The sequence below is a fragment of the Streptomyces sp. NPDC005728 genome, from assembly GCF_040630895.1.
GTDB lineage: Bacteria > Actinomycetota > Actinomycetes > Streptomycetales > Streptomycetaceae > Streptomyces.
In genome coordinates, this window is record NZ_JBEXYL010000052.1 from 1 (window position 1) to 56133 (window position 56133).

Below are 56133 nucleotides of genomic sequence, written 5' to 3' on the forward strand. Positions count from 1 at the left end.
ACGTCCCCGGCCCAGCCGGCGAGCTGCGGATGATGCCCGGGCTCGGCCAGCACGTGCAGCATCGCGGTCAGTTCGGCCAGCGGGGAGGCGGCGAACCGCACTGCTTCGGACGGCAGGCCGCCGATGTCGATCCTCAACGTCATCCCCTCAGCATCACCGACCGCCCGGCCGGTGACGCCGTGGGTTGACGGTGTCCGTCAACCCACGCGGCCCCGCCCGGCGGCCGCACACACCGTTGACGCCATGGCAACCACCACCAACATCCGGCCCCGCGCCCTCGTCCGGGCCTCCGGAGGCCCGCGCTATGCCGTCGCCCTGGCCGTGGACGCGCTCGGCACCGGCCTGCTGCGGCCCTTTCTGCTGCTCTACGGGGTGACGGTGCTGAGCCTGTCGGCGCCGGCCACCGGCATCGCCATGACGGCCGGCGTGGTCGTGGGTCTGGGGTGCATGCCCGCGGTGGGCCGATGGCTGGACCGGGGCGCACGCAGCACGGTCGTGGCAGCGTCGATGCTGGTGCGGGTAGTGGGCGTGGCGCTGCTGCTGGCCACCCCGGCAGGGCACGTCTGGCTGTTCGCGACGGCGGCGCTCTTCCTCGGCATCGGCAACCAGGCATGGCCGGCCGCCCACGCAGCTCTCGTGGCCACGGTCGCACACGGCCGGGAGCGCGATGCCGCTCTCGCGGGAGGCCGTGCCCTGCGCAACGCCGGGCTGGGCGTCGGCGCCCTCGTCGCCACCGTCTGCCTGGCGGGCGGCACCACAGCGTTGCAGGCGCTGGCAGCCGTCACCGGGCTCGCCTATCTCGCTGCGGCGGCCCTGGCGTGGTCGGTCCACCTGCACGCGCGTCCGGCCGCCGCCCCGGCCGAGGACCGGGCCGACGGGCCCGCACCTCGGATGCGCGCGCTGCTGGCCGCCAACGTGGTCTACGTCTTCTGCCTCAACGTCCCCGAAATCGCGCTCCCGTTGGTCCTGGTGACACAGTTGCACGCATCCCCGGTGTGGTCGGCGGCCGTCTTCGTGGCCAACACGGTGCTGGTGGTCACCCTGCAGGTTCCGGTCACCGTCCTGATGTCCCGCCGCTTCTCCCGGCGGACCGTGCTGGCTCTCGCCGGCGTGGTCCTCGCCGCGTCCTATCTCGGCTTCCTCGCGGCCACCTCACCGGGACACGGCTGGGGTGCCCCGGCCGTCGCCGCGGTGTCCGTGCTCTGCACCATCGGCGAGATCATCTACGCCGGCAGTGCCACCGCGCTCGTCACCGCCCTCGCCCCCGCCCATGTCCTGGGACGCGCCCTCGCCCGCTTCGAGCTCTCCACTGGCTTCGGCCTCGCCGTCTCCCCGGCGGTCATCACGGCTCTCGCACCCCACGGCCCGGCCGCCCTCTGGGGCGGCCTCGCCGCCGCGACGCTCCTCTCCGCCTCCGCCGTTGCCACCGAGAAGGATCAGGAAACGCAGCTCGGCGATTGTTCCCGCCGGGCGCGAGCAGGATCGTGAGCGCGGGATTCGCGACAGTTGAACTCCGCCACGGCGTGGCAGGCCAGGGCGCACCCTGGCCTGCCGATGCCTTACGAAGCCGTCGGAGGCTGCTCCTGGCTCCCGTAGGGCCGCGTGATGATCTCCATGCCGTGCCCGGCCGGATCCATGACGTACAGTCCGCGCCCACCGTCGTGGTGGTTGATCTCTCCGGGGTGCTTCAGGTGCGGATCGGCGTAGTACGTGATCCCGGCCTGCTGGATACGCGCGAAGGCCGCGTCGAACTCCTCGTCGGAGACGAGGAACGCAGGGTGCTGCATGACGATCGACTCCGACGGGATGACGGCGAAGTCCAGGGTGCCCCCGTTGCTGGTGGCCACGGGAATGAACGGGCCCCACTCGGTCCCGACCTCGAGCCCCAGGACGTGCGTCAGGAACTGGGCCGACTCCCGGTTCTCCCGGGCGTGGATGATGGTGTGGTTCAACTCGACTGACCGGGTCTCTTGAGCGCAAGCCCCGTCTTTTAGGACTCCGTTGGGAAATCCGCAATCCGGCGATGGTGAGTCGTCCGGGCTGCCATGATCGGCGTGTCCGTCGATCGAGGGTGGGGCTGGGTGTCGCTGGAGTCACGGTCTGACGTCGGGGTGCCGGAGCTGACCGCGCGGGTGGTGCGGGCCTCGTTCCCGAAGGGAACGTTGGCGATCTGCATTCGGGAAGCGGTGGGGCCGCTGTTCGAGGACGGCTCGTTCGCCGAGGCATTCCCCGCGCGGGGTCGGCCGGCGATCTCACCGGGGGCTCTGGCGTTGGTGTTGGTGCTGCAGTTCGCGGAGGGGCTGAGCGACCGGCAGGCCGCGGATCAGCTTCGGGCCCGGATGGACTGGAAGTTCCTGCTGGGACTGGAGCTGGATGATCCTGGTTTCGATTTCACGGTCCTGGGTGATTTCCGGTCCCGGTTGATCGAGCACGGGCTGGAGGAGAGGGTCCTGGACTTGATCTTGGAGCGGATCTCCGGGCTCGGACTTTTGCGGGCAGGCGGTCGCCAGCGGACGGATTCCACGCATGTGCTGGCCACGGTGCGGGTGTTGAACCGGATGGAGTTCGTCGGCGAGACCTTGCGGGCGGCGCTGGAGGCCTTGGCCGCGGCCGCTCCGCAGTGGCTTTCGACGGTGGTCACCACCGCCTGGACCGAGCGCTACGGAGCCCGGATCGACTCCTATCGCTTCCCCAAAGGCGAAAACGTCCGGCAGAAGTGGGCCGGGCAGGTCGGCTGGGACGGCTTCACCCTCCTTGAGGCCGCCTTCGCACCTGACGCACCCGCCTGGCTGCGGGAGATCCCCGCTGTTCAGGTCCTGCGCCGGGCCTGGGTCGAGCAGTACCACCGTGACGGTGAGGAGGTGCGCTGGCGGGAGGTGAAGGACCTCCCGCCGGCCAGACACCGGCTGTCCTCGCCCTACGACCTCGATGCCCGCTACGGGCGGAAGCGGGGCTCAGGCTGGTGCGGCTACAAGACCCACCTGAGCGAGACCTGCGAGCCCGACGCTCCGCATGTGATCACCCACGTGTTCACCACGAACGCAACCGTCGGCGACACCGAGGCCACCGAAGCAATTCACCAGGACCTGGCCACAAGGGATTTACTTCCTGACGAGCATGCCGTGGACGCCGGCTACGTCACCGCCGCCCACATCGTCACCGCTCGCGACCGGCATCAAGTCGACCTGCTCGGACCTGTCGGCCTGGATACCGTCCACGAACGTCACGACGGGGAGCACATTCCACAGAGCGCCTTCGTCGTCGACTGGCATGTCCGGAGGGTCACCTGCCCGCAGGGAGCGGTCAGCGTCAGCTGGTCCGACCAGCGCAAAACCAGCGGTACCCCGATCACCCGGGTGCATTTCGCACTTCAGGACTGCGACCCTTGCCAGGCCCGCACGGGGTGCACCATGGCCGCGAACGGCAGATACGGCCGCAGCCTCACTCTCTTGCCCCAAGAACAGCAGCAGGTCCTCGAACAGCGCCGGCACGAGCAACAGACCGACGAATGGAAGGCCCGCTACAACGTCCGGGCCGGCGTCGAAGGCACCATCTCGCAGGCCGTCCGCCGCACCGGCATCCGCCGCAGCCGATACACCGGCCTGGCCAAGACCCATCTAGGCAACGTGCTCGCCGCTACCGCGATCAATCTCATCCGCCTCGACGCCTGGCTCACCGACACACCCCTCGGCACGACGAGAACCTCACACCTTGCCGCACTCGACCTGGCAGCCTGATCACCCAGCCCGGTTTACGGATTTCCCAACGGAGTCTTTTAGGTCGGGGTTAGCTCATCCTCGGTCCGGAGCCGCGCAGTGGCGGAGTCCGCTGCGTTGTCAGTGGCCTCCGCTATGTTGATTATATCGGTTCGAAGGGGGTGTTTCATGCTGTCGGGGCGTAGGTACCGGCTTGAGTTGACCCGTGAGCAGGCTATGCAGTGTCTGGAGTTTGCGGATATCTGTCGGGTGGTGTGGAACACCGGGCTGGAGCAGCGACGCGAGTATCGAAGTCGTGACGGGTGGATGAACTACGTGCCGCAGTGCGCCGAGTTGGCCGCCGCCAAGCGCGAGCACGTATGGCTGAAGGCTGCTCCGTCGCACGTCCTCCAGCAGACATTGAAGGATTTGGACCGGGCGTGCCGGGAGCACGGGACGTTCAGGGTGCGGTGGCGTTCGAAGGCCCGCTGGTCGCCGTCGTTCCGGTTCCCCGACGCGAAGCAGGTCACGGTGGAGCGGCTGGGCCGCAAGCGGGGGCGGGTGAAGCTGCCGAAGTTGGGATGGGTTCGCTTTTGCTGGTCCCGTCCCCTGGGCGGTGAGATCCGTTCGGCGACCGTCTCGCGGAAGGCCGGCCATTGGTTCGTGTCGTTCCTCGTGGACGACGAGGCCGTCACCCCCGAGCAGCACGTGATGCCGAGCACGGCAGTCGGCATAGACCGGGGCGTGAAGGCCGCGGCCGTCACATCCGACGGCGAGTTCTTCGACAGGGAGTTCATCACGCCCCGGGAGACGGTCCGCTACCGGCGGCTTCAGCAGCGTCTCGCCCGGCAGAAGAGGGGCAGCGTCAACCGGCACAAGACGATCACGGCCATGGGCCGGATCATGGCCCGCGTCACGGACCGGCGTGGAGACTTCTGTGCCCGGACCGCAGCGCACCTGGTCCAGAAGAACGCCCTGGTCGTCCTCGAAGACCTGCGGATCAAGAACATCTGCGCCTCGGCGTCCGGCACCCTGGAGGTACCAGGCCGCAACGTGCGGGCCAAGGCCGGGTTGAACCGGGCCATCCTCGACAAGGGATGGCACCGCATCGAACTTGCCCTCACGAGCGCCGCCCGGTACACGGGCACGAGCGTGGTGAAGGTGCACCCCGCGTACACGTCGCAGCGCTGCCACGCCTGCGGGCTCGTCACCGAAGGAAACCGAGAGAGCCAATCGGTCTTCGTGTGCAAGAACCCCGGGTGCGGCAACATTGATCACGCAGACGTGAACGCGGCGAAGAACATCAAGACGGCCGGACAGGCCGCCTCAGCCTGTGGAGACCTCGACACTGGTCGGTCCGTGAAGCAGGAACCCGTAAGCCGGGCAACCGGCCGACCCCCCGCCTAGGGGAATCCTCGTCCTCCAGGACGAGGAGGAAGTCAAATGTGTGGAATGCCTCCGTAAGGCGATCTCACGGGCATCTCCATGCCTCCCCGGCCGGTGACCGACACGCGATGCCCTGCCCGTGATCCTAAGCAGCACTGTTCACGGCGTCGAGGGCAGGGAATGCCGGACAGCCACCCGCTGAAACGGGGTGCTGACCAACGGCTGGAATCAGGCGTCCGCGTGGCGCGATCTGACGGTGTTTCACACGGGTCGCGGTGGCTGACGCTACGATGTGCCCATGCGTCGATCGTTGTGTCCGAGCTGGTGGCGCTCCTCGTAGGAGCGGCCGCAGGTCGCCTACGGGTTCGTCGCCGGCCTGCTCGCCCTCTTCTACCTCTACGGGGGCGGGATGAAGGTGGTCCGGAGCCGGGAGCGGCTCCGACCGATGATGGCCTGGGTGGACAGCACGCCGATGCCGGCCGTCAGGGCCGTCGGGGTGATCGAAGTGCTCGGCGCGATCGGGCTGGTCCTCCCGCCGCTGACCGGCATCGCGCCCTGGTCGGCTCTGGCGCGGCCCTCGGGTTCGTCGTCCTGCAGATCGCCGCGACGAGGGTGCACTTGAGCCGCGGAGACCGTCGGATCGCCCTCAACCTCACGCTCATGTTCGCCGCGGCCGGGACCGCCTGGCTGGCGACTACATGGCTGTGACGTCGGGCAGGGGGTCAGCAGCGTCACATCCCGATGAGAGGTTGCCCGCTCGAGGCATTGAGGCCGCCGTCGACCGGGGGTGCCGAGGGGCAAGGCCGACGGCACCGAGCCTCGGCTGGGCCGCACCCTTGCCCAGGCGGCGAAGGACCTCGTGGACAGCAGGCTCGCCGATTCGGACCTCTCCCCGTCGATGCCGTCCCGTGAACTCAGCGTCTCCGTACGGAAGCTGCACCGGGCGTTCACGGCCACCGAGGTCCACCGGCGCGGGCTCGGGTGAGGCCGCTCAGTAACCCGGCGCCTTGGCCAGGCTGTCGCGGTGGGCCGCGATCTCGGGCTGGTAGACGCGGGCGTGCCAGTCCTCGGGGGTGACGGGTGTCAGGGCGATGGAGATCGCGGTCTCCTCGACCTCGAACGTCTCTCGGACGGCGGCCGTCACCTGATCCACCAGGCGGGAGCGCTGTTCTGCGGTGAGGGACTTCGGGAAGTGCTGAATGGTCACGTGAGGCATGAGAGCTTCCTTGTGTGTCGGTGAAGGGCTTTGGCCAGCTCGTCGACGCCCGGGTTGCGCAGCGCCCCGTAGTGGTCGGTCTCCAGCTGGACGAGGGTGGGCGGGGCTGCCGTACGGCCCGGGGTGCGTTCGATGAAGGACGGTTCGTCGTCATGGGCCCGGAACACGGTGACGGGCGCCGAGACCCGGCGCGTGGCCGGGGCGACGTGGTTGTAGGTGAAGCCGTAGGTACGGCAGACCACGGCCACCACGCGGCGGGTCAGCTCGGGGTCCAGCTGCGGGTACCGGCGGTCGACGAACCGCGCGAAGCTCTCCGCGTCGGTGGCCTCGCCGAGGCACTCCTCGAGGCCCGGGCCGCTGACGGCGCCGGCGAAGACGGAGAAGAGGAGGGTGGTGAAGACGGGGTCGGCGAAGTCGGCCGTCGGGGTGTGCGGTGGCGTCTTCGGGGCGCCTGGCACTCGTGGCGATCCCGGTGCCAGCAGGAACAGCTGCTCCACCCGCTCGCCCGACTGCTCCAGCTGCCAGGCCGTCTCGAAGGCGACCCGTGCGCCGAAGGAGTAGCCCCACAGTGTGTAGGGACCCTCCGGCTGGACGCGCCGGAGTGCTGCGACATCGGCGGCAGCCATCTCCTCGATGGACGGGTACGGCGTCTCGCCCTCGTTGAGGCCGTGCGCCTGGATGCCGTAGACCGGCCGTTTCCCGGGTGCGCGGGCCGCGAGCAGTCGTAGGTTCATGGTGAAGCCGCCGAGCCCGGGCCAGCAGAACACCGGTGGCTCGCTGCCGTCGGCCCGCAGCGGAGCGAGCCGGGAGGCGGCGACGGCGGCCCGGGTGCTCACCGCCTCCGCCAGCTTCGCCACCGTCGGTGCCTCGAACAGCAGTTGCAGCGGCAGGTTGCAGTTGAAGGCCTCGTTGATCCGCTTGACCAGTGTGATCGCGATCAGCGAGTTCCCGCCGAGCCGGAAGAAGTCGTCGTGCACGGAGACGGACTCCCGCTTCAGTTCCGACTTCCACAGACCGCACAGCCGCGCCTCGACCCGGTTGCGCGGCTCCACCACCGGACGGGCGCGGGCCGCCGCCTCGTCGACGTACCCCTCGAGGGCTTTGGTGTCGAGCTTGCCGTTGGGCGTGTGCGGCAGCTCGGGCAGGACCAGAATCTGGCCGGGGAGCATGAACTCCGGCAGGGACGAGACCAGATCCTCCCTGATCAGCTCTTCCGGCCCTTTCATATGGACCTGGTCCTCGTGCATGCCCTCGTGCCGGAGCTGCTCCGCGCTGACCGTCCCGCCGACGAAGAAGTACGAGGGCCCGGTGTGCTGCCCCGCCTCCCGCAGGATCGCCGTCATGCGTCTGGCGGCGGGCAGGTCGTCCCCGGTGCGCGAGCTGTAACCCGCCGACATGAAGCCCAGGTTGCTGGTGTTCATCATCAGGTGCTGCAGCTCACGGCCCAGGTCCAGATAGCCCGTCCGCTCCCTGCCCTGCTCGGCGGCGCGGCTGACGAGCGTGATGCCGAAGCCGGACCGCTCGTACACGGCCTGGTTGACGGCGATCACATGCCGCTTGAGGATCAGCTCGTCGCTGATCCGGTGCAGCCGGCCCGCTCGGTACCGGTACTGGCCGCTGGGCAGCCCGGCCCCGCTGCCCGGATGGAACTGCACGTAGATGTCGAGGGAGTTATGCGCGGGTGCCTGCGCGTGTGCCCTCGTCCAGGGCACCAGCTCGAAGGAGCCCAGGTGGTGGTCGTCCTCGGCGCAGCCCAGGAGCCGGTTCAGCCCGCTGTCGTACGCCGCCTCGGCGAGAGCGAGGCCATGGGCGGGCAGCACCTCGTCGAACAGGCCGGCCATGTGTCCGGCCTCGATCTCCAGGACCTCCTGGATGTTCTTCTTGTACACCGGCTCGATCGCCGATCTGCGGCCGACGAAGTGCACCCGCACGCCGGGTTCCGCGGCCTCGTCGAGGCGGTGGATCAGCACCAGCTCGTGGTGGACCGGGTGGTAGTAGTAGCAGCCCGCGGGCAGCCCCTGGATCCCCGCCAGCTCCAGGTACAGCTGCGTCGCGTAGAGGGATCCGGGGGAGGCGTACGCGTACTTCGGCAGCAGGCGCTCCTCGCTGAGGTGCTGCCCGAAGTTCCGTAGTACGGCGCCGAGTTCGCTCAGGGGCAGTTCTTCGGGGCGACGGGATCCGACGCCCTCGGTGCGCCGCCCGAGCGCCGTCAGCACGTCCGCCACCGCCAGCCGGTCGCCCTCGTAGAAGCGGTACGTCTTGCGGGCGAAGGCCCGGCGCCGCTGCTCGGGACCGGCGGTGGCGCCGGGCAGACGCACGGTGGGCCGCCCGGCCAGATCGGCCGCGTCCCGCACGCCCGGGTTCGACAGCTGGGCCTTGACCTGGAGCTTGGACGACTTCGACACATGGTGTTCGCCGTGTTCGCCCTGGTCCATCAACGCGGCCTCGCGCGGGCTCAGTTCGATGCACGCCACCAGGTTCTGGGCGCCGGTGCGCGGGTCGGTGCGCAGCAGTACAGCGGCGTTCTTCACCCAGTCGTGGGTCTCGATGGCCAGGCGTACCTCGTCCAGTTCGATCCGGAAGCCGCGCAGCTTGACCTGGTTGTCGGCCCGGCCCGCGAACTGGGCGGTGCCGTCCGGGTTCCAGTGGGCCAGGTCGCCGGTGCGGTACAGCCGGTCGTGGCCGGGCCCAGGCGGCTGGGCACCCGGAGCGGCAGGTGCTCCCGGGCCCGGGTTCGGCCGGAAGCGGTCGGCGGTCAGCTGGGGCTGGTGCAGATAGCCGCGCGCCAACTGGACGCCGCTGACGTGCAGTTCACCGGTTTCGCCGGCGACCACGGGGCGGCCCTCGGCGTCCAGGATGTGGAAGCGCAGGCCGGTCACGGGCGCGCCGATCGGAACGGCGTCGGGGCCCTTGTCGAGGGCGGCGGGGTCGACCGTGTACGCCGAGGCGTTGATGGTGCACTCGGTCGGGCCGTAGAGATTGACCAGGGCGGCCCCCGGCAGCGCCCGGGTCAGCTCCTTGGCGAGCGTCCGGGAGAGCGCCTCGCCGCCGCTGAAGAGGTGGGTGAGGGACGTACAGCGGTCGAGTTCGTCGGTGTCGACGAGGGCCTGCAGCAGAGTGGGCACGCACTGCAGGGTGGTGACGCCGTGGCGGGTGACGGTCTCGATGAGGTGCGTGGGGTTCCGGTGGATGCCGCCGGACCCGACCACGACCCGGCTGCCGTACGCGGGGGCCAGGATCTCCCACTGCGCGGCGTCGAAACTGATCGGGGTCTTCTGGAGGACGGTCTTGTCCGCGCCGAGCGCGAAGGAGCCGGCGAGCCAGCGCATCTGATGCGCGAGGGAGCGGTGCTCGATCATCACCCCCTTGGGCCTACCGGTGCTGCCCGAGGTGTAGATGATGTACGCCAGGTCCGCCGGGCGCGGACCGTCCGGCAGCTCGGCCGGATCCGCGTCGGTCCTGCGCTTCGTGAACTCCACGACGTCGTCGAGGGTGATGACGACCGTGTCCGCGGGAAGGAACTCCGCCAGCCGGTTCCGCAGGACGTCCTGGGTGAGGACGACACCCAGGCGGGCGTCCTGCGCGATATAGCGGATGCGCTCCTGCGGATAGTCGGGGGAGAGCGGCAGATAGGCCCCGCCGGAGCGCAGGATTCCCCACGCGCCGATCATCAGATCCAGCGAGGGCTCGACGAAGAGCCCCACGCCGACGTCCGCGCCGACGCCGAGGTGGTGCAGGTAACGCGCCACGTCCTCGGCCCTGTCGGCCAGCTCGCGGAAGGTGAGCGGCTCCCCCTCGTGGACCACGGCGATGTCGCCGGGGCGGGCGAGAGCCTGCGAGTCCAGCAGATCGGGCAGGCACGTCTCGGTGGCGTCCCGGATCTTCATCTACGTACCCCCGTGTTCGGATGGGTCTTCGACCTCGCGCTCGAACGTACGTATGTCAGCCAGGACCGGCGCCGCGAGCGACCCCCGCAATCAGTGCAGTGCGGCAACCCGAACCATGACCGGCGTGGCCATGGCGCACGGGGAGCGGCAGATTCGGGGAGAGCACATGCCAGGTTCGGGAGCGCACGGAAACCCGTGGCACGTGTCGGGCAGAACCGATCCGGAGGGCCCCGTGACCGAACTATCCACCGGCAGTGTCGTCGGCTCACTCGAGGAACTCGTGGGCAACACCCCGATGCTGCGGCTGAGCCTCGCCGGGCTGCCCGCCGACGCGCATGTGCTGGCCAAGCTGGAGGCGGCCAACCCGCTGTCCAGCATCAAGGACCGTGCCGCCCTGTTCATGCTGCGCGCCGCCGAGGAGTCAGGGGCCCTGCGGCGCGGTGCGACGGTCATCGAGTCCACCTCGGGCAACACCGGTATCGCCCTGGCCGCCCTGGCCGCCGCCCGCGGCTACGCCTGCCGGATCGTGCTCCCCGACAACGCCTCGCGGGAGCGCCTGCTGACCCTGCGCATGCTGGGCGCCGAGGTCGAGTTCACCGACCACACCCTCGGCTTCGCCGGCTGTGTGGAGCGCGCCGAGCAGCTGCACGCCGAGACCCCCGGGTCCTGGTACGCGGGTCAGCACCTGAACGCCGACAACGTACGCGCCCACTACGAGACCACGGGCCCGGAGATCTGGCGGGACACCGGCGGCCACGTCGACTATCTGGTGTGCACCGTCGGCACCGGCGGCACCCTGACCGGTATCGCCCACTACCTGCGGGAACGCAACCCGGAAGTGAAGGTCGTGGCGGTCGAGCCCGCGGGCTCGCCCCTGCTGTCCGGCGGCGAACCGGGACCGCACCGCATCCCTGGCCTGAACGGCGGATTCACCAGCCCGGTCACCGATGTCGCGGTCATCGACGAGGTCATCGTCGTCGAGGACGGTGACGCCGCGGCCACCACCCGCACCCTCGCCGCCTCCACCGGACTGCTGGTCGGTGTCTCCTCGGGCGCCGCCGCGTACGGCTGCGTGGAGCTGGCGCGCCGGCACGATCTGGCCGGCGCCACGGTCGTCACCGTCTTCCCGGACACCGGAGAGCGCTACCTCAGCTGGTGGCCCGAGGCGCAGGAGGCCCCGGGGGCGCAGGCCGGCACCGCGCCGCAGCAGGCCGGATGAGCAAGGTGCACGCCTCGCCCTCGCTGCGCCAGCGGATCAGGGAGACCCTCGACGTCATCGTCACCCGCGACCCCTCGGTCCGGTCCCGCACCGAGGCGCTGCTGCACCCGACGGTGCTGGCCCTGCTGGGCCACCGTACGAGCCACTTCCTCTACCGCCGCGGCCGCCATCTCACCGCGCGCCTGGTGTGCACCGCCACCAAGGTGCTCACCGGGGGCATCGAGATCCATCCGGGCGCACGGATCGGCCGGCGGTTCTTCGTCGACCACGGCAGCGGAGTCGTCGTCGGCGAGACCGCCGTCATCGGTGACGACGTGTCACTCTTCCACCAGGTCACGCTCGGCTCCTTCGGCTGGTGGCACGATCAGGAGCAGGCCCGGCCGGGCACCCGCCGTCATCCTCTCCTCGGCAACGGCGTCACGGTCGGCGCGGGCGCCACCCTGCTCGGGCCCATCACCATCAGCGACGACGCCCTGATCGGCGCGATGTCCCTGGTGCTCAGCGACGTACCCAAGGGGGTGCATGTACGCGCCCCGCAGGCGACCATCGACCACGTGCCCAGATCCCGTGCGCGCCGCGACGCGCAGCCCCCACACCGGAACGGATCGGAACGGACCCATGAACCCTGAGCGTTCACTGCTGCTCGTCGGCGCCACCGACGAAACGGTGGCCAAGGCCAAGCAGTTGGGCCTGCATGTCCTGCTGCTGCAGCACCCCACCAAGGTCAACGCCGAGCAGGAGCGCCTCGCCGACCACCTGGAGGTCGTCGACTACACCCGCTGGGACCTGGTGGAGCCGATAGCCAAGCGACTCCGGGACTCGCCCGGCTTCGCCGCCGCCACCTCGATCACCGAGCCCGGTCTGGAGAACGCGGCCCGCATCAACGACCTGTTCGCCCTGGGCGGCACGGGCTACGAGGTGACCCGGCGCTTCCGCGACAAGGCGGTCATGCGCGAGCACCTGGCCGGGCTCGACCCCGACGCGGTGCGCGCCCAGCAGCTGCACGGGCGCGCGGACCTGGACGCCTTCGGGCAGCGCCACGGCTACCCCTTCATCGTGAAGCCGACCGACGCCACCGCCAGCATCGGCGTGTACCGCCTCGACGGGCCCGCCGACGCCGACCGGGTCTGGGCCGAGGTACAGCGGCTGTCGGGCACCAGGACGGACCGGGTCTCGACGCTGATGCTGCTGCAGGACTTCCTGATGGAGGAGTACCTCGACGGCCCCGAGTACAGCGTGGAGTCCTTCAGCTCCGCCGGGCGCCACGTGGTCATCGCCGTCACCGAGAAGTTCACCGACCCCGCGCACTTCGCCGAACTGGGGCACGCGGTCCCCGCTCGGCTCGGCGCGGCCGTCGAGGAACAGGTACGCGCGGCCGTCCTCGGATTCCTGGACCGGATCGGTGTCAGGGACGGCGTCTGCCACACCGAGATCCGGATCGGCGCCCGCGGCCCCCGCGTCATCGAGAGCCACAACCGGATCGCCGGGGACGCCATCACCGACCTGGTGCACAGCGTCTACGGCATCGACACCGTCACACTCGCCCTCGGCGCGCCCTTCGGCCTGGCCGAGCAGCTGCCCGACCGGCCCGAGGCGCACGGCGGAGCCGCCGTACGGTCGGTGGTGGGCCGGCCGGGCGACATCGTGGAGTCGGTGGACGGCGTCACCGAGGCACAGGCTCTCGCCGATGTGCTCGCGGTGCGCATCAGCGCCAAGCCGGGGGAGACGGTACGGCCCCTGCGGGACAACTGGGACCGTCTCGGTCTGGTCGCCGTGACCGGCGAGGACACCACCGCGGCGATCCGGCGCGGCGCCGCACTCGTCGGCGACGTGGTGAAGGTCCGGGTGAAGGACCCCGGCGGCCGGCCGGGCCTGGCCGAAGCGGCCCCGGTGAGCGACCGGACGGTGATCTCGGAATGAGCGTCCTCGTCCTGCACCGCAACCCCTTCGCCGCCTTCCCCTACCGCCGGTGGCTGGACGGCGACGCCCCCGGCCTCGACGGCCGCACGCCGTACCCCGGCGACATCGTCGTCCTCGCCGCCCGCGACAAGATCGAGCTGGCCGGCGAGGAGATCCCGGGCGACGCCGACCACGACTTCACCCACCTCGAACTCTTCGACACCCTCGACGACGACGCGGTGCCCTCCCGCGCGCTCGCCCTCGCCGAGGAGTACCGGATCACGCACGTCATCGCCCACCACGAGGCGGACGTGGCCCTCGCCGCCCGGCTGCGTGAGCGCCTCGGCCTCGACGGGGCCTGGAGCGACGACATCACGCCGTTCCGCGACAAGGCCCTCATGAAGAAGCTGGCCCGGCGGGCCGGCATCGAGGTCGCCCCGCACACCGTGCCGGGCAGCGCCCAGGAGGCCCGCGACTTCGCGGCCCGGCACGGATTCCCCGTGGTGCTCAAGCACCGGGAGGGCTACAACTCCATCGGTCTGCGCATCGTCGCCGACCCGGACGAGCTGGAGCTGCGGCTCGCGGAGGCCTACCGGGACGGTTCCCGGGACGACCTGCTCATCGAGGCCTACGTCCCCGGGCGGATGTGCCACGTCGACGGGCTGGTGGTGGACGGCCGCACTGTGGCCGCCTGGCCCTCCCAGTACCAGTACGACCTGGCCTCGTTCGGGGCCGATCCCGGTCCGCGGGTCGACCTGACCCTGGACGTGGACGACCCGCTCACCCCCCGGCTGCTCACGCTGATCGAGCAGACCCTGACCGCCCTGAAACCCGAGGGCTCCCGGCTGCGCACCCACGCCTTCCACGCGGAGGTCTTCCACACGCCCGACGACCGTCTGGTGCTGTGCGAGATCGCGGGCCGGTCGGGCGGCGCGAAGATCCGGGAGGTCTTCGAGACCCTCTTCGGGATCCAGCTCGCCGTGCAGGTGACCCGCGCGGAGGCCGGCCTCTCGCTGCCCGCGGCCGAGGGCGCCCCGGACGACGGGGCGCCGCTGCGGCCGCGCTGCATGTCGGGGCAGGTGCTCACGATGAAGCGGCCCGGCCTGGTGCGCTCGCTGCCCGCCGTCCCCGACGAGGAGTGGGTGAAGGGATTCTGGCTCTTCGCCGAGGAGGGCCAGGTGATCGCCCCGGCCTCGGGTTCCGCGGACTTCCTCACGGCGGCGGTGGGTTCGGCCCCGACCCGCGTCGAGTGCGAGCGCAGGCTGCGCGCCCTCGGTGCCCGGGTCATCGCCGAGACGAAGATCGTGGCGCCGCCCGGGAAGGTCGCCCCGGCCGGGCGCGAGCAGGGCACCGGGCCGGCGGAGGCGTCATGACGCAGAAGCTGTCGTCCGTCCGCTTCCGGTACATGCTGGGCATGGTCGTCGACGCGACCGGCAGCGGCATGTACCTGCCGCTGTCGCTGCTCTACTTCCACCACGTCACCGGTCTGCCGCTCACCCAGGTCGGCGCCATCGTGACGGCCGCCTCGGTGATCGGCCTGGTCAGCAACCCGGTCGCCGGCGTCCTCATCGACCGCTTCAGCGCCCGCGCCGTCCTGGTGGGGGGATACGTGCTGCGTGCCTCGGCGTTCTGCACCTATCCCCTGGTCGACAACGGTGTGGCCATGTTCGCCGTGGTGCTGCCGGTCGCCCTCGGCGACACCTCCTACCCGCCGGCCATCCAGTCCTTCGTGGCGGAGATCGTGCAGGGCACCGAGCGGGACAAGCTGCTCGCCCTGCAACGCAGTCTGCGCAACGCCGGGATGGGCGTGGGAGGCCTCCTCGCGGGCGCGGCCCTCGCCCTCGACGAGTCTGGGTTCTACTTCGTCGTGCTCGGGGCGGCCGCCGGCTATCTGCTCGCGGCCGCACTGCTCAGCACGATCCGCCCCGGCGCCCCGGCACAGCCGGCGGGCGGCCGGGTCTCCCGCAAGGGCGGCTACCGGATGGTGGCACGCAACCGGCCGTTCCTGGGCCTCACGCTCCTGAACATCCCGACGGCCTTCGGATACATGGTGCTGTCCGTGGCCCTCCCGGTGTACGTCACCCGTGAACTGGACGCGCCCGTCTCGCTGGTGGGCATCCTGTACGCGGTCAACACGGTCGGTATCGCGGTGCTGCAGATTCCGGTCACCCGGCTCCTGGTCAAGTACCGCAGGACCCGTGCGGTGGCGCTCGGCGCGAGCGTCTTCGCGCTGTCCTTCGTCACCTTCGCGGTGCTCGGCAGCCTGTCGACCGGGGCCGCACTGATCGCCGGCGTGTTCGCCGCCACCGCCGCGTTCACCGCGGGCGAGCTGTTGCACGGCGCCACGGCCTCCGCGCTGGTGGCCCAGGCCGCGCCGGAGGAGACCCGCGGCCGTCATCTCGCGGTCTACCAGCTGTCGTGGGCCGTGCCCATCGCGCTCGCGCCGACCGTGCTCACGGCCCTGTTGTCGCTGTCGCCCACCGGGATGTGGCTGCTCCTCGCGGTGGCCACGGCAGGCTCGGCGCTGGGCGTGCTGCGCCTGGAGCCCAGGCTGCCGCGGGCCGCGGTGCATCCGGTGCCGCCCGAGGCCGGACCGGCCGTATCCGAAACCAGCTCCACACGAAAGGTTGCGTGACGTCATGGGGATGTCCAGTTGGCGCGTGCTCGGCGCGGAGGACCCGGAGTTCGCCCAGGACGAGGCCGCGGGGCAGAGCGGTCTCGTCAGCCAGTTGAGGCCGCTGATCGCCGAGTTGACCAAGCCCGGCGACCTGGTCTTCGATCCGTTCGCCGGCTGGGGCACCACCCTGGTGGCCTGCGCGGCCGAGGGGCGGCTCGGGGTCGGCATCGAGATCAACCCGGCCCGCGCCGAAGAGGCACGGCAGCGCGTCGCGCGCCACCCGGGACAGCGCATGCTCTGCGGCGACGCCCGCAGGCCTCCGCTCGACCCGGACACCGTCGACCTGGTCCTGTGCGACCTGCCGTACTTCGGCACGAACCTGGACCTCGAAGCGCCCGACCCGGGCCAGATGTACGCGCTGCGCGACTACGACGCCTATCTGGTGGCGCTCGACGAGGCCTTCGCGGCCGTCGCACGGGTGATGCGGCCGGGCGCCTACGCGGTCATCGCCGTCCAGAACCGGCGGATCGCGGACCGGTTCGTCCCGCTGGCCTGGGACGCCGCGCGCGTGCTCGGCCGCCATCTGACGCTGGGGGACGAGCGTGTCCACCTCTACGACTGGCCGGTCAAGGACGACGACGACCCGATGCGGACGAACCGGTCGCACGAGTATCTGCTGATGGCCCGGAAGTGAGGCCGGTGCTCAGACCCGCGACGGAGTCGGGAGGCGCCGTGTGCGCGGCGGCGTCCTCGTTGCGCGCCATCCGGTAGCCGAGCTGGAAGCGGTGCTGGGCGCCGTACTGCTCGCGCAGCCGGGCGATGTGACCCTGCACGGACCGCAGACTCATGCCGAGGCGGCGCGCGATCGCCTTGTCGGAGCGGCCCTCGACCAGCAGCGTCTTGATGGCCTGACGCAGGTCGGGCACGACCTCGCCCGCGGCATCCGCCGCCCGCACCGGACGGAAGGGGAACTGTTCGGCCCGTACCCAGGCCCTCTCGAAGACGTCACCGAGAAACGCGACGACGGCGCGGTCCCGGATCAGCACGGCGCTGTGGCGGCGTTCGCCGCCGGGGATGACGGCGATCTCGCCGTCGACGACGATCAGCCGGTCGAAGAACTCCGGGAGCGTGCGCACCTCCACGCCGTACGTCATGACGTCCTGCACGTATTTCTTGGTGGGCTCGGAGAACCGGGCGCTGTGCGGGAAGAGCGTCCGCATGGCGACCCCGCGCGCCAGGGGGTCGCCGACCACCGCACGGGCCTCGTCGAGCGTGGCTCCGGGACCGGGGCCGTCCGGCCGGGCGGTGAGGATCTCCCGCCTCGCCCGCCACAGCACCTCGTTGATCGCGTCCTGGACGGCTCCCGGGTCCTCGATGTACCGGATGCTCCCCGGCGCCTCGGCGGCCCCGGCGTCGGCGCCTTCGGCGAGGACCAGTTGACCGGCGGTCTCGGTGGCGTACCGCTCGAGGCTGCTGAGCGTGTCGGCGATCCGCAGCAGGGACTCCACCGGTGAGTCGACGGGGGACAGAGCCTCCCGCGTCGGCATCCTGCCTTCGCTCATGTCCGTGAATCCCCCCTATTCTCGAAACCCCGGCACCCCCATGGCCGCGTGCAGTGCAGCAGCCAGGTGCGGTCCGTGCCGTACCAGCAGGTCTCGCCCCCTCCAGATCATTGGTGAACCCTCAAGAAGCCGCAATACGGGGGGAGGGCTCTCGAGGCATGCTGGATCAACGCTCCGTGCCACTTCGAGAACCACGGTCCGATGCGATCAGGGCCTGACGCAGGGCGTGGCCGGCCTGGTTCTCGGCTCCACGGCGATGGCTCGCCGCAGAGCCTGCCGGCGGGTCTCCTCGGCTGCGCCGGGCGCCGTGCACACCCGGCACCACAGGGACGCGGCATCGGCGTGGAGTTCCTCCGTGTCCCGCAGCGCGGCCGGCGCGGGGCCGGTCGCAGTCGTGACGCACCGCCTTTCTAGGATCTTCGGCATGGCGAAGCGGAAGGTGCAGCGGCGGGCGCGGAAGATCCTCGGCGAGGACCCGGTGGCCCTGGTCTGGTGCGGCCTGCGCGCCGACATCCCCACACCGCCCAAGGACGTCCACCGGGCAGCCGGGAAGGGGCGGTTGAAGCCGGGCCGGCACTGGCTGTACTACACCGGGCTGACGCTTGCCGCGGTGGTCGTCGTCCCGTACTTTCTCGCCGACCAGCTCGTGAACAGGGTCGAGTGGCTGCTCGGCTCGAAGCGTGGCCGCCAGGAGGGGGCGAGGCAGCGTGCCGCGCGCGCCACGGACGGACCGCGCGGCGGCGCCGAGCGTCCACGCCGCCAGGAGCCGGCCGACGGCGTCTTCGACGGCGAATGGACGCTGACCGCAGGGCAGTTGCTGCTGCGGTGGTACGGACAGTCGCCCAACCGTCGGCGCCTGCTGCTGCTCACCGGCGACCGGATCTGCCTGGCGGCCTCGCCCGGCCGCCGTCTGTCGCCCACCAAGGCCGACGACTTCGACGTCGTCGCCGCCTTCGCACACGGCGAGGCCCACCTCGACCGGGAGCCGGGCCGCCGCGACTTCTTCCTCCGCTTCCCGGACGGGTCCTGGCTCAACCTCGGCCGCCTGGCCGAACCCGACGACGCCGAGCGCTTCCTGCAGGCGATCGGAGCCTGACAGCGGGCAGGCCCTAGGCTCGAACGCGTTGTGTGATCTCGACCCAGGGGGCTGAACAGCTGTGGCGGACAAGCGTGTTGTCATCGTGACCGGTGGAGGCTCGGGCATCGGGGAGGCCACGGCCCGGCTGTTGTGCGAAGGCGGTCACCAGGTGGTCGTCTCCGGTAGGCGGGACGAGCCCCTGCGGCGCGTGGAGCGGGAGACCGGCGCGCTCGCGTATCCGTCCGACGTCGGGGACCCCGAAGCGGTCGAGGGGCTCGTCCGGGCGGCTCTGAGCGCGTACGGGCGGCTCGACGGGCTCGTGCTCAACGCGGGCATCGGGCGCGGGGGAGCCGTGGGGGACCTGTCGCTGGCGGACTGGGACGAGGTGATGCGCACCAACGTCACCGGTCCGCTGCTGCTCCTGCGCGCGGCGATCCCGCACCTGCTGGAGAGCGGAGGGGCAGTGGTCGCCGTAGCCTCGGTGTCGGCGCTGCGCAACGGGACGAGCAACGCCCCGTACGCCACCTCCAAGGCCGCCCTGCTCCAGCTCTGCCGCTCCGTCGCCGTCGACTACGGGCGTCAGGGGGTGCGGGCCAACGTCGTGTGCCCCAGCTGGGTGCGCAGCGAGATGGCCGACCGGCGCATGGCGCGCTTCGCGGAGGAGACGGATCTGGGCGGCGGGGGCGTCGAGGCTGCCTACGAGGAGGCAACCAGGCTGCTGCCCCTGGGGCGGCCGGGTGAGCCGCGCGAGATCGCGGAGGCGATCTGCTGGCTGCTCTCCCCGGCCGCGTCGTACGTCAACGGCGCCGTGCTCACCGTCGACGGCGGGGCCACGGCCCTCGACCCGGGAACGCTCGGGTTCGACTTCCACGTCGCACCACGCCACGGCGGGGGCTCTCGGCCTTGAGTACGGCTGCGGCCGGCCTCGGCTGCCGTAGGGGCCTCAGCTGCCGTACAGGGCGTTCTTGATGGCGCCGACGGCGATCGGCGGGCCACGACGGTGGCGTGGTTCTGTTCCGCTTCTACGCGAAGGCGATTCACCGCAGCCAACAGCGCGCGAATGAGCAGATCGAGCGCGCCTTGGAGGCAGCCGAAGGGGACCAGGCAGTGCCCGGCGGGTCTGGTGACTGAGCGGCGTCCCTGTCGTTCCGCCTCTCGTGGAGCGGGGTGATCCAGGCGTGTCCGACGGGTCGTGGGCCTGGTGTGGACCGGCAGATGATCCGGCGCTCCGGGAGTCGGGGCGTCCGGTTCCGCAACCGGTCTCGGGGGTGCGGCGTCCCCCGTGCGTGAGGACTCGGAGTGCCGGACGAAGCGGGAAGGGCTGTCGACGATGAGCGATTCGGTGGGTGTGGCGGTGTGCGGTGCGGTTGCCCTGTTCCTGTTCGGCTTCGCGGTGCGGGAGACGGTCGTGGTGCGGCGGCTGAAGCGGGCCGGTATTCGCACCCAGGGTGTCGTGGTCGACAACACGCGGGACGACTGGTCCGACGGCCACAACTTGGTGCCGGTCATCGCCTTTGTCGACCAGCAGGGACACCGCGTGGAGTTCTCGCCCCACGTGCGCGGGACCGGGATGAACCTGGAGAAGGGGCTTGACGTTCAGGTGGTGTACGAGGACGGCAAACCCCACACGGCACGGGTGAACATGCGGAAGTACATGATGGGGTCGGCGATGTGGACGCTGCTGGGCGGAGTGGCCTTCGCCGGAGCCGGCGTACTGCTCGCCCTGAAGAACTGACCTCGGCCACGGAAGGTGTCGTTCCCCTCCCGTCTGCGACGGGATCGTCTCCTCCTCCCCTAGGGCCTGTCCGCGAGACCGACACCCGCGACGACGGGAGTGCTGCTCGACACGCCGGTCCTGATCGCGTGGCAACATGCGCACCGCCCAGCGGGGCGATCGCGTTCTCACGCATCGGTACCTTGCGCGCCGGGGCGCTGCTTCTGGGCGTCGACGACGGCCCGCTCCAGCACGGCGGTGGATTCGAGGACCGTGCCAGGCTTGACGTCGTCGACCTGCTTGACCTGGACACCGCGGCTGCCGAGGTAGGCGTACGTCTTGCGGTCGAAGATCCACTCGGTGCGATCGCCGCTCTGCTGGTCGACCCGGGCCAGGGCGATGCCCTCGCGTCCCGCGGCGTCCTTAGCATGGTCCACCACCACAACCCCGGGGATCTTGGCCGCGGCCCGGTACAGCGCCGCGTTCAGCTTCGCCGGTGCGAGCTGCTCCCTGAGCAGGCTGCCGACAGTGGTGAATGCCTCCTGGTCCGGGGAGTTCCCCTGGCCCTTGGTCTCCTCGTAGATCTTCTTCAGCAGGGCGTCCGGGTCGGTGGGCAGCGTCTTGAGGTAGTAGTAGGAGGGGCCGTTCAAGCTGCTCTCGACGTCGCTGTCGAGGGTGATGCCGCCCTTGGGCTTGTAGCCGGGCTCGTCCAGCCAACCCTGCTTGCCGTCGGGGGAATTCCAGACCTCACGGATATGCAGGGGCTGGACCAAGGTCTTGGACTCGTCCGCGTCGGTGTGCAAGACGCAGAGGAAGGAGACCATGCTCTTGATGTAGATGTACTGGCCCGGGCCGGGTTCGGGCGTCTTGCGGGCCGAGGCGGCGGCGGCGATGTGCTCGACGGTGGAGGCGAGCTGGGCGGTGCTGCCGGGCTCGATGCGGACGACCGGCGCTTCGACCGGGGGCGGGGTGGCCGCGGCCGGGCCGCTGCCCCCGGAACCGGTCAGCGCGGTGAAGGCGAAGGCGCCGGCCAGGGCGGCGGCGGTGACCGGGACACCGATCAGCAGGAGACGGCGTGCCGGGCGGCGGGACGGCGCAGGGGCGGGTGCAGTGTGCTGGATCTCGTTCATCAGGTGCTCCTCGAGAAGCAGGTGACGGTCGAGCGACAGGTGCGGGTCTCCCGGCGCCGGCAGCAACCGGGCCAGTTCCGCGTGGTCCAGCGACTCCTCACGCCGCGACTTCTTGCGGATCATTCGGACCTCTCCTCGTACGACTCGTGTGACCGGGCCGCAGAAGTGCGGCCGCCCTGTACTTGTCCGTTGCGCGGTAGCGGTTCCCTGCGTTTCCTCAGTTCTTCGTCGGCCAGCTTGCTCAGCCGTTTACGGGCGCGGGACAGGCGCGAGCGCACGGTGCCGACCGGGACGCCGAGTACGGCCGCAGTCTCCGCGTAGCTGAGCCCGGACCACACACAGAGTGTGAAGACCTCGCGCTCACTCCGGCTCAGCTTCTTCAGCACCTGCTGGGCGGCAGCCAGCTGGTCGGCATCGGCTATGCGGCCGACGAGTTCGTCTGCGAAGTCCGGGACCGTTTCCTTGGCCGGCAGGCGCTCCAGGGCCCGCTGGTGACGGCGCGCAGCGCGGGTGGTGTTGCGCAGCACGTTCACAGCGATGCCCATCAGCCAGGGGCGCGGGCTGTCGCCCTCGTCCCGCAGCTTGACGCGCAGCCGCCACGCCTCCAAGAAGGTCAGCGAGACGATGTCCTCGGCGACGGTCCGGTCCCCGGTCACGCGCACCGCGTGCCGGTGGACCAGTCGGGCGTGGTCACGGAAGAGCTCGCGGAACGCCTCGGGGTCGCCTGCCCGTATCCGGGTGTGCAATGAGTAGTCCACGTCCATCCTTGTCCACGCGGCAGGGCAGGTTCCCGTGGCCTACGTCACACGGAGACATGGGGCTCCGCGGCCGGCTCGCGTAGCACGGCCGCCGTCTCCGTGGGCTGAGCGACATCTCGGGGGGCAGCGACTACCGGGCACCACGGCAGTTGAGCAGCAGGGCAGATGGCGTTGTCAGGTTGAGAGGAGGTCTTGTCTGTCAATCGGCTCGAACTGTGGAGATCTTCTAAGAGCTCGCGCGGGTAGGCGCGTTTGGATACCTCGGTAGTAGAACAGGCGCAGGACCTGTTGATCATGGAGTTGCGACGCTGTGATCACCGGGAGACCTGTGCCTGCCCTGCCCGCGGCCCGACATCCGGTCCACGCCTGGTCCACACACGCTGGTCCACAACGTGACGGGGCCGGACCAAGGTGAGACAGGCCCGATGCACAAGGGGCACCCCTCAGCGAGAGGCGCCCCTTCTGACCAGCACGTCCATAACCTGCGGACTCGGCGCGACCGAACCCATGTTGACGCTTTCACGTCACACGTTTTTCAAGACCGTTCCCTTAGGCCGCTCGGGCAACCCACCTAGTCCCCGCCAACCTGTGACGGAGCGGATACAGAGTGCCGGGATCGGGCGACAGGCGGGGACCGTGGTCCACACGGGGTCCACTGGCTGCCTGCCAGGCCGATAACCCCGCTCCGGCGCACCAGAGCCGTGCCCCAGCATTGGCCATTTAGAGTGAAAAATACCGAGAAGAATCGTTCAGTTGTTTTGCCCGTGTTCTGGTGAACCAATGCAAATGTGGTGCAGCGGCGTTTTCAGAAGCGCGCAGACATCAGCCCATGGGTCTTGGATCACGTGTCTGGCGGCTTCTGCCGGTGCGCCTGCCGGACAGGCAGTCCCGCTTTCGCCCCGAGTAAGGAGCACCAGGAAATGACCGCAACCGCAGCACCGGCGATGCAAGATGCGGAAGCCCAAGAGGCCGGAACCATCTGGCTCGTGGCTGGCAATGGCAAGCACGAGTACAAGGGTGATGGCAACGCTGCCGTAGATGCTGCGCTTGCCCGGCCGACCGGGCTGGCTCTGTCTCCCTTCGGTGACATCTACTTCTCCGACCGCGAGAACCACCGGGTCCGGAAGATCGACGCCAGCGGAGAGATCACCACCATCGTCGGCGGCGGCACCGACGAGGAGGGGGCCGCCGGCTCGGTGTCGATCACTTCCCCCTGCGGCCTCGCGCTGGACTCCAAAGGCAACCTGTACATCGCCGACAACGACAGGCATCGCGTGCTGAAAGTCACCGCAAAGGGCGGGCGCATCGACCAGGATGCCGCGGCGGAGATCTGGGCTGGTGGGGGCAACGACCGGGACAGCAGCCAGGCGAGCAACCTGTCTCTGAGCTTCCACTGGTTCACGGGCCTGGCCGTCGATCACAACGACGATCTCTATATCGCCGACTTCCACAACCACCGCGTGGTCAGGATCGACCAGAAGCGTCATGTGCACGTGGTCGCGGGCCGCAGCGGTGACGGAGGCAATGAGGGCGATCGCCACCAGCCGCAGAGTGCCAAGCTGAACAACCCCGCCGGCCTCGCCTTCGACACCAAGGGGCGGCTGTACATCTGCGACCAGGGCAACCAGCGCGTCCGCAGGGTCGACTTCCACAACAACACGATCGAGCACGTGATCGGACGGACCGACGGCTCTGGCGGCCACGACAGCGAGACACAGGCCAAAGCCGCCAAACTGGAACGGCCGCAGGGGCTGGCCATCGACAGCCAGGACACTGTCTTCCTGACCTGCAGGGACAAGCATCTGGTGCGCCGGGTCAAGGACGGTCGCATCGAGACGATCGCAGGGAAGCCCGACAAGACGGAATACAGAGGCGACGGGTACGCCGCGACGACCGCGGAGGTCAACCGTCCGCTGGGGCTGCTGCTGGACACCGACGGCAATCTCTACATCGCGGACCAGGACCACGACCGCGTTCGCAGGATCACCAAGGCTGGTGTAGGCCGGGCATCCTTCAACGGAGGTAACGGGGGCGACGACCATGTGGACCACCCCGTCAACGTCAAGACAGGGGACGAGACCAAGCTGACCGTGGAGCAGAAGGGCGTTCCCAGCGCGAAGCCCGGAACGCAGTACCAGCCGATCAACGTCGCGGTGTACTCCAGCACCCTGCAGGCGGTGAACCCCGGCGTCATCAAGCACACCTTCACGGCCCCCGACGGCTACCACTTCATGCGGCAGACGCCGGAGTATCGCTACTACAACGGCACCGCGCCGACCCCGAACCAGGGCATGTGCGACTACACCCTGGACACGGACCGGAAGGTTCTGACGATCATGCAGAACCCGCACGTCAACAACACCGCCAACGACAGGACGGCCCTGGTGTACACGCTGTATGTGGAGGCGGACGCAAACGCGAAGCCGGGCACCTACAGCAATGGCAGTGCGTGCGTGGGCAGCCTGAAGCCGTGCGCGCCGCTGGAGGGCGTCATCAAGTAGCGGACACGATCTGCCGAGCCGGCCGAGCGCGTGCGAACGTGCCCGGCCGGCTGTGTGTCAGCCCTCGTCCCCGTCCTGGATGGGCCGGGTCGGGGCGTGGGCCGCCAGCAGCGGGCCCGCGACGTCCAGGAACCCGAGGGTGCCGTCCCGGTAGAGGTGGAACCCGGGTTCCAGCGGCGGGAGTTCCGGCATGCCGCCCGCCTCTGCCAGCCGGCCGATGTCGGTGGCCTCGGATGCAGGAGCCGCTGGTCCGGCGGCGCTGCACAGGTCGGTCAAGGCGCCGACCGCGGCGCTCTGCGCGACGGATCCCAGCCGGCGCAGCGGCACATAGACCGCTGAGAGCGTGTGCTCGGCCCCGGCGCTTGAAGGTCCATCGCAAGGCAACCCGGCCTCCTCTCGCGAGCAGCAGCTCGCCAACATCCGCGAGATCTACCCAGCGGAGAAGGAAGCGCTCGGCGCGCTCGCCATCGAGATCGAGCTGCTGCCCCAGTAGCCCGCCCTATCGCCCTTGCTCCCCCGAGAGGGCGGTATGGCCCCCCTGGCGCCCGTCGCTCGCCGCCCGTGCCGCGATCGGCGGGCGCCAACAAGAGACCGGACGCGCCAGGACCGCTCGCTCAGGCCCGGTCCGCCTCGGGGCGGCCGGTGGCCTCGAACGCCCGCAGGATGTGCTCGGCGGCCAGGGTCGCCGTCAACGTGCCGTCTCTGACCTGCTGTTCGAGGGCGGGGGCGGCCTCGCGTACCGCCGGGTCGGCGTGCAGGCGGCCCAGCAGTTCGTCGCGGACCATCGACCACGCCCAGTCGACCTGCTGGTCACGGCGCTTGGCGGTGAGCCGCCCGGTGGAGTCGAGAAGCGTGCGGTGCTGTTCCAGCCGCTCCCACACCACGTCCAGGCCGGCCGACTCACGGGCGCTGCAGCTCAGCACCGGCGGAGTCCAGAAGGCGTCCTTGCCGTGCATCAGACGCAGGGCGCCCGCCAGCTCGCGGGCGGCGGCGCGGGCATCGCGCTCGTGAGGGCCGTCGGCCTTGTTGACGGCGATCACGTCGGCCAGCTCCAGGACGCCCTTCTTGATGCCCTGCAACTGGTCGCCGGTGCGGGCCAGCGTGAGCAGCAGGAACGAGTCGACCATGTCGGCGACCGCGGTCTCCGACTGGCCCACGCCGACGGTCTCCACCAGGATCACGTCGTAGCCCGCCGCCTCCATCACGACCATGGACTCGCGTGTGGCCTTGGCGACTCCGCCCAGTGTGCCCGCGCTGGGGGAGGGCCGTACGAAGGCATTCGGGTCCACCGCCAGGCGTTCCATCCGGGTCTTGTCGCCCAGGATGGAGCCGCCGGTACGGGTCGAGGACGGGTCCACGGCGAGGACCGCCACCCGGTGGCCCAGCGAGGTCAGCATCGTGCCGAACGCGTCGATGAACGTCGACTTGCCCACGCCCGGCACCCCGCTGATGCCGATCCGCCGCGCCCGGCCGCTGTGCGGGAGCAGCTCGGTGAGCAACTCCTGTGCCAGCGCCCGGTGTTGGGGGCGGGTGGACTCGACGAGCGTGATGGCGCGGGCCACCAGGGCCCGCTTCCCGTCGAGTACGCCCTTCACATACGTGTCGAGATCGATCGCTGCCATCGGGCGCTACAGGGCGTGGCCGAGGTCGGCGGACAGCCGCTCGACCAGGTCGTGGGCCGCGTCCGGGATCACCGTCCCGGGCGGGAACACGGCCGTGGCGCCCATCTCCAGCAGCGTCGGCACGTCCTGGGGTGGGATCACCCCGCCGACCACGATCATGATGTCCGCGCGCCCCTCCTCGGCGAGCTGCTCGCGCAGTGCCGGGACGAGCGTGAGGTGACCGGCGGCCAGCGAGGACACCCCGACCACGTGCACGTCCGCCTCGACGGCCTGACGCGCCACCTCGGCCGGGGTCTGGAACAGCGGGCCGACGTCGACGTCGAAGCCGAGGTCGGCGAAGGCGGTCGCGATCACCTTCTGACCGCGGTCATGACCGTCCTGGCCCATCTTCGCGACCAGGATGCGCGGCCGGCGCCCCTCGGCCTCCTCGAAGGCGTCCACCAGGGCACGGGTGCGGTCCACGGACGGGGACTGGCCTGCTTCGTTGCGGTACACGCCGGAGATCGTACGGATCTGGCTCGCGTGCCGGCCGTACACCTTCTCCAGGGCGTCGGAGATCTCGCCGACGGTCGCCTTGGCGCGGGCCGCGCGCACCGCCAGCTCCAGCAGGTTGCCTTCGCCGTCCGCGGCCCGGGTCAGCGCGTCCAACGCGTCCTGGCAGGCCCGCTCGTCCCGCTCCGCGCGCAGCCGCCGCAGCTTCTCGATCTGCTGGGAGCGCACGGAGGAGTTGTCGACCTTGAGAACCTCGATCTGCTCGTCGGAGTCCACCCGGTACTTGTTGACGCCGATCACCGGCTGGCGCCCGGAGTCGATGCGGGCCTGCGTGCGGGCCGCGGCCTCCTCCACGCGCAGCTTCGGGATACCGGCGTCGATGGCCTGCGCCATGCCGCCCGCCTGCTCGACCTCCTGGATGTGCTGCCAGGCCTTGCGGGCGAGGTCGTACGTCAGCTTCTCCACGTAGGCGCTGCCGCCCCACGGGTCGATGACCCGGGTGGTGCCCGACTCCTGCTGGATGAGCAGCTGGGTGTTGCGGGCGATGCGCGCCGAGAAGTCCGTGGGCAGCGCCAGGGCCTCGTCCAGGGCGTTGGTGTGCAGCGACTGGGTGTGGCCCTGGGTCGCCGCCATCGCCTCCACGCACGTACGCGTGACGTTGTTGAAGACGTCCTGCGCGGTCAGCGACCAGCCGGATGTCTGCGAATGCGTGCGCAGGGAGAGGGACTTGGTGCTCTTCGGCTCGAACTGGCTGACCAGCTTGGCCCACAGCAGGCGCGCGGCCCGCAGCTTGGCGATCTCCATGAAGAAGTTCATGCCGATCGCCCAGAAGAAGGAGAGCCGGGGCGCGAACGCGTCCACGTCCAGGCCGGCTTCGCGTCCGGCACGGATGTACTCGACACCGTCCGCGAGCGTGTACGCCAGCTCCAGGTCGGCCGTGGCACCGGCCTCCTGGATGTGGTAGCCGGAGATGGAGATGGAGTTGTAGCGAGGCATCCGCTGCGAGGTGTACGCGAAGATGTCGGAGATGATCCGCATCGACGGCTTCGGCGGATAGATGTAGGTGTTGCGGACCATGAACTCCTTCAGAATGTCGTTCTGAATGGTCCCGGCCAGCTTCTCGGGCGGTACGCCCTGCTCCTCCGCCGCCACGATGTACAGCGCCAGCACGGGCAGCACGGCGCCGTTCATCGTCATCGACACGGTCATCTTGTCCAGCGGGATGCCGTCGAAGAGCTGCCGCATGTCGTAGATCGAGTCGATGGCCACGCCCGCCATGCCGACGTCACCGGTCACGCGCGGGTGGTCGCTGTCGTACCCCCGGTGCGTGGGCAGGTCGAAGGCGACCGACAGGCCCTTCTGCCCGGCCGCGAGGTTGCGCCGGTAGAACGCGTTGGACTCCTCGGCCGTGGAGAAGCCGGCGTACTGGCGGATCGTCCAGGGCTGGTTGACATACATCGTCGGGTACGGGCCCCGCAGATACGGCGCGATGCCCGGGTAGGTGCCGAGGAAGTCCAGGCCCTCCAGATCACGGCCGGTGTACAGCGGCTTGACCCCGATGCCCTCCGGGGTCTCCCACAGCGGCTCCGCACTCCCGGTCGCCCGCTTGACGGCCGTACGCCACTCCTCGGCACCGCCGTCGGCGACCGGCGTCCCCAGCTCGATGCCGGAGAAGTCGGGGATTCCCATCAGGACACTCCCATACGGTCGAGGGTCGCGGAGAGGACGGCCACGGCGTCGCAGCCCGCGAAGACGTACGCGTCGACACCGGCGTACTCGGCCGGGCGGCCCGCGAGGAACACATGTCCGGCACCGGCTGCGCGCAGCGACGCGGCGGCCTGCTCGGCCTGTTCGGCGTAGAGGGTGTCGCTGGAGCACAGCACGGCCTCGGTGGCGCCGCTGTCCTCGAAGCGGCCCTCGGTGACCGGCTCGATGCCGCCCGCCTGGAAGAGGTTGGCGGCGAACGTCGAGCGCGCGGTGTAGTCGGCGGCCGAGCCGAGGTTGGCCAGGAAGATCCGGGGGCGGGAGCCGGTCGCCGCCAGGTGGGCGTCGGAGCGGGCGCGCAGCGTCTCGTACGCCTCATCGCGGCGCACCCGGGGCAGTCCGCCGGACGGCGCCTCGGGCGCGGGCTCGCGCTCCACCGGCTTCTCGGACAGGAGTGGGAACTCGCTGACACCGGTGATGGGTTCGCGCCGCTTGGCGAGCTTGCCGGTCCGCGCCTCCCAGGTGGTGGCCAGGTCCTGGCCGAGGTCCCCCGAGCGCAGCGCGGCCGCCTGGCCGCCGAGCCGTTCGATCCGCCGGAAGTTCGCCCAGGCGGCCTGGGCGAGTTCGTCCGTCAGCTGCTCGACGTACCAGGAGCCGCCCGCCGGGTCGATGACCCGGCCCAGGTGGGACTCCTCGACCAGGATCGTGGAGGTGTTGCGCGCGATCCGGCGGGCGAACGCGTCCGGCAGGCCGAGGGCGTGGTCGAACGGCAGCACGGTGACGGAGTCGGCGCCGCCCACTCCGGCCGCGAGGGTCGCGATCGTCGTGCGGAGCATGTTCACCCACGGGTCACGGCGGGTCATCATCACCGGCGAGGTCACCACGTGCTGCACCTGCGCACCCGCGCCCGGTGCCCCGGACACCTCGGCGACCCGCGCCCACAGCCGGCGCGCCGCGCGCAGCTTGGCGATGGTCAGGAACTGGTCGGCGGTGGCCGCGTACCGGAACTCCAGCTGCCCGCAGGCCGCTTCGACCGTGAGACCCGCCTCGGTCAGCTCCCGCAGGTAGGCCACGCCGGTGGCCAGGGAGGCGCCCAGCTCCTGCGCGGCCGAGCCGCCCGCCTCGTGGTACGGCAGCGCGTCCACGGTCAGCGCGCGCAGGCCGGGATACCGCTCGGCCGCCCGCCGGGCCAGCGCGGCGACCGGAGCGAAGTCCTGCGCCTCGCCGGTGCGGGCCTCGTACCCCAGCGGGTCCGCGCCCAGGTTGCCGCGCACGGCCTTCGAGTCGACGCCCCGCTCCTCGTACAGCCGCAGCAGCTCGTCCGCGGCGGCTTCGACCTCACGGCCGGCGTCCAGGACCACCGGGGCCAGGTCGAGGTAGACCCCGTCGAGGGCGCGCGCGAGCCCGGACACGGGAATGCCGCCCTGTCCCACGAGCAGCCAGAGCGAAGTGACGCCGTTCTCCAGGTCCGCCAGGACCGCGCCGTCGGGGACTGCCGCGTGCCGCTGCCGTACGTCCCAGCCGCCCGCGGTGTTGCCCTCGGGGCGGCCGCCGCGTACGAACGGGGCGAAACCGGGCAGGCCGGGGTCGGGCGCGCCGTCGCGTGCCGTGTACAGGGGCCGGGTGCGGAGCCCGTCCTCGAGCGTCGTGGACAGAGCGTCCTCAGCTGCCGTGCCCGAGACTTCCTTGCCCGACTTGCGCAGCACACCCTCGACCAGGCGTTGCCACTGCTCGTGTGTCGCGTCAGGGAACTCGGCGGCCAGAGAGAGCCCGTCGTCAGGCAGGACCGTCATGCTCGGATGCTAGGGCAGTGCGCTCAATTGACAGGAGGGCGAGGGCTGTGACGTTTCCCTCCTTGCGGCTGTGACCTGTGCCTCTCACCCTCTCGGCGGTCCGTTTTCCTATGGTTGGTGCGGCTCGTCGGCGAGATCGGGCACCAGCGCGCACAGTGCCTCGCGCTGCTCGGGGCCGACGAACCGGGAGAGCGCCTCGCGGACCGTCTCGGCGAGGGTGCCGGAGGCCTCCCGCAGCAGTCGGCGGGCCTTGTCGGTGAGCGCGACCTCGATGCCCCGCTTGTCGCCGCAGACGGACTCGCGGGTGACCAGACCCGCCCGCTGGAGGCAGGCGATCTGGTAGGTGAGCCGGGTCTTGGGGCGGCCGAGGAGATCGGCGATCCGGGTCATGCGCAGGCCGCCCTGCGGCTGCTCGGCCAGCAGGCACAGGATCAGGAACTCGTCGTGCGAGACGTCCAGGGCCGTCTTCACGACCGACCGCAGCCGCTGCTCCACCGCGCCCGTCGCGGCCAGCAGCAGCATCCATGCGCGCAACTCTCCCGGGAGCAGACCGCCGCCCTCGCCGGAGGGGCAAGCGGGCTGGTCGGCGGAGGTTCTGTCGCGGGCGGCCATGGTGTCGAGTCTACCTGTTGTCCAAATTTGGATATTGGGCTAGCGTAAGGTCATCCAAATTTGAACGACCATATGTCAACGAATGGGAGGACGGCCATGACCGTCGCCGTGGAAACAGGCCTCTGGCAGCTCGACCCGACCACGTCCGCCGTGGGCCTGCGGCACAAGACCTTCTGGGGCCTGGTCACCGTCAAGGGCACGTTCGCCGCCGTCACGGGCCGGGGCGAGGTCCGGCCCGACGGCTCCGCCACCGGCACCGTGACCCTGGACGTGGCCTCCCTGGACACCCGGAACGCCAAGCGGGACACGCACCTGCGCTCGGCCGACCTGCTCGACTCCGACAACCACCCGGAGATCACCTTCGCCGTCCGCGGCGCCGACCGTCTCGACGGCGACAGCGTCAAGGTCGTCGGCCAGCTCACCGTGCGGGGCATCAGCCGGCCGCTGGACCTCACCGCTCGGCTGACCTCGGCCACGGCCGAGGCGCTCACCCTGGCGGCCGAGTTCACCGTGGACCGCGACCAGTTCGGTGTGACCTGGAACCAGCTCGGCATGATGCGCGGCCTGACCACGGTGACGGCCGAGCTGCGCTTCACGCGCACGGAGGCCTGACGTCAGCCCTGCCGACCCAGCTCGGCTGGCCGTACGTCGAGGGTGGAGAGCGTCTGCGGGGTCGCCGTGAAGGCACGCAGCCGGACGCGGGTGCTCTTCTTGACGGGCAGCGCGAACCGGCCGGAGGGCGCCCGGAGTTCCACGGTCGCCGTGGTGTGCGCGGGGATCGTGGCCGGGCCCCGCTCCAGGGACCAGTACCGGCTCATGCCCTGGCCCGTCGTGAGCATGTAGTGCGGAGTGAGCGGCCCGCTCCCGGTGTTGGTCACCCGCACGGTCAGCGCGGACAGCGAGTGCGCCGCGGCCCGCCGCGCCGCCGTGACGTCCATCCGCAGCGGCGGCCGGCCGGTCACCGCCAGGGTCGCGCTCACCAGTGCGGGCAGCACCAGCAGGACCATCGCGCCCGCCAGCGCAGGGCGGCGGCGCCGGCCCCTCAGCCACCGGGGGCGCGGCTGCCAGGCCTGCCCGAAGTCCGACAGCGGCACGGTGATCGCCGCCGCGAACCACAGCGGGGTCATCATCAGGTAGTAGCCGTCCTGGGAGCGCGTCGCCAGGTAGAAGGCACACCAGGGCAGCACGGTCGCGGCCGGGCCCAGCCGCCGTACGAACAGCACGAACAGCGCCAGCAGGGCCGCGGCGAGCAGCATGCTCGCATGGCCGTACCAGTCGAGCCGGTCGCTGCCGTGCGTGAAGTACAGGGAGATGCCCACCAGGCCCTGCCCGTGCACCACCGCGCCCTGCGTCAGCGGCAGGGCGATCCCGCCGAGCCAGGGGCCCGGCTCGTGCACGAGGAAGTACGCGTTGATCAGCAGCCACGTCGCCGCGGCGATCCCCAGGATGCGCAGCACGATCAGCGAGGCCGCGCGTCCGCCCAGTTCACCGCGGCGTACGGCGTAGATGCCGGCCAGCAGGAACGGCATCACGAACCAGGGCAGTTGCTGTGCCGCGCACGCGGCCCCGAGGCAGGCGGCCCGTGCGATCCCCGACGCACCGAGCCGGCCGCCCCTCCCGAGCCGCGGCCAGCCCACCACCACCGGGAGCAGCAGGGCCAGGGCCGGGATCGCCGGGTAGCCCTGACGGGCGTACGTCGGCAGGAAACCGAAGCCCAGACAGACCGTTGTGGCCGTCGAGCGCCACGCCACCGGCAGCATCCGCCACAACACCACCGTGGCGGCGACCAGCGCGAGCGTCGACGCCGCCGTCGCCGGGGCGCCGCCGTGGCCGAGCCACAGCAGGGGTGCGGTCAGCAGCGGGGCGAGCGGGGGATAGCCGTACGTGAAGTCGTAGCCGCCGTCCATGGTGGGCGTCAGGGCGATGCCCTTGGCGTGGAACAGCCAGGGCCAGGCCTGCCCGTACATCGGGTGCCCGGCGACCATGTCCCGCGCGGCCTGGGTGGTGAGGACCGCCTCGTCGCCGCCGCCGTGGTTCAGTGCCCAGTTGCAGAAAGCGAGTGCGATCGCGGTGAGCAGCACCACCAGGTCCAGGCGGGCCAGCGAGCGCGCCCGGCGGACCGTCAGGGCGAGGACGCCGCTGACCAGGATCGAGGCGTAGCAGACGGAGATGACCGCCGCGAGGGCGAGGCGGTGCGTGGCCGCCTGCGTCCACACCGTGCGCGTGCCGATGAAGAGGCTCACGTCGGCGAGCAGCGTCAGGACGCGGTGCCACTGTGCGGGGCTCCCGGAGTTCTCCGTGAGACGTCCCGGAGCGGCGGACACCGCCGACTGTGTCCGCCGATCGGGTGTCACCTGCTGTGTTTCTGCCAAGTGCACGACACCGGACGCTAATGGCAGCCGGTGAGCCGGGTGCGACACCAGGTGAAGAGTCCGGTGTGAAGGCGGTAAGAACCGGATGAAGTCGGGCATAACGCCCCGCAGTTGAGTGAGGAAGGTACTTCCGGGGCGGTGGCGCTTCGTGTCGTTGTTGGGCCGAACGGGTGACTTGGCGTAAGAATTGGCTGGTGCAGGCATTGAGTGCGAGTCAGGTCGGGGGGAGCCGGTGAGCCGTTACGACGTCACCGATGAACAGTGGGAAGGGCTCGCCCAGGTCGTGCCGCTGCGGGGCCGGGACGCCTGGCCGTCCGCCGTGAGCCACCGCTCGGTGCCCGACGCGGAGACCGAGACACGGCGCAGATTCGTCGTCCTGCGGGTCAATGTCTTCGCGGATGCGCGGGAGGTTGCCGAGACGCTGATGGCCGGGGTGCCGGTGCTGCTCGACCTCTCCAACGCGGAGGGCGAGGTCGCCAAGCGCGTCCTCGACTTCAGCACCGGCGTCGTCTTCGGCCTCGGCAGCGGCATGCACCGGGTCGACCGCAACGTGTTCCTCCTGACCCCGCCCGGTACGGAGGTCAGCGGGTTGATGGAAGGAGCGGGGGTCTCCGAGGGCTGAGCGGAGGGGCCTTCCGGCCCGAGTCACCTCGGCCGGTCCCCCGATCGTAGGAAGGTGCGGCGGACAAAACGGTTCGCCGTCACCGCGGAGGCCTACCGTCCGGACATGGCCGTGCCTTCCGCGCCCGCCGGCTCGTCTGCGTCCGCCGGGCCCTCCGCGTCGTCGTCCGGGCCGTTGAGCTCCTCCGCAACGTCCGGGTTCATCAGGTCGTCCGGGGTCTCCGGGTCCTCCGGGGTATCCGGGGCGTCCGGGGTCTTCGGGCTGTCCGGGGCCTCCGGAGCCGCCGGATCCTCCACGTCATTCGAGCCCTCGTCCGGAGCCCCCGGATCCTTCAGGTCATCCGGGGGCTCCGGGGTGTCCGAGTCCTCCGAGCCGTCCGGGGCCTTCGAGTCGTCCGGATCGCGCGAGCCGTCCGGGGTCTCCGTGTCAGCTGAATCCTCCGGGCCGTCCCGGGCCTCCGCGTCAGCCGGATCCCCCGTGTCCCCCGAGGCGTGCGAGTTATCCGCGTCGGCCGGGTCCCCCGTGGCCCGAGTGGGTGGCGTCGGCCCCTCGGTGGTTCCCGAGCCTGTCGTGCCGGCGCAGGTCGCCCGGGGCGCGTACGGACCTCCACCCGGGCCTTCCCCGGAATCCGCACCCACCCCCGCACCTGCCACCACGCCCGCCCCCATCGACGTACGCGCCCGGATCACCGAATTGCGGCTGTCCGCCTTTGCCGGGCATCGGCGGGCCGCGTTTCCGCTGGGGGCGGTCACCCTGTTCGCCGGGCCGAGTGGCGCGGGGAAGTCGACCGCGCTCGGGGCCTACGAGGCGCTCGCGCGGCTCGCGGGAGGGGCGCGGCTCGCCGAGGTGTTCCCGGATCCGGTCGCCCGCGTGCCGGAGCGGGCGCGGCCCGACTCCCAGGGGCGCCGGGGGTTCCGTATCGGCTGTACGGCCGACGGTGCCGAGGGGCCGGTCCGGCTCGACGTCGCCGTACAGGCGGAGCCCGAACTGCGGATCGTCGGCGAGCGGCTGACGGCGCGCGGAGTGGTCCTGCTGGAGACCGCCCTGCGCGACCCCGGCCGCCGTACCGTCCAGGCCGCCTGGCACACCGCGGGCTCTTCCCCGGTGACCCGCGCCCCGCTGCCCGACGACCGGCTCGGCACCCCCCTGCTGCCGCTGCGGGTGGCCGGCAAGACGGACGGGCAGCGGCATGTGCTCGCCGCCGCCGAACAGATGGTCGTCGCCCTGCGCTCCGTCTTTCCCTGCGATCCGCGGCCCGAGTACATGCGCACCCCCGTCCCGACGGGCTCGGGACGGCTCATGCCCGGCTGCGACAACCTGGCCGACGTCCTGTGGCGCACCCGCTTCGAGTGCGGTCGCCGGCACTCCCAGCTGGTCGAGGCGCTGCACGCGGGCTGCGCGGGCCCGGTGACCGACCTGGTCGCCGAGCCGCTGGCCGACGGCACCGTCCGCGCGCTGCTCGACCGGGGCGACGGCCTGCGCACCGAACTGGCCCGGCTCGGCGACGGCGAGCTGCGCTATGTCGCGCTGGCGCTGGTGCTGCTGACCGGGCCCGGCGTCCTGGACATGGACACACCGGGCGAGGTGCCCGACGCCCTGCGCACCCTCACCGTGCTCAGCGACGGCTTCGACCGCAGTCTCGACCCGGGCCAGCGCCGCGCACTGCTGCGGACGGCGGCCCGGATGGGCGAGCGCGGGCACATCCGCTGTGTGGGCGCGGTGAGCGACGCGTCGTGGGCCGCAGGGTTGGAGGGCGTCACAGTGGTACACCTGAACCCGTGACGGAACACCCTGACCTGGCCGGACTCCAGCGCAGGCTGGCCGAGTTCGCCGCCGCGCGCAACTGGCAGCCCTACCACACCCCCAAGAACCTCGTGGCCGCCCTCAGCGTGGAGGCCTCCGAACTGGTGGAGATCTTCCAGTGGTTGACCCCGGAGGAGTCGGCCCGGGTGATGGACGAACCCGACACCGCGCACCGCGTCACGGACGAGGTCGCCGATGTCCTCGCCTATCTGCTCCAGCTCTGCGAGGTCCTCGGCATCGACCCGCTGACCGCTCTCTCCGCCAAGATCGACCGTAACGAACGCCGCTTTCCGGCCCCCGGAAGGGAAGACGCTCCCTGACGCCCAACCACGGCCGCAACTCCCGGACTGAACTGCTCCGTTATCACTCTACGGAGTCAAATCCCCTGCTGGATCCGAATTGTTGTCCACAGAATTCGGGCTAGCTCTGGCTTTTCACCCCACGGACCTTCACGCTGGGTAGTGGACAAGGGAGTTCAGGCGGACGCGCGACGACGCGCGACGGATGGGACGGGGGCAGCGCATGGATGCGGTGCGGCTCATTGTGACCAGCAGGCGTGCCCTGATGGGAGGCGCCGAGATACCCGAGATCATGGCCGAGGTGTGGCAGGCGCAGGCCCTGGCCCAGGCGATCGGCAGCCGCCTCGCGGTGTCAGGACCGCCGGAGCTGCGGGGCGAGGCGCTGGGCCTGACCGAGCTGGCGGGCCGGGGCTGCGGCGTCCTGGACCCTCCCGAACTCGACCCGGGCGACCTGCGCGCCGCCCAGCTCACCGAGCTGGACGACGCCCGGCAGACCCTCCTCTGCCTCGGCGGGCTGCTGGGCGAGGTCGGCATAGCCCTGGTCGGGATCGCCAGCGGCGCGGCCGACGAGACGACGTACTGGCAGTGCATGGAGGCCATCGACGCGGCGGACGAGTCCCGGGACCGGGTCCTGGAGATGCTGCGCAAGCTGGCCGCACGGGAGGAGGTGTTACCGGAGGGCGCGAAGGACAGCCCGTCGGGCGTGTGAGGCGAGCGGCGCACGGACCAGCCGTCCGGCGTTCGAGGACGAGGCCCGTTCAGGGTCGAAAGAGGGGTCTGGGGGCGCGGCCCCCAGCACGACGACGCGTCAGGCGAGCTCGCCCTCTTCGGCCGACGCCCGCCCCGAACCACCGGCCGACTGGAACTCGGCGTCCAGGGCCGACAGATCCGCGTTCAACGCCGCCATCAGTTCCTCCATCTGCTCCAGCAGCCCCTTCGGCTGCCCGGCGGAGCCACCTTGTGGGGGAACGGACTCTTCGGACATGACGGCCTCCTCGGCCCCCGGCCCGGCCCGGGAGGGCCGATGCGGTGACGCGCGACGGCGACGACCGTCCGGCGCGGGTGCCGGACGGTCCGGCTCCGACGAGCCAACGATCACCGCCGGAGCCGGTCACTGGCCTGCCTGGCACCCGGCGCGCCGGGTGGACGATTTTCACCCGACCGAGGACGGTCGTGCCCGGCGGTACCAGTGCGGTTGACGGGGCGGGGGCCGTGCAGGGTCGGTGTATCGACCTTCGAATTCCTGTCGATTGAGGAGACGGTAGTTCAGCGGTCCAGAACTCCTCCCCTTCCGGGAGGCGATGCGGGTTCGAATCCCGTCGGGCACACTGACGAGCCGGAGCGCTGCGCACGCCTGCGCGGTCGCTGGTTGGCGCAGCGCTGGCCCCCGCACGCGGCGAGGGCTTGCCGCGTCCGGGGTTCGAGTCCCCACCGCGACGGCTCGTCCATCAAACGTGCGGCATGACCTCCGAAGCGATCAACTCCAGGTGATCCAGATCGTCCAGATCCAGGATCTGGAGATACGCACGCTGTGAACCGACAGCCTTGTACCGCTCCAGCTTCTCCACCACCTCAGCAGGAGAGCCCGCAAGGCCATTGGCCTTCAGCTCGTCCACCTCACGGCCAATGGCATCTGCTCGACGCTTCACTTCTGCATCCGTCTTGCCGACGCATGCGACGAGGGCATTGGAGTAGGCGAGGTCGTCGCCCTTCCGGCCGTGCTCCTCAGCGGCGGCCCGGACGCGGCCGAACTGACGCTCACTGTCCTCGACGGACGCAAACGGGATGTTGAACTCGTCGGCGTACTGGGCCGCCAGTGCGGGCGTTCGCTTCGCACCATGCCCGCCGACGAGGACGGGTACCTTCCCTTGCTGCGGCTTCGGCAGCGCGGGGGAGTCCTGGAGCTGGTAGTACTTCCCGTCGAAGCTGAACCGCTTGCCGACTTCTGTCGCCCACAGCCCGGTGACGATCGCGAGCTGTTCCTCCAGCCGACCGAACTTCTCCTTCGGGAACGGGATGCCGTAGGCCTTGTGCTCGTCCTCGAACCATCCGGAGCCGAGACCCAGCTCAACTCGCCCGCCGGACATCTGGTCGACCTGTGCAACCTGGATGGCCAGGACGCCGGGGAGGCGGAAGGTGCCGGCGGTCATGAGCGTGCCGAGGCGGATTCGACTCGTTTCCCGGGCCAGGCCCGCGAGCGTGATCCATGCGTCTGTGGGGCCGGGCAGGCCGGAGACGTTGCCCATGTGCAGGTAATGATCAGACCGGAAGAACGCTCCGTAGTTCAGCTCTTCAGCCGTCTTTGCGACGCGGAGGAGCGTCTCGTATGTCGCTCCCTGCTGGGGCTCTGTGAACACTCGAAGATCCATGCATCCATCATGCATGTCGATGCTCCGACGTACGTGCCTGGCACACGCGGAGAGGACGTGGCTTCGGTGCTGTCGCCGTGGCGCGACGATCAGCACCCGGGCCTCACGCTCCGGACGCTTCCTCTCAAGAGGACGGCCCCCCGCAGGAGGCCGTCCGGTGACGGGTCACTGTCGTACCGCCAGGATGATCGCGAGCACGACTACCAAGGTGACGAGTTCCACCACTCCACCTCCTCTCCGGGGAGTACGGCGCAGCGGGAGCCAAGGCCCCTGCCCGCGCCGTTCCCCCGATCAAGCGAAGGTGGCGTCAGTACTGATTATGCATCAAGTCATGTGCAACTGGGCGTAGTTCGGCGGTCAGGGCACCCGCTTGGGGAGCGGGGAGTCGCAGGTTCGAATCCTGCCGTCCCGACTCGTCCGGCGACGCCGGAGGCAGCCGGGTACCACCAACACATCCGAAGGCCGCATGCCACGCGCAGCCATCACCGTGGTCGTCGCAACCCGTGAGGGGACGACGCTGACGAGGGAACTTCCACGGCACGTACTACGACCTGGCCGACTCGCCCGCGCTGCCCAAGCCGGCCCAGGAGAAGATCCCGGTGCTCATCGGGGGGCACGGCGCGACCCGTACCCCGCGCCTCGCGGCACGCTACGCCGACGAGTTCAACATTCCGTTCGCCTCGGTCGAGGACAGCGAGCGGCAGTTCGGCCGGGTGCGCGCCGCCGCCGAGGAGGCGGGCCACAAGGCGGACGACCTGACGTACTCCAACGCGCTCGTGGTGTGCGTCGGCAGGGACGACCAGGAGGTTGCCCGGCGCGCCGCGGTGATCGGCCGTGAGGTGGACGAGCTGAAGGCCAACGGTCTGGCCGGCTCGCCCGCCGAGGTGGTCGACAAGATCGGCCGTACGCCGAGACTGGCTCCCGGCGGATCTACCTCCAGGTCCTCGGCCTGTCCGACCTCGACCACCTGGAGCTGATCGCCGGCCAGGTCCAGTCGCAGCTGTCGTAGGGTCCCCGCACCGGCCCCCTCCGGACCATGACCGGAGGGGGCGGTCCGGCCTGTGACGGTCCTGTGACCGGAACTATGGCCTCCACCACAGCCAGGGCCGCCGGCGCCTGGTGATCTCGTCCGATGGACGACTCCCTGCCCGGCACGCTCTTCGCCCTCCTGGCCATTCCCGCCCTCCTGGCGGTCCCGGTCTGGCTGATCGCGGCCGTCTTCAAACTCGTCTCGGCCGCCGTGCCCGGTCGGCGGCCGGACCGGCGGTCGGAGCTGCTGCGCTGGTCCGCATGGATGACCGGTTCGGGCGCCGTGATCCTCTACCTGCTCGGCGCCGGGGCGGTCGGGTTCGCCGTGCACGAGTCCTCGTCCGGCGCGGACTCCACGCCGTCCCATGACTGCCGCGACGACTACCGGGCCGATCACCTCGTCGGGCAGACGGCCTCCTGGCTGCCGCTGCGGTTCGACTGCGTCCTGGACGACGGCGGCACCTACCCGAGCAGCCCCGCCTACGCCTGGGTCAACGCGCTGGTCGCCGTGCTGGGCCTGGCCTCGATCGCGCTGATCGTGGCGAACGGGTACGCGGCCGAACGCCGGGCCCGGGCGAACGCCGGCGGAGGAGAACGCTGAGCCGGGCCCTGGGCGTGGAGGCGCGGCGACGGCCTGCGGCAGCCCTCGGCCCGCAGGGGCGCCGGTGAGGGCCGGAGCGATGGGTGCCCGTCACTCCGGCCCTCGCCGTTCGTCAGCCGCGCTGCGCGAAGCCGTGGTCGAGGATCTTCTTCGCGTCCTTGAACCGCTCGTCCGCCGACGTGTCCGCGAGGATGGTCCCCACCACGGTCCTGCCGTTGCGGGTCGCCGCGAAGACCAGGCAGAACTTCGCCTCCGGCCCGGATCCGGTCTTCACGCCGATCGCGCCCCGGTAGGAGCCGAGCAGCTTGTTCGAGTTCTTCCACGCGGGCATCGCGTGCGTTCCGCCGCCGGGCCGGTACGACTGCATGTCGTCGTACTCCTTGGTGCCGACGACCTTCTTGAACGTCTTGTTCTTCAACGCGGCCCCGGCCAGCTTCGCGAGGTCCCGGGGTGACGCGTAGTTCCTGCCGTTGGACACCCCGTCGAACGAGTCGAAGTGGGTGTTCGTCAGCCCCAGTTCGCGTGCCTTGCTGTTCATCTTCCCGATGAACGACTTGGTCCGCGCCGCCGTCGTCGGGCCCGTTCCGTAGGTGTCCGCCAGTGCGTAGGCCGCATCGCAGCCCGACGGCAACATCAGCCCGTACAGCAGGTCGCGCACCTTCATCGAGTCACCGAGGATCAGGTTCGCGCTGGAGTAGCGCTGGGTGCCCGTGGCCGGGTCGATGACGTAGTCCGTGTAGGCCTTCTGGATCCTCACCTTCCTCTCGAGGTTCAGGTTCCGCTGCGACAGCACCACGAGCGCCGTCATGATCTTCGTCGTGGAACCGGTCCGCAGCCGTCCGTCCCGCGCCTTGCCGAAGAGCTGCCTGCCCGTGGCCGCGTCCATCGCGTACGCGCCCTGAGCCGACACCTGCGGCGCCGCGGCGGTCGCCGGAGCCGCCTGGGCCGGGGCGGCCGCGAGGACCCCCGCGCCCAGGACGGCACCGGCCGCCACCGCCACGACGGCTCTCCTGCGGACGCCCCCTCGGTCGATGGTCATGGTTCCCCCTTCTGTCAGTGGTCAGTTGACGGGGAGTCACTTCATCAGGTCTCGGCTCCGGGGGCCATGGTGGAGATCACAGGAACCGCGGATCTCGTGGGCGGTGTGCCCGGTCTGTGAACTCTGTGTGCCGGAACTGTGGGCTCCATCACAGCGCGCATGATCCAGGCCTGATCGGATGATCGGGTGCGTAAAGTGCTCCCTCTCGCTCTCACCGGCCTGTTGGCCCTGTCGGCCTGCCAGTTCGCCGGCCAGGACGATTCCGCCGACGACGCCCGCCGCCTCAACACCATGGAGGCGTTCCCGCTGCACGCCTACCTGCCGGACCCGTCCTCGGACCGGGGAAAGTCCATCGGCACGGCGCAGTGGATCCTCGCGAAGCAGTGCATGGTCCGGCTCGGCTTCGCCGGGTTCGCGGTGCTCGACACCAGGAGCGTCGAGTCGACGTACCCGGTCCGGCAGGGAACCCTCGGGAGCCGCAGCAGGACCGGTGACGACAGCCCTTACGGGGTCGACGATCCCGACCGGGCGGCCGAGCACGGCTACCACAACCGGACTCAGGAGGAGTCCTCACAGCCCCAGGAGTGGCCCGCGGACCAGTACGTCGCTCTCACCGGCAGGTTCGACTCCGGCGACAGCCACCACGCCCACGGACACCCCGTCCCCGACGGCGGCTGCCTGGGACAGGCGACGCGGAAGATCTACGGCCCTCCGCCCAAGGTGACGACGGTCAACGGCCTCAAGCTCAGCGGCTACTACTCCCTGGGCCTCCAACTGTGGTACGAGTCCAACAAGCAGGCGCGGAAGGACCCGGCCTGGAAGAAGGCCGACCGTGCGTGGTCGGCCTGCATGAAGGAGAAGGGCTTCCGCTACTCCGACCCGGACAAGGCATCGCTCGACACCGCCTGGTACCGGACCGAGGAGCCGTCGGACAGGGAGAAGAAGACAGCGGCTGCCGATGCCCGGTGCAAGCTCGACACCGACTACATCGGCACCCTCCACGCCATCGAGACCCGCGCTCAGAAGGCGGTCATCAGCAAGCGCAAGAAGGATCTGGACGCCCTGCGCGCAGCGGACGAGCGGGCCGGCGAGAACGCCCGGACGATCATCGACAAGAAGTCATGAGCAGGGCGGTCCGTACCACGGGCGCCGCGGCGACCGCCGCCGCGGCGGCGGTCCTCGTCCTCACCGGCTGCGGGGCGGAGAAGACCGGCTCCCGCGGGGAGGGTCCTCACCCCGGGGGCGTCAGCGCCGAGCCGTTGTGCCCGTCCGGCAGTCCCCGGTACGGCGCCGATCCGGCCGACGGCCCGTCACCCGCCACCACCGCCCCGCATTCCTCCCGTACCCCGCTTCCGCTGCCCACGGGCACCCTGGCGGCCAAGGACGGCGTGCGGATCACCGGCCTGTCCGGCGGGGCGTCCGGCCAGGGCCGCGACTGCGCGAACGCCGGCATTTCCGCCGACTTCACGGTCACCAACCACGCCAGGACGGCGATGACCTACACGGTCACCCTCGGCTTCCTGTCGGCGTCCGGAGGTGCCGTCGACGCCGTGCAGAAGACAGTGGCCGCGGTCTCGCCGGGGCAGACAGCGAAGGGCACCGCCGTCCTCGGGGAACTGCCTGCGGGCGCCCCGGCCGTGACGGGCGTGTCGATCGAGAAGGTGCGGAGCTACCCCGGCGCCGAGGCCCCCTCGACGGGCGGGCCCTGCCCGGCCTCCGGGGTGCGCGTCCACGCCGACCGGGGCGACGCCGCCATGGGACTGCGCGTGGTGGGCCTGCACCTGGAGAACTGCGGCACGCGCGCGTACAGCCTGAACGGCCGCCCCGCGCTCCAGGTCCTCGACGCCGACCACGAACCCGTCACCGGCGTGAGCGTCGTGCACGGCGACGAGATCGCCACGGGCACCGGCGCCGACGGCACCCCGCGGCCCCTCACCCTCGGCCCCGGTGAGCGCGCCTTCGCCGTCCTCACGTGGCGCAACACCACCGAGGCCGGCGACGGCCTCAGTCCCGTCAACGCCCCGTACGTGCGGGTGTGGGCCAAGCCGGGCGCCCGCCCGGTGATCGTGACACCGGAGCTCGACCTCGGCACGACGGGCCGGCTCGGCGTCGGCCCGTGGAAGCCGGAGGACAGCGGCAGGTAGCCCGACCGGCGGGCGGGGCGCTGCTTGAAAAGCGGTGGTCACAGCGGTGCCGACCGGGGAGACTCGGACGTGTGTTCCTGACGATATCGACGAGCGGCACCGCCGCCCTGCCCGCCACCGACCTCGGGTTCCTGCTGCACAAGCACCCCGACAAGGCGCAGACCTTCTCGACCTCCTACGGCACCGCGCACGTCTTCTACCCGCAGGCGGACGCCGAGCGCTGCACGGCCGCGCTCTTGCTGGAGGTCGATCCGGTCGCGCTGGTCCGGCGGGGCAAGGGCAAGGGCCGCGGCGGAGCACCCGACGCGGCACTCGCCCAGTACGTGAACGACCGCCCCTACGCGGCCTCCTCGCTGCTCGCGGTCGCCCTGAGCAGTGTGTTCTCCAGCGCCCTGCGCGGAGTGTGCACCGCCCGCCCGGAGCGGGCCGCCGCGCCCCTGCCGCTGCGCATCGAGGTGCCCGCGGTGCCCGCCCGCGGCGGCCCGGATCTCGTACGACAGCTCTTCGCACCGCTCGGCTGGGCGGTGGCCGCCGACCCGGTCGCCCTCGACACCGAGTTCCCGGAGTGGGGCGACTCGCGGTACGTCCGCCTCGTCCTGGAGTCGGAGACGCTGACCCTCGCCGAGGCACTGCGCCACCTGTACGTCCTGCTGCCCGTGCTGGACGACGCCAAGCACTACTGGGTCTCCTCCGACGAGGTCGACAAGCTGCTGCGGGCCGGCGAGGGCTGGCTGCCCACGCACCCGGAGCAGAAGCTGATCACCAGCCGCTATCTCTCCCGCCGCTGGTCGCTGACCCGGCAGGCGATGGAGCGGCTGGAGCTGGTGCGTCTGGCCGAGGCCGACGACAGCGAGGTCGAGGCGATCGACAACGCGGTCGAGGAGGAGACGGAGGCGGAGGAGAGGCCGACACCGCTGGCCGTGCAGCGGCGAGAGGCGATCGTCGCCGCTCTGCGCGCGTCCGCAGCCGCGCGGGTCCTCGACCTGGGCTGCGGTCAGGGCCAGCTGGTGCACGAGCTGCTCAAGGACGTGCGGTTCACGGAGGTCGTCGGCGTCGACGTCTCCGTGCGGGCCCTGACCATCGCCGCGCGCCGGCTGAAGCTGGACCGCATGGGCGAGCGGCAGGCGGCCCGCGTGCAGTTCTTCCAGGGCTCGCTCGCCTACACCGACAACCGGCTCAAGGGCTACGACGCTGCCGTGCTGAGCGAGGTGATCGAACACCTCGACCTGCCCCGGCTGCCCGCCCTCGAGTACGCCGTGTTCGGCCACGCCCGCCCGCGCACGGTCCTCGTGACCACCCCGAACGTCGAGTACAACGTCCGCTGGGAGACCCTGCCCGCCGGTCACGTCCGGCACGGCGACCACCGCTTCGAGTGGACCCGTGAGGAGTTCCGGACCTGGGCGGCCGCCGTGGGCGAGCGGCACGGTTACGGGGTCGAGTACGCCCCGGTCGGGCCGGACGACCCCGAGGTGGGGCCGCCCACCCAGATGGCCCTGTTCCACCGCAACGACACCGAGAAGGAGGCGAAGGCAGCATGACCGAGACCCGCACGGGACGAGTCCTCCCCGTCACCGACCTGTCCCTCGTCGTCCTCGTCGGCGCCTCCGGCTCCGGCAAGTCCACCTTCGCCCGCCGGCACTTCAAGCCGACCGAGGTGATCTCCTCCGACTTCTGCCGCGGTCTCGTCGCCGACGACGAGAACGACCAGAGTGCGTCGCGGGACGCCTTCGACGTCCTGCACTACATCGCCGGCAAGCGGCTGGCCGCCGGCCGCCGCACCGTGGTGGACGCCACCAGCGTGCAGCCGGACAGCCGGCGCCAGCTCGTCGAGCTGGCCAAGAAGTACGACGTGCTGCCCATCGCCATCGTGCTCGACGTGCCCGAGGAGGTGTGCGCGGAGCGCAACGCGGCCCGCACCGACCGCGCCGACATGCCACGCCGGGTCATCCAGCGGCACATCCGCGAACTCCGCCGCTCCCTCAGGCACCTGGAGCGCGAGGGCTTCCGCAAGGTGCACGTCCTGCGCGGCGTCGAGGAGGTCGAGGCCGCCACCGTCGTCACCGAGAAGCGGTTCAACGACCTGACACACCTCACCGGCCCCTTCGACATCATCGGCGACATCCACGGCTGCGCCTTCGAACTGGAGTCGCTGCTCGGCCGGTTGGGCTACACCGACGGAGTGCACCCCGAGGGCCGTACGGCCGTCTTCGTGGGCGACCTCGTCGACCGCGGCCCGGACAGCCCGGGCGTGCTGCGCCGCGTGATGTCGATGGTGAAGTCCGGCAACGCGCTGTGCGTGCCCGGCAACCACGAGAACAAGTACGGCCGTTACCTCAAGGGCCGCAAGGTCCAGCACACCCACGGGCTCGCCGAGACCGTCGCGCAGATGGACGGCGAGAGCGAGGAGTTCAAGGCGGAGGTGCGCCGCTTCCTGGACGGACTGGTCAGCCACTACGTCCTCGACGGCGGCAGGTTGGTCGTCTGCCACGCCGGTCTGCCCGAGAAGTACCACGGCCGCACCTCCGGCCGGGTGCGCTCGCACGCCCTGTACGGCGACACCACCGGCGAGACCGACGAGTTCGGGCTACCCGTGCGCTACCCGTGGGCCGAGGACTACCGGGGCCGCGCGGCCGTCGTCTACGGCCACACCCCGGTCCCGGAGGCCACCTGGCTGAACAACACCATCTGCCTGGACACGGGTGCCGTCTTCGGCGGCAAGCTGACCGCGCTGCGCTGGCCGGAGCGTGAGCTGGTCGACGTACCGGCCGAGCGGGTCTGGTACGAGCCGGCCAGGCCGCTGCGCAGCGAGGCGCCCGGCGGGCACGACGGTCGGCCGCTGGACCTGGCGGACGTGCACGGCCGCCGTGCCGTGGAGACGCGGCACGCGGGCCGGGTCGCGGTCCGCGAGGAGAACGCGGCCGCGGCCCTGGAGGTCATGAGCCGCTTCGCGGTCGACCCGCGCCTGCTGCCGTACCTGCCGCCGACGATGGCACCGACGGCGACCTCGCAGCTCGAGGGCTACCTGGAGCACCCGGTGGAGGCCTTCGCGCAGTACGCGGCGGACGGGGTCGCGCGGGCCGTGTGCGAGGAGAAGCACATGGGCTCGCGTGCGGTCGCCCTGGTGTGCCGGGACGCGGAGGCCGCGCGCGAGCGGTTCGGCGTGGACGGCCCCACCGGGGCGCTGTACACCCGTACCGGGCGGCCCTTCTTCGACGACGAGAAGGTGACCGAGGAGATCCTCGGCCGCCTGCGCACGGCCATCGGGGAAGCGGGCCTGTGGAAGGAACTCGACACCGATTGGCTCCTGCTGGACGCCGAGCTGATGCCGTGGTCGCTGAAGGCCAAGGGGCTGCTGCGCAGCCAGTACGCGGCCGTGGGCGCCGCCTCGGGCGCGGTGTTCCCCGGTGCGCTCGCCGCACTGGAGGCCGCCGCCGCCCGCGGAACCGACGTGGGCGGGCTGCTGGACCGGCAGCGGGACCGGGCGGCCGACGCGTCCGCGTTCACCGACGCCTACCGCCGCTACTGCTGGACGACCGACGGCCTGGAAGGGGTCCGCCTGGCCCCCTTCCAGATCCTGGCCGCCCACGGGCGCAGCCTCGCCGCGCTGCCGCACGACGAGCAACTGGCCCTGATCGACCGGCTGGTGGAGCACGACGGCAGCGGACTGCTCCGGACCACCCGGCGCCTGTACGTCGACACGGGCGACCCCGAGTCGGTCCGGTCCGGCGTCGACTGGTGGCTGGAGATGACCGGCCGGGGCGGCGAGGGCATGGTCGTCAAGCCGGTCGGCGCGCTCGTCCGCAGCCCGGAGGGACGGCTGGTGCAGCCCGGCATCAAGTGCCGCGGCCGCGAGTACCTGCGGATCATCTACGGTCCCGAGTACACCCGGCCGGACAACCTCGCCAAGCTGCGCCGGCGGTTCCTGAACCACAAGCGCTCGCTGGCGATCCGCGAGTACGCCCTCGGCCTGGAGGCCCTGGACCGGCTCGCTGACGGAGAGCCGCTGTGGCGGGTGCACGAGGCCGTGTTCGGGGTGCTCGCCCTGGAGTCGGAACCGGTCGACCCCCGGCTGTGAGCCGGCCCACCCGGCCCTTGTGCCGCACGAGCCGCTGTCCATACGGTGGACAGCCGTGCGGCACAAGGGTGTTCGCACGTGCGGAGGGGGTGGTGCACATGGAGACCGAGAAGCCCGAGGGAGCGGAGGGCATGGAGATCAGGAAGGTCGTGGTCCGCGAGGACCGGAACACCAGCCGCCGTCCGGCGATCCTGGAGAAGCGGCCGACCCGCTGAGCATGCGTGTTCACCTGGTCACGATGCCCTGGCATCCGCTCGACCTCCCGTCCCTGCAACTGGGCCTGCTGAACCGGCTGGTGCGGCAGGCCCGTCCCGGTGCCGAGGTGACCGAGTTCCACGGCTCGCTGCGCTGGGCGGAGTTCCTGCTGGAGCGGTCCGGGGGCCGGCTGCGGCCCGGGGACTGCGTGGAAGTCGGCAGCGACGCGATCTTCCACGGCCTCGGCGACTGGGTCTTCTCCGGCGTCCTGTACGACGATCCCGGCTGGGGCCTGGCCCGGCTGCGGGACTACGCGGCCGTCCGGGACGTCTTCGTCGACACCGCCGTCGCCATGCGCCCGTACGCCGCCGAGTTCATCGCCTCCTGCGCGACGGAGATACTCGCGGCCGAGCCGGACGTGGTCGGGTTCACGACCACGTTCATGCAGAACGTGCCCTCCCTCGCGCTCGCCCGCGCACTCAAGCGCCGAAGACCCGCGCTGAACGTGGTCTTCGGAGGCAGCAACTGCGACGGCCCGATGGGCCACGCCCTGCACCGCAACCATCCCTTCGTGGACCACGTGGTGCGCGGAGAGGCCGAGTACGCCTTCCCGGCCCTGTTGCGGCACCTGGACGAGGGCACCCCGCCCGTGGACGTGCCCGGCCTGTGCTGGTGGGACGGCCCCGTGTCGCGGGCCAACACCGAGACCCGGCGGACCGTGGCGCCCGCCGACATCCCCTCGCCGGACTACGACCAGTGGCAGTCCGTGCTGGACGCCTCGCCCGTGCAGGAGTACGTCCACCCGAAGCTGGTGGTCGAGGGCGCCCGGGGCTGCTGGTGGGGCGAGAAGCACCACTGCACCTTCTGCGGACTCAACGGCTCCGCCATGACCTTCCGGGCCAAGCCGGGGGAGCGGCTGTGGGAGGAGATCGACCGGCTGGTGCGCCGCCACCGCATCCTCGACGTAGTCACGGTGGACAACATCATCGACATGGCCTACTTCCGTGACTTCCTGCCCCGCGTCGCCGCGAGCGGCTGGGACCTGCGGCTGCACTACGAGGTCAAGTCCAACCTCACCCCCGCACAGCTCCAGCTCCTCGGCGCCTCCGGCACGGTGCACATCCAGCCCGGTATCGAGAGCCTGGGCAGCCGCGTCCTGGACCTGATGGACAAGGGCGTCACCGGCGCCCGCAACGTCCGCACCCTGCGCGAGTGCGAGAACCACGCGCTGACCTGCTCCTGGAACCTCCTCTACGGCTTCCCCGGCGAGACCGCGGACGACTACACGCCGGTCGTCGAGCAACTCCCCGCCCTGGTCCACCTCCAGCCGCCGAGCGGCGCCCACCGCATCCAACTGGAGCGGTTCAGCCCGCACTTCACCGACCCCGCCCTCGGCTTCGGCAAGCGCCGCCCGGCCGAGATGTACCAGCACGTCTACGACCTGCCCGAGGGCGAACTCGCCGATCTGGTCTACCTGTTCGACAGCGAGGACGCGGGCGTCGGCGGCCCGGTCGAGCAGCGGCTGAAGGAGGCCGTCGCCGCCTGGCGGGCCGGTCACGCGCACTCCCGGCTGCTGTTCGAGACGGACGGCGAGGACCTGCTGGTGCACGACCGGCGGCACGGACGGCCGTCCGCCACCCACCGCTTCACCGGCTGGCGGGCCCGCGCCCTGCTCCGCCTGGAGGACGGGCGCACGGTACCCGCCCTGCACCGGCTGCTGGCGGACGACGGCCACGACGTGCCGGCCTACGCCGTCGGCGACTGGGTCCGGCACGCCCTGTCCCTGGGCCTGTTGTTCCGTGACGGCGGAACGTACGTCTCGCTCCCCACCTGGGGCGAGCCGGTGCGGCTGCCCGAGGGCGCGGGGGTGGCCGGGTGAGCGGGCTGCCCGCCGCGGTGCCCCACCGGACGGCGGGCCGCCGGGTCGAGGTGGCCGAGCCGCTGGACCTCGGCGGGCAGGGGCGGGCCACGGCCGAAGCGGTGCGGTTCCTGCGCGAGTGCCAGGGCCTCGGTCTCCGGGTGAGCTGGCGGGCGGCGGGGCAGCCGTCGTACGACCTCCGTGCCCTGCGCCATCTGCCGCCACCCGCCGAACTGCCCGGTGGGGAAGTGGAGTTGGCTGCCTGGCGGGACGGTTACGCGCACGGGACGCTCTACCACCGGCGCGGCCCCGGCTTCGTGACCGTCATGGACCGCAGGGAGCCCGGCACGGCGGCCCGGCTCACCCTCGACCACCCCGGTCTGCTGGCCGCCTTCGACCTGCTCCTGGACCCGACTCCGCTCGACGCCCTGGACGCCACCGGGCGCGAGGCCGCGGATCTGCTGGCCGCCGAGCGGCTGGCCCTGGTCAGCGGCGGCTGGGTGGTGGCCCTGCCCCCGCGCATCCGGCGCTGGCCGGTCCCCTGCACCGCGATCTGAGCGGGTTCAGCCCGCCAGCCGGAGCCGCTGTCCGCACACCCCGACCCGGACCGACTGCCCCCAGGTGAGCTGGAGCGCGTCGCTCTCGATGCCGTCGCCGAAGGCGATGAGCCGGTCGGACTCCACGGTGACCGTGAGGGTCGCAGACGCTGTGAGGTCGCCCGCCACCAGGGTCGTACCCGTGGCCGGTGACGGCCAGGCCTCCCGGACGAACCACACCAGCCGGTCCTCGGTGGGGGAGGGCAGGGGCAGCCGGCTGCCCCGCTCCTGCCACACCGAGCGCAGCCAGCCGGTCGCGCCGGTGCCGGTCCCGACCAGCACCCCGGAGGAGGCCTGGGCCTCGACGGCACCCCCGTCGTCGTCGAGGCCCAGGCGGTAGCGGGCGGTCTGGTGGCCCGGTGTGCCGAGAAAGATCTCGTTGAGCGCCACCAGCCGCTGGGTGTCGTCGGTGACCGCCTCGACCATGGTGAGTTCGTCCACCACGGCGGGCGCCGCCGACAGCAGCTTCGCCGCATCCTGCGGGCGGTGTCGTACCAGCACCCCGGGGTTGCGGCCCGGGTCGGAGTCGATGCCGAGCACCGGCTGGCCCGTCAGGTACTTGGCGACGTTCGCCACCAGCCCGTCCTGGCCGACCACCACGACCACGTCCTCGGGCGCGAACAGGAAGCGGTCCAGGTCGGCCCGCTCCACCTGGGCCTGACGCCAGGTCAGCGGCACGGCGGCGGTCACCTCGGCCAGGGCGCGGCGGGCCCGGCGGTGGCGCTCGGCGACCTCCTCGATGTCCCGGCCCCGGGAGGCGAGGAAGAAGGCGGCCTGGCCGTGCGTGCCGTGCCGGGCCACCAACTCCTCGTACTCCGTGGTGCGACGGACCAGGACGGCACGCGGCGCGAGGCTCACGGCGCCGCCTCGGACGGGCCGCCGCCCAGCTTCGCGAGCAGCCCGGTGAGCACGTCCGGGGAGACCGTGACGCTGTCGATGCGGGGCAGGTTCTCGGCCAGCCGGGTCGCGGTGAGCGCCTGGAGTGTCGTCGTCCCGTCGATGCCGGCCTCCGCGTGCACCCGCAGCCAGGCCGCCTGGGCCTCGGCCCGCGCCTGCCCGACCTCGCGCGCGCCCTCGGCCTCCGCGCGGGCGACCCGTACCGCCCGCCCCGCCTCGGCCTCGGCGAGCTGGAGGGTCCGTGCCGCCTCCGCCTCGGTGAGCTTCAGCGTCCGTGCCGCCTCGGCCTCCGCGAGCTTCACCGACCGCGCGGCCTCCGCCTCCGCCAGCTGAACCGACCGCGCCGCCTCTGCCCGGGCGCGCACCGCGTCCGCGGCCGCCTGCTCCTCGGCCTCCCGGCGCGCGTTGGTGCCCCGCTGCTCGACCAACTGCTCCTCTCTGCGGGCGAGTTCGATGCGGCTGGCCAGCTCGTTCTCGGCGATGGTCCGCTCCCGCTCGACCGCCACGGCCCGCCGCTCGTAGGTCGCCCGGTCGGCCTCCTGCTGGATCTGCTCCCGGGCCGGGGTGCGCAGCGCCCGCTCCACCTCCGGCTCCGGGCGCAGCGCCATCACCCGTACGGCCACCACCTCGATGCCGGTGGCCGGCAGCCGCGGCTCGGTGCCCAGGCCGGCCGCCACCCGTTCGCGCACCGCGGTCACCCCGTCCGCCAGCGCCGCCGACAGCGGTGTCCGGGCGAGGACGTCCAGCGCGTGCTGCTGGGCCGTCTCGGTGAGCAGGGTGCCGAGCTGTTCCAGCGGGGTGCCCCGCCAGGCGCCCGTGTCCGAGTCGATCGAGAAGTCCAGGCGGGCGGCGGCCACGGCCGGGTCGGCGATCCGGTAGGTGACCGTCGCCTGCACCGAAACGTCCTGGAAGTCGGAGGTGCGGGCGTGGAAGGTCATCGCCAGCTCCCGGTCGTCCACCGGCACCTCGGACAGGGCCGCGGTCAGCGCGCGGAACCAGAAGCTGAGCCCGGGGCCGTCGTGGACCAGCGTGCCGGAGCGGTGGTGCCGGATGTGCGCCGTGGGCGCGCCGCGCAGATGGCGCCAGCCCAGGCGCCGGGTGATGTCGGCCATGGATCCCCTCGCTTTTCGTCATCGCGACGATAATTGAGGAATCCGCTTCTCGTCAATAGGACGAAAACAGGAAGGGGCGGAAACGGCCGAGAAGAGCGTGAAGGCGGGCGTCGATGGCCAGGATGGAGACATGGCATACCACGTCGACTCCGAGGCCGGGCGGCTGCGCCGCGTGATACTGCACCGGCCCGACCTCGAGCTCAAAAGGCTCACCCCCAGCAACAAGGACGCGCTCCTCTTCGACGACGTGCTGTGGGTGCGCCGGGCGCGCGCCGAGCACGACGGGTTCGCAGACGTCCTGCGCGACCGCGGGGTCGCCGTCCACCTCTTCGGCGACCTGCTCACCGAGACCCTGGAGACGCCCGAGGCCCGCACCCTCGTGCTCGACCGCGTCTTCGACGAGAAGGAGTACGGCCCCCTCGCCACCGACCACCTGCGCGCCGCCTTCGACGGGATGGGTCCGGCCGAACTGGCCGAGGCGCTGGTCGGCGGCATGACCAAGCGGGAGTTCCTGGACGCCTACGCGGAGCCGGCCTCCGTCCGCTTCCACGTGATGGACCTGGACGACTTCCTGCTCCGCCCGCTGCCCAACCACCTCTTCACCCGCGACACCTCGGCGTGGATCTACGACGGAGTCTCCATCAACGCCATGCGCTGGCCCGCCCGGCAGCGGGAGACCGTGCACTTCGAGGCGATCTACCGGTACCACCCGCTGTTCCTTGATGAAACGTTCCGTGTGTGGTCCCGCGGGCAGGCCGACTACCCCTCCACCATCGAGGGCGGCGACGTCCTGGTGATCGGCAACGGAGCCGTGCTCATCGGCATGAGCGAGCGCACCACCCCGCAGGCCGTGGAGATGCTGGCGCACAAGCTGTTCGCGGCGGGCTCCGCGCGCACCATCGTCGCGCTCGACATGCCCAAGCGGCGGGCCTTCATGCACCTCGACACCGTGATGACCATGGTCGACGGCGACACCTTCACCCAGTACGCCGGGCTCGGCATGCTGCGCTCGTACACCATCGAACCGGGCTCCGGCGAGCGGGAGCTGAAGGTCACCGACCATCCGCCGGAGCACATGCACCGGGCGATCGCCGCGGCCCTCGGCCTCGGCGAGATCCGGGTGCTGACCGCCACCCAGGACGTCCACGCGGCCGAGCGCGAGCAGTGGGACGACGGCTGCAACGTGCTCGCCGTCGAACCCGGTGTCGTCGTCGCCTACGAGCGCAACTCCACCACCAACACGCATCTGCGCAAACAGGGCATCGAGGTGATCGAGATCCCGGGCAGCGAGCTGGGCCGGGGCAGGGGCGGTCCGCGCTGTATGAGCTGTCCCGTGGAGCGCGACGCGGTGTGAGTGAAACGCGCTGTATAGACATGCTGACTGTCGTATAGAATTCCACAGTCCGTGCACCCGTACCCCTGGAGCGCCCCCATGGCGACAGTCCCGACCGCCCTCGCCGGCCGCCATTTCCTCAAGGAGCTGGACTTCACCGGGGAGGAGTTCCGCGGCCTGGTCGAGCTGGCGGCCGAGCTGAAGGCCGCCAAGCGGGCCGGGGCCGAGACGCGGTACCTGCACGGCAGGAACATCGCCCTCGTCTTCGAGAAGACCTCGACGCGCACCCGCTGTGCGTTCGAGGTCGCCGCCGCCGACCAGGGCGCACACACCACCTACCTGGACCCGGCCGGCTCGCAGATCGGGCACAAGGAGTCGGTGAAGGACACCGCCCGGGTCCTCGGGCGGATGTTCGACGCCATCGAGTACCGCGGGCACGGCCAGGGCGTCATCGAGGAGCTGGCCACCTACGCCGGGGTCCCCGTCTACAACGGCCTCACCGACGAGTGGCACCCCACCCAGATGCTCGCCGACGTGCTCACCATGACCGAGCACACCGACAAGCCCCTGCCCCAGGTCGCGTTCGCCTACCTCGGCGACGCCCGCTACAACATGGGCAACTCCTACCTGGTCACCGGCGCCCTGCTCGGCATGGATGTCCGGATCGTCGCGCCCCGGCTGCTGTGGCCCGACGAGACGATCATCCAGCTGGCCCGGCAGCTCGCCGCCGCCTCCGGCGCCCGGATCACGCTCACCGACGACGTGAAGGAGGGCGTGCGCGGCGCGGACTTCATCGCCACCGACGTGTGGGTGTCGATGGGCGAGCCCAAGGAGGTCTGGGACGAGCGCATCGCGCTGCTGGGCCCGTACGCCGTGACCATGGACGTGCTCCGCGCCACCGGCAACGACCAGGTGAAGTTCCTGCACTGCCTGCCGGCCTTCCACGACCTCGGCACCGCCGTCGGCCGCGATATCCACGAGCGGCACGGGCTGACCGAGCTGGAGGTCTCCGACGAGGTGTTCGAGTCCGAGCACTCCGTCGTCTTCGACGAGGCCGAGAACCGGATGCACACGATCAAGGCGGTCCTGGTGGCCACCCTGGCAGGTGCGTCACACAACGTTGGCTGACCCCAGTCACCAGGCCTTATCCTGACCGGCGGCCCGGCACCACCCCTGCCGGGGCCGCCGCCGCGACCGTACGACGGTCGCCCGCACCACCAGAAACGAGCACCACCCGCATGCCCGCTCCCCGCATCAAGTCCCCGCACCTGCTCGTCGCCGAATCCGGCGCGGACCGCGAGGGTCACGGCCTCAAGCGCACGATGGGCCTCTTCCAGCTGATCTGCTTCGGTGTCGGCGCCATCGTCGGTACCGGCATCTTCGTCGGCCTCTCCGACTCCGTCGCCCAGGCCGGCCCCGCCGTCGTCGTCTCCTTCGTCCTCGCCGCGATCACCTGCGTCTTCACCGCCCTCTCCTTCGCCGAGCTGGGCGGCGCGATCCCGGTCTCCGGCTCCTCGTACTCCTTCGCCTACGCGGGCCTGGGCGAGTCCACCGCCTTCCTGGTCGGCTGGTGCCTGCTGCTGGAGTACGGCATCTCCATCTCGGCGGTCGCCGTCGGCTGGAGCGAGTACGTCAACGAACTCCTGCACAGCATTACCGGCTGGCAGCTCCCGGCCGCCCTGTCCGCGGGTCCGGGCGACGGCGGCATCGTGAACCTTCCCGCCGTGATCGTGATCGCGATGGCCTCCGTGCTGCTGGTGCGCGGGGTGCGCGAGAGTGCCCGGGCCACCGCGGCCATGGCGGCTGTGAAGCTCGCCATCCTCCTGGCCTTCTGCGCCATCGGCTACAGCGCCTTCAAGGACGGCAACCTCACCCCGTTCTCCCCGGCCGGCCTCGGCGGCATCGGCGCGGGCACCACCGCCGCGTTCTTCTCCTACATCGGCTTCGACGCGATCACCACGGCCGGCGAGGAGGCGAAGAACCCGCGCCGGGACATCCCGATCGCGATCCTCGTCTGCATGGGCCTGGTCACCCTCCTCTACTGCGCGGTCGCGCTCGCCGCGATCGGGGCCATCGGCGGCGACCAGGTCGCCGGCCGCCCCGCCGCGCTGTCGTACGTGGTCAACCAGGTCACCGGGTCGACGGTCGGCGGCGGTGTCATCGCCTTCGGCGCGGTCGTCGCCATCGCCTCCGTCGTCCTCGCCGTGATGTACGGCCAGAGCCGCATCCTGATGTCGATGTCCCGCGACGGCCTCATCCCGCGCGTCTTCGCCAAGGTGTCGCCGCGGACCTCCACCCCGGTGGCGGGCACGCTCATCGTCGCGATCGTCTTCGCGGTTCCGGCGGCCTTCGCCTCCCTGGACGCCGTGATGAACCTGTGCACCATCGGCACGCTCGCCATCATGGCCGTCGTCAACATCGCCGTGATCGCCCTGCGCCGCCGCGAGCCGGGCCTCGCCCGCAGCTTCCGGGTCCCGCTCTACCCCGTCGGCCCGCTGCTCGGCGTCGGCTTCTGCCTGTACCTGATGTACGAGACCGGCTGGCAGACCTGGCTCCAGTTCGCGGTGTTCCTCGCGGTCGGACTGCTCGTCTACCTCGCCTACGGGCGCCGGCACTCCACGCTGGGCCGGGCGACGGCCCCCGAGGTCACGCCGGACGCCGCTGACCAGGAATTGCAGGCAGTCTGAACCACACCGCCTTGCCCGACGGGGTCGGGCGGTGACCGCAGGACGAACTGAGGGCGCGGATCAGCAGCAGACCGCGCCCTCCCTCCTGCCACGGGTCGGGCTCCTCGATCACGGCACGGGTGAGATGGCCGGGCGGCGCCGGGTCCGGGTCGTGGACCTCGACCTGGCAGCCGGTGGGCAGCAGCTCCACCACCAGCTCTATCGGGCCACGCCCGGC

50 protein-coding genes, 1 tRNA gene and 3 pseudogenes (1 of these 54 only partly in view) are annotated in these 56133 nt (G+C 71.1%); 34 read left to right on the forward strand and 20 right to left on the reverse strand.

Annotated features, from left to right (window positions below; all coding sequences use genetic code 11):
• Positions 1–143: DUF5937 family protein (locus ABZ471_RS29305; protein WP_359070615.1), on the reverse strand; the 143-nt coding region annotated here is incomplete at its 3' end.
• 100 nt (positions 144–243) lie between these two features.
• Here ABZ471_RS29305 and ABZ471_RS29310 point away from each other — a divergent pair.
• The gene (locus ABZ471_RS29310; RefSeq protein ID WP_359070512.1) at positions 244–1488 is read left to right on the forward strand and encodes an MFS transporter; all 1245 of its coding nucleotides are present in this window, start codon (positions 244–246) and stop codon (positions 1486–1488) included.
• Between the two features lie 71 nt (positions 1489–1559).
• On the opposite strand, the gene ABZ471_RS29315 is transcribed toward ABZ471_RS29310, so the two are convergent.
• The gene (locus tag ABZ471_RS29315) at positions 1560–1952 is read right to left on the reverse strand and encodes a VOC family protein (RefSeq protein WP_359070513.1); all 393 of its coding nucleotides are present in this window, start codon (positions 1950–1952) and stop codon (positions 1560–1562) included.
• A gap of 93 nt (positions 1953–2045) precedes the next feature.
• Here ABZ471_RS29315 and ABZ471_RS29320 point away from each other — a divergent pair, with 93 nt between their 5' ends.
• From ABZ471_RS29320 to ABZ471_RS29335, 4 genes and pseudogenes are all read left to right on the forward strand, one after another.
• The gene (locus ABZ471_RS29320) at positions 2046–3737 is read left to right on the forward strand and encodes an IS1182 family transposase (RefSeq protein WP_359070515.1); all 1692 of its coding nucleotides are present in this window, start codon (positions 2046–2048) and stop codon (positions 3735–3737) included.
• A gap of 78 nt (positions 3738–3815) precedes the next feature.
• Complete coding sequence (locus ABZ471_RS29325; RefSeq protein ID WP_359070517.1) at positions 3816–5102, forward strand: transposase; 1287 nt, start codon at positions 3816–3818, stop codon at positions 5100–5102.
• 355 nt (positions 5103–5457) lie between these two features.
• Positions 5458–5789: pseudogene (locus tag ABZ471_RS29330) on the forward strand (DoxX family protein).
• Positions 5790–5868: 79 nt separating this feature from the next.
• Entirely contained in the window at positions 5869–6066 is a 198-nt protein-coding gene (locus tag ABZ471_RS29335) for a hypothetical protein (protein WP_359070519.1), read from the forward strand.
• A 6-nt stretch (positions 6067–6072) separates the two neighbouring features.
• Here the strand turns inward: ABZ471_RS29335 and ABZ471_RS29340 are convergent, their stop codons facing one another.
• Positions 6073–6288: a tautomerase family protein gene (locus ABZ471_RS29340; RefSeq protein ID WP_359070520.1), complete on the reverse strand. Its 216-nt coding sequence runs from the start codon at positions 6286–6288 to the stop codon at positions 6073–6075.
• On the reverse strand, positions 6285–10184 hold the full coding sequence (locus ABZ471_RS29345; RefSeq protein WP_359070522.1) for an amino acid adenylation domain-containing protein: 3900 nt from the start codon (positions 10182–10184) through the stop codon (positions 6285–6287). The genes ABZ471_RS29340 and ABZ471_RS29345 overlap by 4 nt, the downstream gene beginning before the upstream one ends.
• Before the next feature lie 232 nt (positions 10185–10416).
• On the opposite strand from ABZ471_RS29345, the gene ABZ471_RS29350 reads away from it, so the two are divergent.
• Genes ABZ471_RS29350 through ABZ471_RS29375 form a run of 6 tightly spaced genes read left to right on the forward strand, consistent with a single transcriptional unit; the run spans position 10417 to position 16613 of the window.
• Complete coding sequence (locus tag ABZ471_RS29350) at positions 10417–11403, forward strand: cysteine synthase family protein (protein WP_359070523.1); 987 nt, start codon at positions 10417–10419, stop codon at positions 11401–11403.
• Complete coding sequence (gene epsC, locus ABZ471_RS29355) at positions 11400–12032, forward strand: serine O-acetyltransferase EpsC (RefSeq protein WP_359070525.1); 633 nt, start codon at positions 11400–11402, stop codon at positions 12030–12032. Before ABZ471_RS29350 ends, epsC begins: the two co-directional genes overlap by 4 nt.
• Positions 12022–13323, forward strand: coding sequence for an ATP-grasp domain-containing protein (locus tag ABZ471_RS29360; protein ID WP_359070527.1), 1302 nt, complete (start codon positions 12022–12024; stop codon positions 13321–13323). Before epsC ends, ABZ471_RS29360 begins: the two co-directional genes overlap by 11 nt.
• Complete coding sequence (locus ABZ471_RS29365) at positions 13320–14675, forward strand: hypothetical protein (RefSeq protein WP_359070528.1); 1356 nt, start codon at positions 13320–13322, stop codon at positions 14673–14675. Before ABZ471_RS29360 ends, ABZ471_RS29365 begins: the two co-directional genes overlap by 4 nt.
• On the forward strand, positions 14672–15937 hold the full coding sequence (locus tag ABZ471_RS29370; RefSeq protein ID WP_359070530.1) for an MFS transporter: 1266 nt from the start codon (positions 14672–14674) through the stop codon (positions 15935–15937). The genes ABZ471_RS29365 and ABZ471_RS29370 overlap by 4 nt, the downstream gene beginning before the upstream one ends.
• A gap of 4 nt (positions 15938–15941) precedes the next feature.
• Positions 15942–16613 carry a DNA methyltransferase gene (locus tag ABZ471_RS29375; protein WP_359070532.1) on the forward strand — a complete coding sequence of 224 codons (672 nt, stop codon included), beginning with the start codon at positions 15942–15944 and terminating at the stop codon, positions 16611–16613.
• Here the strand turns inward: ABZ471_RS29375 and ABZ471_RS29380 are convergent.
• Positions 16546–17481 carry a LuxR family transcriptional regulator gene (locus ABZ471_RS29380; protein ID WP_359070534.1) on the reverse strand — a complete coding sequence of 312 codons (936 nt, stop codon included), beginning with the start codon at positions 17479–17481 and terminating at the stop codon, positions 16546–16548. The two genes, ABZ471_RS29375 and ABZ471_RS29380, sit on opposite strands and share 68 nt — an antisense overlap.
• Positions 17482–17905: 424 nt before the next feature.
• Here ABZ471_RS29380 and ABZ471_RS29385 point away from each other — a divergent pair, with 424 nt between their 5' ends.
• The 4 genes from ABZ471_RS29385 to ABZ471_RS29400 all read left to right on the forward strand — a co-directional run bounded on the left by ABZ471_RS29385 (position 17906) and on the right by ABZ471_RS29400 (position 20294).
• Positions 17906–18577 carry a hypothetical protein gene (locus ABZ471_RS29385; protein WP_359070535.1) on the forward strand — a complete coding sequence of 224 codons (672 nt, stop codon included), beginning with the start codon at positions 17906–17908 and terminating at the stop codon, positions 18575–18577.
• A 61-nt stretch (positions 18578–18638) separates the two neighbouring features.
• Entirely contained in the window at positions 18639–19466 is an 828-nt protein-coding gene (locus ABZ471_RS29390) for an SDR family oxidoreductase (protein WP_359070537.1), read from the forward strand.
• Between the two features lie 98 nt (positions 19467–19564).
• Positions 19565–19690 carry a hypothetical protein gene (locus tag ABZ471_RS29395; protein ID WP_359070538.1) on the forward strand — a complete coding sequence of 42 codons (126 nt, stop codon included), beginning with the start codon at positions 19565–19567 and terminating at the stop codon, positions 19688–19690.
• A gap of 199 nt (positions 19691–19889) precedes the next feature.
• Positions 19890–20294 (forward strand): DUF3592 domain-containing protein, encoded by a 405-nt coding sequence (locus ABZ471_RS29400; protein WP_359070540.1) that lies wholly within the window; start codon positions 19890–19892, stop codon positions 20292–20294.
• A gap of 167 nt (positions 20295–20461) precedes the next feature.
• Here the strand turns inward: ABZ471_RS29400 and ABZ471_RS29405 are convergent, their stop codons facing one another.
• Both ABZ471_RS29405 and ABZ471_RS29410 read right to left on the reverse strand, forming a co-directional pair.
• On the reverse strand, positions 20462–21526 hold the full coding sequence (locus ABZ471_RS29405) for a CU044_5270 family protein (protein ID WP_359070541.1): 1065 nt from the start codon (positions 21524–21526) through the stop codon (positions 20462–20464).
• Positions 21523–22167 carry an RNA polymerase sigma factor gene (locus ABZ471_RS29410; RefSeq protein ID WP_359070543.1) on the reverse strand — a complete coding sequence of 215 codons (645 nt, stop codon included), beginning with the start codon at positions 22165–22167 and terminating at the stop codon, positions 21523–21525. The genes ABZ471_RS29405 and ABZ471_RS29410 overlap by 4 nt, the downstream gene beginning before the upstream one ends.
• Before the next feature lie 914 nt (positions 22168–23081).
• Between ABZ471_RS29410 and ABZ471_RS29415 the strand changes: the two genes are divergently transcribed.
• Positions 23082–24662, forward strand: coding sequence for a hypothetical protein (locus ABZ471_RS29415; protein ID WP_359070545.1), 1581 nt, complete (start codon positions 23082–23084; stop codon positions 24660–24662).
• Positions 24663–24719: 57 nt separating this feature from the next.
• Here the strand turns inward: ABZ471_RS29415 and ABZ471_RS29420 are convergent, their stop codons facing one another.
• Positions 24720–24989: a hypothetical protein gene (locus tag ABZ471_RS29420; protein ID WP_359070547.1), complete on the reverse strand. Its 270-nt coding sequence runs from the start codon at positions 24987–24989 to the stop codon at positions 24720–24722.
• A gap of 37 nt (positions 24990–25026) precedes the next feature.
• Here ABZ471_RS29420 and ABZ471_RS29425 point away from each other — a divergent pair.
• A pseudogene (locus ABZ471_RS29425) lies at positions 25027–25155 on the forward strand (RNA-binding protein); the annotation flags it as partial.
• 121 nt (positions 25156–25276) lie between these two features.
• Here the strand turns inward: ABZ471_RS29425 and meaB are convergent.
• From meaB to ABZ471_RS29445, 4 genes are all read right to left on the reverse strand, one after another.
• Positions 25277–26284 carry a methylmalonyl Co-A mutase-associated GTPase MeaB gene (meaB, locus tag ABZ471_RS29430; protein WP_359070549.1) on the reverse strand — a complete coding sequence of 336 codons (1008 nt, stop codon included), beginning with the start codon at positions 26282–26284 and terminating at the stop codon, positions 25277–25279.
• A gap of 6 nt (positions 26285–26290) precedes the next feature.
• A complete protein-coding gene (gene scpA, locus ABZ471_RS29435; protein ID WP_359070551.1) occupies positions 26291–28465 on the reverse strand; it encodes a methylmalonyl-CoA mutase in 2175 nt (724 codons plus the stop codon).
• Positions 28465–30273 carry a methylmalonyl-CoA mutase subunit beta gene (locus ABZ471_RS29440; protein WP_359070553.1) on the reverse strand — a complete coding sequence of 603 codons (1809 nt, stop codon included), beginning with the start codon at positions 30271–30273 and terminating at the stop codon, positions 28465–28467. The genes scpA and ABZ471_RS29440 overlap by 1 nt, the downstream gene beginning before the upstream one ends.
• Before the next feature lie 108 nt (positions 30274–30381).
• Positions 30382–30885, reverse strand: coding sequence for a MarR family transcriptional regulator (locus tag ABZ471_RS29445; protein WP_359070554.1), 504 nt, complete (start codon positions 30883–30885; stop codon positions 30382–30384).
• Positions 30886–30981: 96 nt separating this feature from the next.
• Here ABZ471_RS29445 and ABZ471_RS29450 point away from each other — a divergent pair, with 96 nt between their 5' ends.
• Positions 30982–31497, forward strand: coding sequence for a YceI family protein (locus tag ABZ471_RS29450; RefSeq protein ID WP_359070555.1), 516 nt, complete (start codon positions 30982–30984; stop codon positions 31495–31497).
• A gap of 2 nt (positions 31498–31499) precedes the next feature.
• On the opposite strand, the gene ABZ471_RS29455 is transcribed toward ABZ471_RS29450, so the two are convergent.
• Positions 31500–33209, reverse strand: a complete 1710-nt coding sequence (locus ABZ471_RS29455; RefSeq protein WP_359070557.1) for a hypothetical protein — start codon at positions 33207–33209, stop codon at positions 31500–31502.
• A gap of 280 nt (positions 33210–33489) precedes the next feature.
• On the opposite strand from ABZ471_RS29455, the gene ABZ471_RS29460 reads away from it, so the two are divergent.
• On the forward strand, positions 33490–33879 hold the full coding sequence (locus ABZ471_RS29460) for a cell division protein SepF (RefSeq protein WP_359070559.1): 390 nt from the start codon (positions 33490–33492) through the stop codon (positions 33877–33879).
• 92 nt (positions 33880–33971) lie between these two features.
• Here the strand turns inward: ABZ471_RS29460 and ABZ471_RS29465 are convergent, their stop codons facing one another.
• Positions 33972–34175, reverse strand: coding sequence for a hypothetical protein (locus tag ABZ471_RS29465; protein ID WP_359070561.1), 204 nt, complete (start codon positions 34173–34175; stop codon positions 33972–33974).
• Positions 34176–34545: 370 nt separating this feature from the next.
• On the opposite strand from ABZ471_RS29465, the gene ABZ471_RS29470 reads away from it, so the two are divergent.
• The 3 genes from ABZ471_RS29470 (at position 34546) to ABZ471_RS29480 (ending at position 36690) form a co-directional block, all read left to right on the forward strand.
• Positions 34546–35661: an ATP-binding protein gene (locus ABZ471_RS29470; protein WP_359070616.1), complete on the forward strand. Its 1116-nt coding sequence runs from the start codon at positions 34546–34548 to the stop codon at positions 35659–35661.
• Complete coding sequence (locus ABZ471_RS29475; RefSeq protein WP_359070562.1) at positions 35658–36002, forward strand: nucleotide pyrophosphohydrolase; 345 nt, start codon at positions 35658–35660, stop codon at positions 36000–36002. Before ABZ471_RS29470 ends, ABZ471_RS29475 begins: the two co-directional genes overlap by 4 nt.
• 202 nt (positions 36003–36204) lie before the next feature.
• Positions 36205–36690: a DUF6099 family protein gene (locus ABZ471_RS29480; RefSeq protein WP_359070564.1), complete on the forward strand. Its 486-nt coding sequence runs from the start codon at positions 36205–36207 to the stop codon at positions 36688–36690.
• A 99-nt stretch (positions 36691–36789) separates the two neighbouring features.
• Here the strand turns inward: ABZ471_RS29480 and ABZ471_RS29485 are convergent, their stop codons facing one another.
• Entirely contained in the window at positions 36790–36966 is a 177-nt protein-coding gene (locus tag ABZ471_RS29485; RefSeq protein WP_359070566.1) for a hypothetical protein, read from the reverse strand.
• A 463-nt stretch (positions 36967–37429) separates the two neighbouring features.
• Positions 37430–38350, reverse strand: coding sequence for an LLM class F420-dependent oxidoreductase (locus ABZ471_RS29490; protein WP_359070568.1), 921 nt, complete (start codon positions 38348–38350; stop codon positions 37430–37432).
• 339 nt (positions 38351–38689) lie between these two features.
• Here ABZ471_RS29490 and ABZ471_RS29495 point away from each other — a divergent pair.
• The 3 genes and pseudogenes from ABZ471_RS29495 to ABZ471_RS29505 all read left to right on the forward strand — a co-directional run bounded on the left by ABZ471_RS29495 (position 38690) and on the right by ABZ471_RS29505 (position 39980).
• A tRNA-Pro gene (locus tag ABZ471_RS29495) sits at positions 38690–38762 on the forward strand.
• 115 nt (positions 38763–38877) lie between these two features.
• Positions 38878–39359: pseudogene (locus ABZ471_RS29500) on the forward strand (LLM class flavin-dependent oxidoreductase); the annotation flags it as partial.
• A gap of 123 nt (positions 39360–39482) precedes the next feature.
• Positions 39483–39980: a hypothetical protein gene (locus ABZ471_RS29505; protein WP_359070570.1), complete on the forward strand. Its 498-nt coding sequence runs from the start codon at positions 39483–39485 to the stop codon at positions 39978–39980.
• Positions 39981–40092: 112 nt separating this feature from the next.
• On the opposite strand, the gene ABZ471_RS29510 is transcribed toward ABZ471_RS29505, so the two are convergent.
• Positions 40093–41019: a D-alanyl-D-alanine carboxypeptidase gene (locus ABZ471_RS29510; protein ID WP_359070572.1), complete on the reverse strand. Its 927-nt coding sequence runs from the start codon at positions 41017–41019 to the stop codon at positions 40093–40095.
• A 195-nt stretch (positions 41020–41214) separates the two neighbouring features.
• Between ABZ471_RS29510 and ABZ471_RS29515 the strand changes: the two genes are divergently transcribed.
• The 6 genes from ABZ471_RS29515 to ABZ471_RS29540 all read left to right on the forward strand — a co-directional run bounded on the left by ABZ471_RS29515 (position 41215) and on the right by ABZ471_RS29540 (position 49848).
• Positions 41215–42144 carry a hypothetical protein gene (locus ABZ471_RS29515; RefSeq protein WP_359070573.1) on the forward strand — a complete coding sequence of 310 codons (930 nt, stop codon included), beginning with the start codon at positions 41215–41217 and terminating at the stop codon, positions 42142–42144.
• The gene (locus tag ABZ471_RS29520; protein WP_359070575.1) at positions 42141–43163 is read left to right on the forward strand and encodes a DUF4232 domain-containing protein; all 1023 of its coding nucleotides are present in this window, start codon (positions 42141–42143) and stop codon (positions 43161–43163) included. Before ABZ471_RS29515 ends, ABZ471_RS29520 begins: the two co-directional genes overlap by 4 nt.
• Positions 43164–43234: 71 nt before the next feature.
• Positions 43235–44701, forward strand: a complete 1467-nt coding sequence (locus ABZ471_RS29525) for a 3' terminal RNA ribose 2'-O-methyltransferase Hen1 (protein ID WP_359070576.1) — start codon at positions 43235–43237, stop codon at positions 44699–44701.
• Positions 44698–47238, forward strand: coding sequence for a polynucleotide kinase-phosphatase (locus tag ABZ471_RS29530; protein WP_359070578.1), 2541 nt, complete (start codon positions 44698–44700; stop codon positions 47236–47238). Before ABZ471_RS29525 ends, ABZ471_RS29530 begins: the two co-directional genes overlap by 4 nt.
• A gap of 217 nt (positions 47239–47455) precedes the next feature.
• Positions 47456–49312 (forward strand): RiPP maturation radical SAM C-methyltransferase, encoded by a 1857-nt coding sequence (locus ABZ471_RS29535; RefSeq protein WP_359070579.1) that lies wholly within the window; start codon positions 47456–47458, stop codon positions 49310–49312.
• A complete protein-coding gene (locus tag ABZ471_RS29540; protein ID WP_359070581.1) occupies positions 49309–49848 on the forward strand; it encodes a DUF5825 family protein in 540 nt (179 codons plus the stop codon). The genes ABZ471_RS29535 and ABZ471_RS29540 overlap by 4 nt, the downstream gene beginning before the upstream one ends.
• A gap of 6 nt (positions 49849–49854) precedes the next feature.
• Here the strand turns inward: ABZ471_RS29540 and ABZ471_RS29545 are convergent, their stop codons facing one another.
• Together ABZ471_RS29545 and ABZ471_RS29550 are read right to left on the reverse strand one after the other, a co-directional pair.
• Positions 49855–50745, reverse strand: a complete 891-nt coding sequence (locus ABZ471_RS29545; protein ID WP_359070583.1) for a hypothetical protein — start codon at positions 50743–50745, stop codon at positions 49855–49857.
• Positions 50742–51896, reverse strand: a complete 1155-nt coding sequence (locus tag ABZ471_RS29550) for an SPFH domain-containing protein (protein ID WP_359070585.1) — start codon at positions 51894–51896, stop codon at positions 50742–50744. The genes ABZ471_RS29545 and ABZ471_RS29550 overlap by 4 nt, the downstream gene beginning before the upstream one ends.
• A gap of 130 nt (positions 51897–52026) precedes the next feature.
• Between ABZ471_RS29550 and ABZ471_RS29555 the strand changes: the two genes are divergently transcribed.
• The 3 genes from ABZ471_RS29555 (at position 52027) to ABZ471_RS29565 (ending at position 55916) form a co-directional block, all read left to right on the forward strand.
• Entirely contained in the window at positions 52027–53250 is a 1224-nt protein-coding gene (locus tag ABZ471_RS29555; RefSeq protein WP_359070587.1) for an arginine deiminase, read from the forward strand.
• Positions 53251–53328: 78 nt separating this feature from the next.
• Entirely contained in the window at positions 53329–54357 is a 1029-nt protein-coding gene (argF, locus tag ABZ471_RS29560; protein WP_359070589.1) for an ornithine carbamoyltransferase, read from the forward strand.
• A gap of 110 nt (positions 54358–54467) precedes the next feature.
• Positions 54468–55916, forward strand: coding sequence for an amino acid permease (locus ABZ471_RS29565; protein WP_359070590.1), 1449 nt, complete (start codon positions 54468–54470; stop codon positions 55914–55916).
• Here the strand turns inward: ABZ471_RS29565 and ABZ471_RS29570 are convergent.
• A protein-coding gene (locus ABZ471_RS29570) for an ATP-binding protein (protein ID WP_359070591.1) crosses the window boundary here: on the reverse strand, positions 55876–56133 show its 3' portion. 246 nt of this gene lie beyond the right edge of the window; only the last 258 of its 504 coding nucleotides appear in the window; its start codon lies off the right edge, out of view; the stop codon is at positions 55876–55878. The genes ABZ471_RS29565 and ABZ471_RS29570 overlap by 41 nt on opposite strands.

What these genes read in the sequence shown, in the direction of transcription:
- ABZ471_RS29555 (WP_359070587.1), top strand. Translation starts at nt 52,027, where the DNA reads ATGGCATACCACGTCGACTCCGAGGCCGGGCGGCTGCGCCGCGTGATA.
- ABZ471_RS29365 (WP_359070528.1), top strand. Translation starts at nt 13,320, where the DNA reads ATGAGCGTCCTCGTCCTGCACCGCAACCCCTTCGCCGCCTTCCCCTAC.
- ABZ471_RS29360 (WP_359070527.1), top strand. Translation starts at nt 12,022, where the DNA reads ATGAACCCTGAGCGTTCACTGCTGCTCGTCGGCGCCACCGACGAAACG.
- ABZ471_RS29345 (WP_359070522.1), bottom strand. Translation starts at nt 10,184, where the DNA reads ATGAAGATCCGGGACGCCACCGAGACGTGCCTGCCCGATCTGCTGGAC.
- ABZ471_RS29490 (WP_359070568.1), bottom strand. Translation starts at nt 38,350, where the DNA reads ATGGATCTTCGAGTGTTCACAGAGCCCCAGCAGGGAGCGACATACGAG.
- ABZ471_RS29410 (WP_359070543.1), bottom strand. Translation starts at nt 22,167, where the DNA reads ATGGACGTGGACTACTCATTGCACACCCGGATACGGGCAGGCGACCCC.
- ABZ471_RS29380 (WP_359070534.1), bottom strand. Translation starts at nt 17,481, where the DNA reads ATGAGCGAAGGCAGGATGCCGACGCGGGAGGCTCTGTCCCCCGTCGAC.
- ABZ471_RS29565 (WP_359070590.1), top strand. Translation starts at nt 54,468, where the DNA reads ATGCCCGCTCCCCGCATCAAGTCCCCGCACCTGCTCGTCGCCGAATCC.
- ABZ471_RS29510 (WP_359070572.1), bottom strand. Translation starts at nt 41,019, where the DNA reads ATGACCATCGACCGAGGGGGCGTCCGCAGGAGAGCCGTCGTGGCGGTG.
- epsC (WP_359070525.1), top strand. Translation starts at nt 11,400, where the DNA reads ATGAGCAAGGTGCACGCCTCGCCCTCGCTGCGCCAGCGGATCAGGGAG.
- ABZ471_RS29405 (WP_359070541.1), bottom strand. Translation starts at nt 21,526, where the DNA reads ATGATCCGCAAGAAGTCGCGGCGTGAGGAGTCGCTGGACCACGCGGAA.
- ABZ471_RS29440 (WP_359070553.1), bottom strand. Translation starts at nt 30,273, where the DNA reads ATGACGGTCCTGCCTGACGACGGGCTCTCTCTGGCCGCCGAGTTCCCT.
- ABZ471_RS29370 (WP_359070530.1), top strand. Translation starts at nt 14,672, where the DNA reads ATGACGCAGAAGCTGTCGTCCGTCCGCTTCCGGTACATGCTGGGCATG.
- ABZ471_RS29375 (WP_359070532.1), top strand. Translation starts at nt 15,942, where the DNA reads ATGGGGATGTCCAGTTGGCGCGTGCTCGGCGCGGAGGACCCGGAGTTC.
- ABZ471_RS29485 (WP_359070566.1), bottom strand. Translation starts at nt 36,966, where the DNA reads ATGTCCGAAGAGTCCGTTCCCCCACAAGGTGGCTCCGCCGGGCAGCCG.
- meaB (WP_359070549.1), bottom strand. Translation starts at nt 26,284, where the DNA reads ATGGCAGCGATCGATCTCGACACGTATGTGAAGGGCGTACTCGACGGG.
- argF (WP_359070589.1), top strand. Translation starts at nt 53,329, where the DNA reads ATGGCGACAGTCCCGACCGCCCTCGCCGGCCGCCATTTCCTCAAGGAG.
- ABZ471_RS29445 (WP_359070554.1), bottom strand. Translation starts at nt 30,885, where the DNA reads ATGGCCGCCCGCGACAGAACCTCCGCCGACCAGCCCGCTTGCCCCTCC.
- ABZ471_RS29535 (WP_359070579.1), top strand. Translation starts at nt 47,456, where the DNA reads ATGCGTGTTCACCTGGTCACGATGCCCTGGCATCCGCTCGACCTCCCG.
- ABZ471_RS29310 (WP_359070512.1), top strand. Translation starts at nt 244, where the DNA reads ATGGCAACCACCACCAACATCCGGCCCCGCGCCCTCGTCCGGGCCTCC.
- ABZ471_RS29385 (WP_359070535.1), top strand. Translation starts at nt 17,906, where the DNA reads ATGGCGAAGCGGAAGGTGCAGCGGCGGGCGCGGAAGATCCTCGGCGAG.
- ABZ471_RS29480 (WP_359070564.1), top strand. Translation starts at nt 36,205, where the DNA reads ATGGATGCGGTGCGGCTCATTGTGACCAGCAGGCGTGCCCTGATGGGA.
- ABZ471_RS29400 (WP_359070540.1), top strand. Translation starts at nt 19,890, where the DNA reads ATGAGCGATTCGGTGGGTGTGGCGGTGTGCGGTGCGGTTGCCCTGTTC.
- scpA (WP_359070551.1), bottom strand. Translation starts at nt 28,465, where the DNA reads ATGGGAATCCCCGACTTCTCCGGCATCGAGCTGGGGACGCCGGTCGCC.
- ABZ471_RS29415 (WP_359070545.1), top strand. Translation starts at nt 23,082, where the DNA reads ATGACCGCAACCGCAGCACCGGCGATGCAAGATGCGGAAGCCCAAGAG.
- ABZ471_RS29550 (WP_359070585.1), bottom strand. Translation starts at nt 51,896, where the DNA reads ATGGCCGACATCACCCGGCGCCTGGGCTGGCGCCATCTGCGCGGCGCG.
- ABZ471_RS29520 (WP_359070575.1), top strand. Translation starts at nt 42,141, where the DNA reads ATGAGCAGGGCGGTCCGTACCACGGGCGCCGCGGCGACCGCCGCCGCG.
- ABZ471_RS29530 (WP_359070578.1), top strand. Translation starts at nt 44,698, where the DNA reads ATGACCGAGACCCGCACGGGACGAGTCCTCCCCGTCACCGACCTGTCC.
- ABZ471_RS29320 (WP_359070515.1), top strand. Translation starts at nt 2,046, where the DNA reads ATGATCGGCGTGTCCGTCGATCGAGGGTGGGGCTGGGTGTCGCTGGAG.
- ABZ471_RS29505 (WP_359070570.1), top strand. Translation starts at nt 39,483, where the DNA reads ATGGACGACTCCCTGCCCGGCACGCTCTTCGCCCTCCTGGCCATTCCC.
- ABZ471_RS29450 (WP_359070555.1), top strand. Translation starts at nt 30,982, where the DNA reads ATGACCGTCGCCGTGGAAACAGGCCTCTGGCAGCTCGACCCGACCACG.